Below are 57671 nucleotides of genomic sequence, written 5' to 3'. Positions count from 1 at the left end.
GATGGTGAACGTGGTGGGGGGAGCGGATGGTGAGGTTGTCGGCCGGCAGGGCGCCCAGCGTGTCGTAAAGGGTTTTGAGGGCCCGCTGACAGTGCTGCTGGTAAGCCGTCAGGTGGCTGCATTCAGCGGTGGACAGGGGTTCTTCCCGGTAGCCGTCGAGCACGTCGTACAACGGGTTGAACCGGCAATGCACCACGAGCTGCGGGGTGATGGCGAGCCATTCCCGGGCAGCCAAGTGCTCAGTTAAGGACTGGACCATGCGAAACTGATTAGAGGCGGGAAGGAGCCCGGGACCAAACCGGTCGGCCAAGCCAGCTTAGTGGAGCGGGCGCTTCTTGACGAGGCCGCCCTTGGTTTCGCGCACGCTGTGCATCACCACGAAGGCCTGCGGGTCGATGCGGTCGATTTCCTCCTATACCATCGGCACCAACCTTTTACCGGGGCCAACGCTGCTAAATCTCTCGCTCTTCAGCGGCGTGTTGGACCTAATAAATATGGTAATCAGTTTGTTGAATTCTGTGCCACCCTGGGTTTAGGCCGCTCCGCAGGTGGGGGAAAGGCAGGAGGGTAATTTCATAGCAGGCCGGTTTGTTGCAGTCCATAGCCCAGCGCCGCCCCGCCCAGCACCAGCCAGGCCGAGCTGACCTTGTAGCGCAGCAGTAGCACGGCGCTGACCACCGCCAGCGCCACCGTAGGCCCGTCCAGCAGGGCCGTGCGGGCCAGCGTGAGCGAAACGGCCGCCATCAGGGCCCAGGAGGCGGCGTTCAGCCCATCGAGGAAGGCCCCGGCCAGCGGGGATTGCCGGAGCTGGGCCACCAGCTTAAGGCTCAGCCCCACGAATAGGAAGGCGGGCAGGAAGATGCCCACGGTGGCCACCAGCGCTCCGCGCCAGCCCTGCAACACGTAGCCCACGAAGGTGGCGGTGGTAAATACCGGACCCGGCGTCACCTGGCCCACCACCACGGCGTCGAGCAGCTGGCCCTGGCTGAGCCAGTGGAAACGCTGCACCAGGTCGGCGTCGAGGAAAGCCAGCAGCACGTAGCCGCTGCCGTAGAGCACCGAGCCGATTTTAACAAAGGCCAGCCCCAACGGCAGCAGCCCGAGCGGGGCCGCGGCCCCAGTCGCAGGAGTACCGCCCGGCCCCAGGCCCAGCAGGGCCGGCAGCAGGGCCAGGGCCGCCACCGCCGCCACCAGGAGCAGCAGGGCCGGCGGTACTTTTTTATGCGCCAACGTTGGCCAGCGCCGCGCGCCGCTAGCCACGCCCGCCGCGAAGAGCAGCAGCAGCTCATTGGCCCCCAACAGGCCCAGGCCCAGCGCCCCCACGGCGATGCCCCGCAGCGACCAGGTGCGCAGCGCCGATTTACCCAGGCTCCAGAGCGCCTGCGCCACGACGGCCACGATGACGGGCTTGACGCCATAGAGTACGCCGGCGAGCGCCGGCAGCGTGCCGAAGCGCACGTAGGCCCAGGCAAACGCCATGACGATGAACACGGCCGGCAGGATAAAGCAGGTGCCGGCCACCAGCAGTCCGGCCCAGCCGCGCCGCTCGTAGCCGATGTGAATGGCCAACTCGGTGGAGTTGGGGCCGGGAATCAGATTGGCCGCGCTCAACAAATCCAGAAACTGCTGCTGGGTGAGCCAGCCCCGGCGGCGCACGACCTCCTCTTCCATCAGGGCGACGTGGGCGGCCGGCCCACCGAAGGCCGTAGAGCCCAGGCGCAGAAACAGCAGGGCTAGTTCAGACAGAGAGGTAGGGGGCATGAAGGCATACGAGCATCGTTCGGGAGAGGGCAGGCGAGGGCTTGTCAACTGCTGAGACGAACAGGGGTTTCTCGTTACAAGGGGCGAAAAACGACCGTTTCGCGAGACGCCAACCAGCTCAGATTTTCCCGGCTGATATTTTCTGATCCTACTATAGCTACCCCTAATGGGCTAGGCGGTTGGCTCTCCTGGCTGGGACGATGAGGGACGGGCCACCTCCGCCCGGGCCGGGGGCACATCGCCCTGGCCCGCAGGCCAGCCTTCGCGCTGCTGCCGCCGGTTGCCGTCGGTGGCTTCGGTCTGGTCGTGAAACAGAATTTGCCGGGTGGGGAAGGGCAGGTCAATGCCATTCTCACTAAGCTTGTTTTTGATGGCTTCGAGTACCTTGTCCTGGGCGTCGAGCACGTCGGCCTGCCGGGGTGGGTCGACCCACCAGCGCGCCCGGATGTTCACCGAGCTTTCGGCTAGGTCCATTACCAGCGCGTCCGGGGCGGGGTCCTGGAGCACCCCTGCGGTTTCGCGCATGGCTTCGAGCATCAGCTCCCGGGCCCGGGCAATGTCGTCGCCGTAGCCGATGCCCACGTCGTATTGCAGGCGGCGCTTGTCGTAAGCCGTGTTCACAGTCACGGCGTTGGTAAACAACTCCGCGTTGGGAATGATGACGCGGCGGCCGTCGTAGGTTTTGATGGCCGTGGCCCGGGTCTGGATGTCTTCCACGGTGCCCTCAAAGTCCTGGTACTTAATCTGGTCGCCAATCTTAAACGGCTCCGTGAGCAGGAGCAGGATGCCGGCCAGGAAGTTCTGAAAGATGTCCTTGAAGGCAAAGCCGATGGCAATGCCCCCCACGCCCAGCGCGCTGACCAGGCTGGCGGGTGTAAAGCCCGGCAGTATGATGGTGACCGTCACCAGCACGCCCAGGACGAGCATGGCCACGTAAGCCAGGCGGCTCAGGAGCACGGAGAGATTATGATTGTTGTTTTTGCTGCGCGTGACGCGCTGCACCAGCGCGCGGACACCGCGGGCCAGCAGCATAAATCCCACGAACACCACCAGGCCGAAGACGATGTTGGGCAGGGCCAGCATCAGGTCGTGGCCAATCTGGTTGAGCTTCTGCCAAGCAAGGGAAAAATCCATAGCGGGGGATTGAGCATGAACAATAAGTAGCATTCGCCCGGCCAACCCGGTGCAGGAGCCGCCCGGCGGAAGCGCGCTTCCGCAGCGATGCCTTGGTGGCGGGCCTCTTCACCCCGCCGGAACCCTATAGCACACCGCTCAACTACCCTGTTTTACTTCGCCCCGCTCGGGTGCAGGCTATCGTACAGCAGCTGCGCCGCGGCATGTAGTAGAGGCTGGTCGGTGGTGCGCTCCTGGCAGCGCTGCAGGTCGTAGTGACACAGCGTGCCGAAAGCCTTACCCTGCCCGTCGCGGACAAGCGCGCCGCAGTAGGAAATAACCGGCGTTTCGATGCCCAGCGCCTGCGGGTCCACGGCGGCGTCCAAAATCTGCACCGGTGCCTCGTGGCGGCCCACCAGCGAGCAGTACGTGGCGGCCATGGGCGCGTCGGCCCCCTGCCGTACGTCGGGCGTATTCCGGTCAAACAGCACCTCGCTGCGCAGCATGTCCCCATCGAAGCGCCACACTCCGGTGTAGCGGTGGGGCGTGCGGTGGTTCAGGTAGCCCAGGGCTGCGTACACCCCCTGCTGTTGCAGCAGCGCGGCAAACTCGGCTATTTCCGCCTGCATGGTGTTTTCTTCGTTCCGGGTTGTTGCATTCATCATGTAAAGGGGAAAGGCCGGCGGGCCGGCGGTCGGGTGCCCGAGGTGACGGCTAGGCCGCCGGGCCTACGGGGGGTGTTTCGGGTGTTGTCAACCCAGCAACCTGGTCAAGCCTGCAAAGTTAATGTACCGCCGGCTTTGTTACCTGGCCCATCTCCAACCGCTGCTGCGTGGTCTGGTCGTTGAAATCGTTGCGGGCTGGCACCACGGCGCAGCGGGAATGGCCCGCCTCCGCAATGACCCGCGGCACCAGTCGCGCAGCCCCCAGCCCCAGTTATACCCCAGCTACCGGCAAAGGTTGAGCTACGCCCGTTATGAAAATCTACTGGTTAAGTTTAGGTGGGGCGGCGGGGGCGGCGGGCAAGGGCACTTGCCGGAGCTCGGCGCGCAGTTGGCGCACCTCCTCGTGCAGGGCCGCCACGGCGGCGGCCCCAGCCACTTCGGCTTGCGGGTTCTCGGCGTCGCGACCCATGAAGAACGTGGCCAGCGTAGCCGTGAAATAGCCAAATACGGCAAAGCCGTAGAGCGCCAGCAGAAAGCACAAGGCGCGTCCCTCGCCGGTTTTGGGCCAATACTCGCTGCCCAGGCTGGTGAGCAGCATGGCCGTCCACCACAGGGCGTCGGGGTAGGTGCGCAGGCCGTCGTGCACGTCTTTCTCGAAGGCATACATGCCGGCCGCTCCCACCAGCATCACCACGCCCGTCAGGCCCAGCACGTAGCCCACACCGCGCCGGCCGAAGCTGGCGGCCAGCGCCTTCATGCCCCGGTTCAGCGAGCCCACCACTTTCACCAGCCGCAGGCCGCGCACGGCCCTGGCCGCCCGAAACACGCGCGCCAGCCGAAACAGGCGCAGGGCCGGCACCAGCAGCGAAATCAGCGTGATGATGTTCTGCTTAAGAAACGACAGCTTCTGCGGGGCCAGGATGAACTTGACCAGAAAATCCAGGATGAAAATCACCCAGATGATGGTTCCCGCCAGCTCCAGCGCCGGGGTCAGCCCCCAGAGCAACTCGACGCCCAGCAGCAGCAGCCAGCCGAAGCCCAGCACCAGCATGGGCGTTTCCAGCCAGTCGGTGAGCTGCTGCAGCAGCTGGTAGCGCTCGTGCTGAAGTTGCTGCTTTTCGGGGTTCAGAGGGGGCATAGGAGGTGATGCGGCGCGTTGGGGTATCCAGAAGCTTACGCCTCTGCCGCGGTCGGGTTCCGGTCTGCCAGCGCAGGCCGGATTCTGCCGTGGGATGGGAGGCTGCCCGGTTTGCCCGACAGGTAGCGTTCGGAGTGAGGGTTGGAGAGCATCGAAAAGTGTGGGGTAGTGGTGGTCACCACCTCTCAGGGCAGCTTGGAAAGCCGTAATCATCGGGGAAAACAATGACCCAATCAGCAGCTTTACCCCCTGCTGCCTTGGATACTGACCGATTGCCCCACCCTTTTTGATGCTCTCCAACTATAACTCAAAGCCCCGCCCCTCAGTAAGGGTATGGTAACTGTTTGCTTTTTTCACTCAAATACCCCGCTTGAAATGGATACTCAAACCTTACTCCACTGGCTGTACGTGGGCTCGATGATAGGGGGCGCACTGCTGTTCTGGGCCTGGAGCCGCAACCCCAAAGGCGTACCGCAATACGAGTACAGCATCGCCATGATGATTCCCATCTGGTCGGCGCTGGCGTACATGGGCATGGCCTTGGGCCAGGGCAAAACGCAGGTGGCGGGGCAGATTACGCACTATGCCCGCTATATGGACTGGGTGGTGAGCACGCCGCTGCTGCTGCTGGCGCTGGCCTTCACGGCCATGTTCTACGTGCCCAAAGATGACCGCAGCAAAACCCTGCTGTTTGGCTTGGTGGCGGCCGATGTGGTGATGATTGTCTGCGGCCTGTTGGCCGACTTGTCCGAATCGAGTACCGCGCGTTTGGTGTGGTACCTGTGCGGGGTGGGGGCCTTTGTGGCGGTGCTTTCGCTGGTGTGGGGCCCCGTGCGCCGCATTGCCTTCGACAGCGACCCGGAGCTGGGCGGTATCTACACGAAGCTGGCCAGCGTGCTGACCGTGCTCTGGTTCAGCTACCCCACCATCTGGGCACTGGGGCCGTCGGGCCTCGGCCTTCTCAACCAGACTACCGAAACGCTGCTGTTCGTGGTGGTTCCATTCTTTTCCAAAGTGGGCTTTAGCATCCTGGATTTGCAGTACCTGCGCGACCTGGCCCCGCGTAAGCCGGCCTACCACCACACGAAGGCTGCCGCCAGTGCCTGAGGGAGCGGCAAGTTTCGGACGGGTTCCCAAAGTCCATCAGCAGCTTGCCCTGGACCACCATAACCAGCTCGTCTTCTTCGGCGCGGCTGTGCTAAATGAATTCGCCGTTCATCTTGGCAATCTTGATGTGCTGGTCGTTCAGCTCGCCGATGATGCCGGGGAGGCAGAAGTCCTGAAACTGTGTGAATGTATCGGTCAGGGTAATGTTCGTAGGAGCGCATGAAGGCTGGATTCGTCCAGCGGTTCGTCAAAGGTTGTAAAGGGAGTTTTCTGCATTGCGCAGGGTCCATTTATTGCCCTGGGTCACGTGAATTAAGTCAAAACGCTAAAGCAGGACACCATAGACTTGCGGGACAAGAAGGTACTCATAACCAAGGGCAGTGGCAGCATTGGCAAAGCCCTCGTAGCCGAGCCGGGGCAGCGCGGCGTGCGCGCCATTGCCGTCATGGGCCGCCGCCCGGAGCTGCTGGATGCGCTGGCTGCCGAATTTTCCGGCGTCAACTTCCTGGTGCCAGCGACTACGGGATACTGCGTGGCTGGTAGCACAGGTGGTTTGACTGCGGCCCCGTCCATGCTGTATCACACAACGCATTGCGGCGGTTGTGCCAACGCTGCGGTACAAGATTATTTCCAGAGGCATTAAACATTCCGGCTTGGGCGTCTGGCACTGCCCCGCCCCGATACTGTGTCTCCAGAGTAACCCAGTGCCACGCGCCCAAAGGCCCACAACCCGCCGGAAATGCCCGTAAACTGCCGGAATTATCCGTCCTTTGCCCGGCTTGTTTTTCCTTTCCGTGCTCTATGCCCGTTCGTATTCCGCAGCTCCGAACCGTTGATGTGACCCGCTACGTCACGCCGTTGCGCGAGGGCGGCTCCCTGCCCGCTCTGGTGGAGGCCGAGGATGAGTTTCTGTACGTAGTCAAGTTTCGGGGAGCGGGGCAGGGCATCAAGGCCCTCATTGCGGAGCTGATTGTGGGCGAGCTGGCCCGGGCGCTGGGCCTGCGCATGCCGGAGCTCGTCTTTTGCCGCCTCGACGAAGCCTTCGGGCGAAGCGAGGCCGATGAGGAAATTCAAGACTTACTGCGCGCCAGCACCGGCCTGAATCTGGGCCTGCACTACCTGGCCGGGGCCATTACCTTCGACGCGCTGGTGACGACCATCGAGCCCCGGCTGGCCTCCCAAATCGTGTGGCTCGACTGCCTGGCGCTGAACGTGGACCGCACGGCCCGCAATACCAACCTGCTGATGTGGCACAAGGAGCTGTGGCTGATTGACCACGGCGCGGCGCTGTATGTGCACCATGCGGGCCCCGGTTGGGCCGCGCCCCGGCCCCGCGCCTTTGCCCAGGTGAAAGACCACGTGCTGCTGCCCCAGGCCAGCGAGCTGGCTGCCGTCGATGCCGAGAGTCGCGCCCTGCTCACGCCGGAGGTGCTCAGCGGCATCGTGGCGCTGGTGCCCGACGAGTGGCTGCTGGAAGCCGTCGCCGAGCAGCCGGCGGCTACTGCCCAGGAGCAGCGGACTGCCTACGTTGGGTTTTTGCAACACCGCCTTGCCGCCTCAGAAACCTTTGTTCAGGAAGCCGAAGATGCCCGAAAAGCACTTATTTGAGTACGCCGTGCTGCGCGTGGTGCCCCGCGTGGAGCGCGAAGAATTCCTGAACGTCGGCGTCATTCTGTACTGCCGGGCCCAGGGATTTCTGCAAACCCGGTGCGCTCTGCCCGAGGAGCGGCTGCGAGCCTTCGCCAGCGCCGGCCTCGACCTGGAGGAGCTGGCCGGGCGCTTGGGGGCCTTCGAACGAATTTGCCGGGGCCGGCCCGAGGGCGGCACCATTGGCGCATTGTCGTTGGCCGAGCGGTTTCGCTGGCTCACGGCCACGCGCAGCACCGTGGTCCAAACCTCGCCCGTGCACCCCGGCTTGTGCGAGGATGCGGCGGCCACGCTGGCGCGGCTTTACGCACAGCTGGCGCAGTAGGCCAATACACCGCTACGAGCCTTGCCGCCACCAGAATAGCAGGCTACGGCAGTGCCTGTGAGATTCAGAAAAAAAAACCGATTTTCGTGGCCTACGGAATGCTGCTGAAGCCTCCCAACCACCTTGTCAGGACCTTGTAACGGAAGGGTACTGCTGCTGCGGTCAGCTGGCCCCGAGCAGCGGATCAGCTTCAAGACAGCTCCACAGGTAGAAGTGCAAACTTTTCGGTGAAATAAGAATTGTAAAGGCGTGAAGTGAAACCCAAATTCAACATGGACAGCAACCTGCATAACCTTCCCCCCGAAAACTCAATCCTGTACGAGTTGAACGAGCCGGCGGCCCAATGCCCCTTTAGCAGCGGCGCGGTGAAACAAACCGCTGGCGGCGGCCGCACCAACCGCGAATGGTGGCCGAACATGCTAAAGCTGAGTATTCTGCGCCAGCATGACTCCTTTTCCAACCCACTGGGCAAGGACTTCAACTACGCCGAGGAGTTCAAGAAGCTGGACCTGAATGCCGTTAAGCAGGACCTGTTCGAGCTGATGACGAATTCGCAGGACTGGTGGCCGGCCGACTACGGCCATTACGGCCCGTTTTTCATCCGGATGGCCTGGCACAGCGCCGGCACCTACCGCATCGGCGACGGCCGGGGCGGCAGTGGCTCCGGGGCCCAGCGCTTTGCGCCCCTCAACAGCTGGCCCGACAACGCCAACCTGGACAAGGCCCGCCTATTGCTGTGGCCCATCAAACAGAAATACGGTCAGAAAATCTCCTGGGCCGACCTGATGATTCTGGCCGGCAACTGCGCTTTGGAGTCGATGAACTTCAAAACCTTCGGCTTTGGCGGTGGGCGTGAAGACGTGTGGGAGCCGCAGCAAGACATTTACTGGGGGCCCGAAACCGAGTGGCTCGGCGACAAGCGCTACACCGACGACCGCAAGCTGGACAACCCGCTCGGGGCCGTGCAGATGGGCCTCATCTACGTGAACCCGGAAGGACCCAACGGTGAGCCCGACCCGCTACGCTCGGCCCACGACATCCGCGAAACCTTCGGCCGCATGGCCATGAACGACGAAGAAACGGTGGCCCTGATTGCCGGCGGCCACACCTTCGGCAAAACGCACGGTGCTGCCGACCCCGGCGCACACGTAGGTTCGGAGCCCGCCGGTGCTACCATGGAAGAAATGGGCATGGGCTGGCGCAATAGCTTCGGCAAGGGCCATAGCAGCGACACTATCACCAGCGGCCTCGAAGGCGCCTGGACCAGCACGCCCGCCAAGTGGAGCACTGATTACTTCGATTTTCTGTTCGGTTTCGAGTGGGAGCTGACCAAGGGCCCCGGCGGCGCGCACCAGTGGCGGCCCGTCGATGGCGGCGGTGCCGGCACCATTCCGGATGCCCACGACCCGGCCAAGAAGCACGCTCCCTTCATGCTCACCACGGACATCGCCCTGCGCGTAGACCCGGCGTATGAGGTTATTTCGCGCCGCTTCCAGCAGAATCCGGCCGAGTTTGCCGATGCCTTTGCCCGGGCCTGGTTCAAGCTGACGCACCGCGACATGGGCCCGAAAGAGCGGTACCTGGGTCCGGAAGTGCCCACAGAAGAATTGCTCTGGCAAGACCCAATCCCAGCCGTTACCCACGCGTTGGTTGACGACCAGGATGTTACGGCCCTGAAAGAGAAAATCGTGGCTTCCGGCCTGTCGGTGTACCAGTTGGTATCGACTGCCTGGGCTTCTGCCTCCACCTACCGGGGCTCCGACAAACGCGGTGGCACCAACGGTGGACGGCTGCGCCTGGCCCCGCAGCGACACTGGGAAGTAAACAACCCGGCCCAGCTGGCGCAGGTGTTGCAGAAGCTCGACGGTATTCAGCGGGAGTTCAACGGTGCCCAGGCTGGCGGCAAGCAGGTTTCAATGGCTGATCTGATTGTACTCGCAGGTGGGGTAGGCATTGAGCAAGCTGCCCGGCAGGCCGGGCATCAGGTGACGGTTCCGTTCACCGCCGGCCGTGCCGATGCTTCCCAGGCGCAAACCGATGTCGTATCATTCGCGGCCTTGGAGCCGGCTGCCGACGGGTTCCGCAACTACCTAAAGTCGCACCACAAGGCGGCGGCCGAGGAAATGCTGATCGACAAAGCCCAGCTGCTGACGCTGACCGCGCCCGAGCTAACGATATTGTTCGGGGGCCTGCGGGCTATCAACATCAACTTCGACCAATCCAAGCACGGCGTCTTCACCGACCGTCCGGGCGCGTTGACCAACGACTTTTTCGTGAACCTGATCGACATGGGAACCACCTGGAAATCCACGTCGGATGCGCAAAATGCCTTCCACGGCCGTGACCGGAAAACCGGCGAAGTAAAGTGGACCGGCACCCGCGTGGACCTGATTTTTGGCTCCAACTCCGAGCTGCGGGCCCTGGCCGAAGTCTACGGCTGCTCAGATGCTCAAGAGAAGTTCGTAACTGACTTCGTGGCCGTCTGGACCAAGATGATGAATCTTGGCCGGTTCGACCTCGCCTAAGTGTGAAGTAGCCGACAGGCTGTAAACAGGTCTAGAACTGTTGTAACAAAAAAGGTGGCCTTGCGAAAGGCCACCTTTTTTGTGCGGTAGAAGTACCTGGCTAACGCCGAACTCCAGTTCGCTAAGCTCGGATGCAATGCAGCCGATTCTATTGTCAAGCCCAGACTATAGCTCGGCTTAGCTTTTCTTGCCTGCTGGTTTAGCGGCGGGCTGCTTGCTGGCTTTAGGCGTCTTGCTGGTCGTTACGGGGAAGCCCCGCTCACGCATCAGCGCCTCAATTTGAGGGTCGCGGCCCCGGAAAGTGCGGTAGGCATCGGCTGGGTCCACGGTGTTGCCGACCGAGAAAATGCTCTTGGTCAGGCGCTGGCCCACGGCTTTGTCGTAGGGGCCGCCGCCTTCGGTGAAGGCCTGGTAGGCATCGGCCGCCAGCACCACCGACCACAGGTAGCTGTAGTAGCCCGCCGAGTAGCCATCGGAGGAAAAGACGTGCGAAAACTGCGGCGTACGGTGGCGCATCACGATTTCGCGGGGCATGCCCAGCTGCGCCAGCGTTTCGCGCTCAAACTTGTCGGGGTCAATTTTCCGGTCGCCGGCCAGGTGCAGCTTCATGTCGATGAGGGCGCTGCCCAGAAACTCGGTGGTTTCAAAGCCCTGGTTGAACGTTGCCGCTTTTTCGATGCGGTCGACCAGCGCCTGGGGAATGGGCTTGCCGGTCTGGTAGTGCACGGCAAACTTTTGGAGCACCTGGGGCGTGGCAAGCCAGTTTTCGAGCACCTGCGAGGGAAACTCGACGTAGTCGCGCACGACGCTGGTGCCCGATAGGCTTGGGTAAGTCACGTTGGACGAGAGGCCGTGCAGGGCGTGGCCAAACTCGTGAAACAGCGTTGTGGCATCGGTCCAGGAAATAAGCGTGGGCTCCCCGTCCTTGCCCTTCACGAAGTTGGAGTTGTTCGATACGATGGTCGTCACAGCATTGCCGTCCATGCGCTCCTGGTTGCGGTAGGCGTTCATCCAGGCCCCCGAGCGTTTGCCGGGCCGGGCGTAGGGGTCGAAATACCACAGGCCCACCGGCTTGCCGGAGGTCTTATCTTTCACCTCCCACACTTTCACGTCGGGGTGGTACACGGGCACGTTGCTGACGGGGCTGAAGGTGAAGCCGAACAGCTCGCCGGCCACCCAGAACATGCCTTCCCGCATTTTATCGAGCTGCAGATACTGCTTTACTTCATTCTGGTCGAGGTCGTAGCGCTCCTTACGCACTTTCTCGGCGTAGTAGCGGTAGTCCCAGGGCTCGATCTGGAACGTAGCGCCTTCTTTTTTGGCCAGGGCCTGCATGTCGGCTACTTCCTGCTTCACGCGGGCTACGGCCGGCGTCCAGACTTGCTCCATCAGGGCCATGGCCTTCTCGGGCGTTTTGGCCATCGTGTTGTCGAGCCGCCAGTGGGCGTGGGTTTTGTAGCCCAACAGCTTGGCCCGCTCGGCGCGCAGCTGCAGAATTTCGGTAATCAGGGCGTTGTTGTCGTGGGCCCCGCCGTTGTCGCCCCGGTTCACGAACATGCGCCAGGCTTTTTCGCGCAGCTTGCGCTGGTCGGAGTAGGTCAGGAAGGGGTCGATGGACGAGCGGGTGTTGGTGATGACGCCGGCGGCGGCAACCTTGCGGGCGGCGGCGGCATTGGCCGCGTCGTCGCGCAGGGAAGCCGATAAGCCGCCCAGGTCGGCGGGCGCTTTGAGCACCAGCACCGAGTCGGTTTCATCGGCCAGCACGTTCTGGCTAAAGCGCGTGAAAAGGCCGGCCAACTGCTGGTTGATGGCCGACAGGCGCGTCTTGGCCGTGGCATCGAGCTTGGCGCCGGCCCGCACGAAGTTGTTGTAGTACACCCACGTCAGGCGCTGCTGCTCGGGAGTAAGCTTTTTCTTGTCGGGCGAATTGTAGAGCGTTTCCACGCGCCGGAATAAGGGCTCGTTCTGGCTGATCTGGTCGGTAAACGCGGCCATGCGCGGGGCCATCTTGCGCTGAATGGCCTGCACTTCGGGCGTGCTCAGCGTGCCCGACCAGATGCCGTACACGGTCTGAATCTCATCGAGCCGTTGCCCGGCCCGCTCCAGCGCGGCAATGGTGTTGTCGAACGTAGGTGCCTGGGCGTTGGTGGCAATGGCCTGAATTTCGGCCAGATTCTGGGCCATACCGGCTTCCAGAGCCGGCTCAAACTGACTTACCGTCACTTTATCGAAGGGCGGAATGCCGCCGTACGGGCCGGCCCAGGGAGCCAGCAGCGGATTGGCAGCGGCGGTCGTCTGGGCCAGGCTGGTGGTAGGCGCTACGCTGGCCGCCAGGCTAAATGCGAGTAGGGAATTGGCCAGCAGCAGCCGGCCGGGAGAGGCAAATAGGTTGGACATGAGTGGGAGGCCCATCGGGAGTGAGTGAAAGGTTGAAGATACACAAGGAAATGTGGCTCGGGTTGCGTGGCTCGCTTGTGTAGGTGAGCTGGCTCAGCCAACCGGCCCTGTCAGCCCTAAACTGCCCGAGCCTCATGGTCGTCAGGTCTTCCTTCGCGACCTTTGCGCCATGCATACCCTAGAACAGCTGCGCGCCGGGAAGCTGGCCGGCTCCTCCCGTCTCGACTTAGCCTGCGGCCTGACCGAATTCCCGACTGAAATATTCGATCTGGCCGACACGCTGGAAATCCTGAATCTGTCGGGCAATAGCCTCTCGGCCCTGCCCGCCGACCTGAGTCGCCTGCACAAGCTGCGCATCCTGTTCTGCTCCGACAATCAGTTTACCGAGCTGCCCACCGCGCTGGGCCAGTGCCAGCAGCTACGCATGGTGGGCTTCAAGGCCAATCAAATTCAGACGCTGCCCGGCGCGGCTCTGCCACCGGCCCTGCGCTGGCTTATTCTGACCGATAACCAGCTGCGAGAGCTGCCGGAGGAAATAGGGCGCTGCACCCAGCTGCAAAAGCTGCTGCTGGCCGGCAACCAGCTGCAACGCCTGCCCGAAACGATGCAGGCCTGCACCCGGCTGGAGCTGCTGCGCCTGGCCGCCAACCGCTTCACGGCGCTGCCCGAGTGGCTGCTGGCGCTGCCGCGCCTCACGTGGCTGGCCTACGCCGGCAATCCGTTTTGCGCCGCCACCGAAGCCTTGGCCGAAGCACAGCATCCTATTGGCACCATCGAGTGGCAGGCGCTGCGCATTGGCCGGCAATTGGGCGAGGGTGCTTCGGGCATCATCTCGCAGGCCAGCTGGCAGCCGGCCGAGGCCGCCGCCGCGCGCGAAGTAGCCGTGAAGGTGTTTAAAGGCGCAGTGACCAGCGACGGATTGCCGCACAGCGAAATGGTGGCCTGCATCAGTGCCGGAGCGCATCCCAATCTGACAACGGTGGAGGGCAAAATCGGGCGGCACCCAGCCGGGGCCGAAGGGCTGGTGCTGGCCCTGATTGACCCGGCGTTTGGCAACCTGGCCGGGCCGCCGAGCTTTGCCACCTGCACCCGCGACGTGTATGCGGCCGGCACGAGCTTCGGCCCGGCCGTGGTGCTGCGCATCGTGCGGGGCATTGCGGCGGCGGCGGCGCACCTGCACCAGCGCGGCATTCTGCACGGCGACTTATACGCCCATAATATCCTGGTTACCGCCGCCGGCGACTGTTTGCTGAGCGACTTTGGCGCAGCCAGCTTTTTTGACCCGGAAGCTCCCGCTACGGCCGCCGCGCTACAGCGCCTGGAAGTGCGGGCCTTTGGCTGCTTGCTGGAGGAACTGTTGGAGCATTGCGCCACCGCGCCCGCCGCTTTTGCCTCCCTGCACGAGCTGCAGCAGCAGTGCGTGCAGCCCGTAGCGGCGGCGCGGCCGCTGTTCGCCGATATTGAGCAGGTGCTGTTGCAGCTGTAGGTAAAGCAATAGGGGATTTTTGGGGATTACGGCAGTAACAATAGCCGTGGGCGTCTGTATAATAATGAAGCTGTTTAGGAAGTCGCTGAAATCAAATTGAACGTCATGCTCATCTGGCGTCCGCTAGTCGAAGCATCTCGCGTGCACTGGTAATCTGAGTGCTACTGCACGCGAGATGCTTCGACTACGCGGACGCCAGATGAGCATGACGTTCGATAGACTTCCTAAATAGCTGCACTGCTATATACAACGCCTGACGACTGGATAGTATGAAGCTGCCCGGACTAAATCTGCGACCCAAAAGAGACGACGACTCCGACGATGCCTACAGCAAGTGGAGCTGGTACAGCATGGCTATTCTGTCGGTGCTCTGGATGCTCTACAACCTGCTGGACGGTAAGTAGCCTGTCGGTGGTTGAGCCCCGAAAAGGCCTGGCTGCTGCGGTAGCCAGGCCTTTTCGTGTTTTTGCGCAAGCGGGTTTAGAGCGTGTGTGGGGATTTTGCTTTTCGTGTCCTGCTTCGACAAGCGGATGCCAGATGAGGCAGGACGGAATCGGCTTTTTAGAAAATCTCAGCCATGAAGCAGCGTTTGCCTCACCAGTACCGAAAGCCAAATAAAATATAGGGCCGGCTGTAACCTTCGGGAAGTAGAGCAGTGTCTACTGCTGCCTGCTAGTGCCGACGGCTCTTCGGGGCTTCGTTAGCCAATCTGCCGCTTCGGCTTGCCACTTCCTTCCCGGTTTTCCGGACCTGTTTTTCGCGCGCATTTGGCGCTGCCGGGCACCGCTTTGCCCCTTGGTTCGGAGCACGGCCGGTCTTTGCTCAATTCTATACCTCTGTCTTACCCGCCAAACCCTCTCTGCTATGCGCTGCACTCGTACGCTTCTTTCCTGGGCTCTGTTTCTGGTGCTGAGCTGGCATAGCCGCTGGGCCGTGGCCCAACTGCCAACCGCCGCCCCCGCCCAGGCATCTCCCAAGCGCCAGCTGCAGGCCTTGCGCACCACGGCGGCCCTGAAGCTCGATGGCGTACTCGACGAGGAAGCCTGGCAGCAGGCCGCGGTTGCTACCGACTTCGTGCAGCAGCGCCCCAACCCCGGCGTGCCCGAGCGGCACAAAACCGAAGTGCGGGTGCTCTACGACGATGCTAACCTCTACATCGGGGCCGTGATGCACGATTCCTCACCGGACTCCATTCTGCGCGAGATAACGCAGCGCGACCAGTTCGGCAATACCGACCTGTTTTCCGTGTTCCTGGATACCTACCACGACCAGCTGAACGGCTACAATTTCACCGTCACGACTTCGGGGGTGCAGCTGGATGCCCGCTACTCGCCGGCCGGCGGCGAAGACTTCAACTGGAACGCCGTCTGGGATGCCCGCACCACCCGGCGCGGCACCGACTGGGTGGCCGAGCTGCGCATTCCCTACTCGGCTATTCGCTTCAGCAAGGCGTCGGAGCAGCTGTGGGGGCTCAATTTTGCCCGCCAGCGCAAGCGCGACAACGCGCAGTTTTTCTGGAATGAAGTGAGGCCCACCGTCGATGGTTTCGTGAACCAGTGGGGCGAGCTGCGTGGCCTGCGCGATGTGCAGCCCCCGCTGCGCCTCTCGCTCTCGCCCTACGTGTCGGGCTACGTGAACCACAACCCGCTGAGCGGCGAGGGCAGCCGGCGCACCACGACGAGCTTCAACGGCGGCGCTGATGTGAAGTGGGGTATCAACGAGAGCTTCACGCTCGATGCCACGCTGGTGCCCGATTTCGGGCAGGTGCAGAGCGATAATCAGGTGTTGAATCTGTCGCCGTTTGAGGTGCAGTTCAACGAAAACCGGCCCTTTTTCACCGAAGGCACCGAGCTGTTTACCAAAGGCAATCTGTTTTACTCGCGCCGCGTGGGGGCCGCGCCCATCGGCTTCCGGCATGTGCTGGTGGGCAGCACCGAAAAGCTGGTGCGCAACCCCGCCGAAACGCAGCTGCTGAACGCCACCAAAATATCGGGCCGCACCAGCAAGGGCTTGGGTATCGGCGTGTTCAATGCCGTGTCGAACGACATGTATGCCACCATCCGCAACCTGGAAACGGGCCAGGAGCGGGACGCCCTGACCCAGCCCCTGAGCAACTACAGCATTGCCGTGCTCGACCAGTCGCTGAAAAATAACTCCTACGTCTCGCTCATCAACACCAACGTGACCCGCGCCGGCCGCACCTACGACGCCAACGTGGCGGGCGGCCTGTTTCGCTTCGCCAACAAGCAAAACTCCTACGCCCTGGATGGGCGTATGGTGTATTCGCGGCGGCGCGGCAACGTGTTCGGCTCGGCGGCCGAAATCGACGACCAGGATGGCTACAAGTACACTATCGGTCTGGGTAAAATCAGTGGCGGCTTCACCTGGAACCTCAACCACGGCATCGAGTCGGGCACTTATAACCCCAACGACATGGGCATCCTGTTTGGCAACAACAGCATCAGCCAGTCGTTCGACGCGGCCTACCGCAAGTACCAGCCGTTTTGGAAGGTCAACAACATGGCTTTTTTCGGACAAGTCAGCCACTCGCTGCTCTACCAGCCCACGCGCTACCAGAGCCTGAGCCTCTACAACGGCTTCAACACGACCTTCACGAAAAGCTTTCTGCAAGTGGGCTACGATTTGAGTTTCAGCGCCGCAACCCACGACTTCTTTGAGCCGCGCAGCCGGGAGCGGGGCATCCCGTTGGGCACGTATTTCGTGCGAGTGCCTGCCAATACCGGTCTGGTTGTGTTTTTTAACTCCGATACCCGCAAACGGTTTGCCCTGGGTATGAACGCGGGCCTGCAGCGCTTTGGCCAGGAGCCGCGCCTGCCCCGGCCCCGCCGCGCCAGCTATACCCTGGGCGCGTATCCGCGCTACCGCGTCAACGACCACCTCACGTTTCGCTACAGCCTCGACTGGGGCCTGAGCCGGAACCAAATCGGCTACTTGAACGGCGGCCTCGACCCCGAGGAGCCGCTCGACCAGCCCTTTGCAGGCCAGGCGCTGCTGGGCCGCCGCGACGTAGCCACTGTATCCAGCGTGCTGTCGGCGGCCTACACGTTCACCAACCGCATGTCGCTGACGCTGCGTACGCGCCACTATACCAGCAACGTGCGCTACCACGACTTTGCCACCCTGGCCCCCGGCGGCACCGAGCAGCTCGCCGACTACCAGCGCACCCGCGACAATACCTACAACGCCTTCAACGTGGACGCGGTGTACGCGTGGTGGTTCGCGCCCGGCTCCCAGATCAGCGTCGTTTGGAAAAATGCCAACAGCCCCGGCAGCCAGTCCCCGGACTTTACGCCGCTCTACTTCCGCAACCTGAACAACACCCTCACCACGCCCCACGCCAACTCCGTGTCGGTAAAAGTGCTCTACTACCTGGATTATCTGGCCCTCCGCCGACGGTAGCAGTGGGCTTCGGGGTGCGGTATTCATTCTATGTCATGCTGAGCGCAGTCGAAGCATCTCTACCGCAATGGTATCTACTTCCTAGCGGAGTGGAGATGCTTCGACCTTGCTTAGCATGACGGACTTTTACCAACATCATCCTCCTCGAGAGGCCTGTACCACGCAGACGCCAGCTTGAACAGAGCTGACTTTGCTGCAACATCCCCAACACCCTCCAAACCTGCTGAACTCTCTACAGAAAAGTGGGAACCCCGCTGCGCCAGCGCGGGCCGGTGGGCGAGGGGTTTTGCGTAAGTTTGGACTCCTATTCCGAACCGGAAAAGCCGTTGCTTTTCTTCCATTCTGCGCTTGTCTTCTTGGAACAATCCGTCGTCTACCGACCCCGCCGCTGGGTGCTGCCTACGGTAGTGCTGGCCCAGTTTGCCGGTACTTCCCTGTGGTTTGCCGGCAACATCGTATTGCCCGATCTGCTGCGCGCTACGCACCTGACGGGCAGCTCACTCGGCACTATGGTTTCGGCCGTGCAGCTGGGCTTCATCGTCGGCACGCTCTGTTTCGCCCTGCTGCTGCTCGCCGACCGGGTGTCGCCTTCGCGCCTGTTCTTGCTGAGCGCCGTGGCCGGCAGTCTTGCCAACCTGGCGCTGCTGGTGCCGGCCCAAACGCCGGTTTCGCTGCTGGCGCTACGCTTCGGAACAGGGTTGTGCCTGGCGGGTATTTATCCGGTAGGAATGAAAATAGCGGCCGACTATTTCGTCGGTGGTCTGGGCAAAGCGTTGGGCTATCTGGTGGGGGCGCTGGTGCTGGGCACGGCGCTGCCGCACCTGTTGCGCTGGCTCACCGCTGGCTTTGCCTGGCAAGCGGTGGTGCTGGCCACGTCCGGGCTGGCCTGCGGGGGCGGGCTACTGCTGTGGCTTTTGGTGCCCGACGGGCCGTTTCGGCGGCCGGGTAGCCGGCTGCAGTTCAGCGCCGTGCGCGCCGTGTGGCGGCATAGGCCGTTCCGGCAAGCGGCGTGCGGCTACTTTGGCCACATGTGGGAGCTCTACACGTTTTGGGCATTCGTGCCGCTGCTGCTGGCTACCTACAGCCGCCTGCACCCGGGCGGCAGTGTGCCGGCCGCTGGTTTGGCCTTCCTGCTGATTGCGGCCGGGGCTCCGGCCTGCGTGGCCAGCGGCTACGTGGCCCAGCGCCTTGGCACGCTGCGCACGGCCCGCCTCGCGCTCTGGGTATCGGGAAGCTGCTGCCTGCTAAGTCCGCTGCTACTGCTGTATTTGCCGCTGCCCTGGTTTGCCGTCCTCATGGTAGTGTGGGGCATGGCCGTGGTAGCCGATTCGCCGCAGTTTTCTACGTTGGTGGCCCAGCATGCACCTGCCGCCCTCAAAGGCACCGCCCTCACACTGGTCACCTGCCTGGGCTTCGCGCTGACGATCGTCAGCTTGCAATGCTTCACGGCTCTGCAGGCCTATTGCGAAGCCCGCTACCTATTCCTGCTCCTGGCACCTGGTCCCTTTCTGGGGTTGTGGGCCACGCGCAACGCGGGCCGCGTCTCAGGCTAAAAGGCAGCCTAAATACCGCTACACAGAAACGGCTCACCACTCGAAAAGTGGTGAGCCGTTTCTGTGTAGCGCAACCTAAGGATGTGCCTGGCATAAGTTGCGCAGTACTGCTACTCGTTAGAGCGGTTTCGGATTCAGTGTACGAGGTGGCAGTAGCGCGAACTGTGTAGTTCGCGTCGCCGCGCCGGTAGAACGACTGCGAACGGCGCGGGGACGCGAACTACACAGTTCGCGCTACTATCCATTGACCCCGAAACCACTCTAGTGAGTCACAATGAGGCGCTGCATCGAAACAGCGTCTCCGGCCTGAATCTTCAGAAAGTACGTGCCATTGGCCCACGCGCGGGTATCGAGCGTGTGGCTGCGACCCACAAATTTGGCTGTCGTCAGCAGGCGGCCCTGCAGGTCGTAGGTGGTGATGGTTGTCGTGACAGAAGCCGGGGCAACGGGCAGCTCTACGCGCACCTGGTCGGCTGTCGGGTTGGGGTAGAGCTGCGGGCTGAAAGCAGATTTGGCCAGGCTGGTAGCAGTAATCTGGGAAGGAGTAAGCTGCAGAACCCAGGTTTGGTTGGCGGCCAAGGTCGGCAGCGAAACCGCCCAGCTGCTGAAGCCGCCCTGGGCATCGAGCGTAACTGTGCCGGCCGCCAGCCCGCCATATAGCTCCGTAACCTGGTAAGTGCCCGCCGGCAACGACGACACGGCCATCGATAGGGCGGCGTTGCTCACGGCGCTGTTGCCGAAGTTGGATACCACCACCACGGCTTCCTGCTGGAACACGCGGGCGTAGCTGAGCAGCGCAGATGCCGTAGCCGTTACGGGCAGCAGGTAGCCTTTGCGGAGCGCGGCGCGTGAGGTGCGCAGCCCGATGAGCTTCTTATAGTGCGCGAGCAGCGAGTTCGGGTCGGCCTGCATGGTGGCTACGTTGAACTGCGCGTAGTTGGCATTCACGCCCCGCCACGGCGAGCCGGTGCTGAAGCCGGCATTTGCGCCGGCCGTCCACTGCATGGGCTTGCGTTTGTCCTCATCGACGCCCGTGCCCAGCATGCCTACTTCTTCGCCGTAATACAGGAAGGGTACACCCGGCAGCGTCAGGTAGAGCGCGGCGGCTTGCTTCATCCGGGCCATGTTGCCACCCAACGTGCCCAGTACCCGGTTTTGGTCGTGGTTGGTCAGGAAGGTGGCGTACTGCAGCTTGGGGTAAGTGCTTTCCACCAGCGCAAGCTGGTTGCGCAGGCCCGTCGGGTTGCCCGAGCTGAGGCCGCTGAGAATGGCCGAGGCCAGGTCGAACTCAAAGCAGGCGTCCAAGCGCTTGTTAACCACATAAGGCACCACGGCCGCCGTGTTGGACCAGGCCTCGCCCACCACGAAGGCTTCGGGGTTGGTTCGCTTCACGGAGTCGCTGAACTCCTCCAGAATGCTCAGCGTTTCGGGCGTGTTTTCCAGGCTCTGATTTTTCTCCACCAAGTATTTCACGGCATCGAGGCGGTAGCCATCCACGCCCTTTTTCAGCCAGAAGCGGGTAGCATCCCACATAGCGGCTTTCAGCTGCGGGTTCTGCCAGTTCAGGTCGGGCATCCCATCGTAGAAGATGCCATAATAGTACTGGCCGTTGCGCTGATGCCATACCGTTTGGCCCCACGGCCCTGAATATGCCGGGTTGGTGGCCGACCAGCGGTACCAGTCGCGGTAGGAGCTAGTGGGGCTGCTGGCTGATTGCTGAAACCACGGGTGCTGGCTCGATGAGTGGTTGAGCACCAGATCAATAATGACTTTGATGCCCCGCGCGTGGGCGGCGGCCAGGAAAGTTTCAAACCCGGCCATCGTGCCGTAGTCCGATTCCGTGGCCTTGTAGTTGGTCACGTCGTAGCCGTGGTAGCTCGGCGACTCCATCATGGGCATCAGCCACAGGGCCGTAACGCCCAGATCGGTAGTGGTGGTGGCGTTGCCGTCGTTGAGGTAGTCGAGCTTGGCGGTTAGGCCCGCGAAGTCGCCTTTGCCGTCGCCGTTGCTGTCGTAGAAGCTGCGAACGAAGACTTCATAAAATACCGCGTCGTTCCACCAGTGGGTGCTGTAGTCGGTGGGGGAGGCGCCGCAGGTTTGGCAGGAGCTGAAGCACAGCGGCGGCACGAGGTTGACGGCAGCCGTGGCATCCAGAATGCGGCTCAACGCCCCGTTGGCATCGGCAGTGGCGCAGGTGGCGGGCACTTGCTCGGCTTCCGCCAGCGTGTTGCCATTCACGTACCGATACTGAAACCGGCCCGCCGCCGGCAACGACACCTGCCCTTCGTAGATACCGTCGCCGTTGGTGTCGGCGAGAGGTATGGCGGTGGGGTCCCAGTTGGTGGCGTAGCCCGCCAGCGTCTGGAAGTTGCCTATCACATGCACCCCCGACCGTGATACGCTCTGCCCGCGCATGTTCACGGCAAAGTGAACCTGCGTCAGGCAGCCATTAAAGGGAGTAGCGGGCAGGCGCAGGGCGGCCGCGCCCACTGTTACCTGGCGGTTGATATTTCCGCCGCCGTCGTTGACGCCGCAGTCCAGGGTCGGGGCTTCGGCTCCGTTCCAGCCATTGCCGTTCACGAATTTGTAGAGGTAGGTGCCCGCCGGCACCGCCACCGTGACTTCGAAGATCTTGTCGCCGTCGGGGTCGGTGAGTAGTGTGGTAGCCGGGTTCCAGTTCCCGGCATAGCCAGCGGCAGCCTGAAAGTTGCCCGCTACGTGCATGCCGCTGGCCGCTACTGTCTGCTGCCGCATATCGACCCGGAAGGTGAGCTGGGTGGCTTGCCCGATGAAGCTAAGTAGCAGAAAAGTAAGGAGTAGCAGGTGTTTCATGGTAGCGCTCGTGGGGGAGAGAGTAGCGGTATTTTGCTGCGTCAAAGGTACCGCAATCGGAGCATACCAGTGGTAGTGCCGCGCTTGGTCGCCCAGCTATTCGTGCCGACTGCCGTATACTGCGGCCATGAGCCTAGACCCCGCCACCTTTCTGCGCCACACGGCCGAAACAGAAAAGACGATCATTCACACCCGGACGGCTGCCGGCGACCCCGAGCAGCACGATGCCCTGCTCATTGCCCAGACCTACCACCAGAAGCTCTTCGTGACCCTGGAAACCCGCCGCCGCTACGTCACCCACACCATCGTTGATGAGGCTTCTGACGAGGTAGAGCTGGATTTTGTGCAGGATTATGAGGAAGTGGAAACCCTGCTCGAAGACGCAGGCCTGTACGGTCGGCACGAGGGCGAAGTCGGGGTTCTCTACCACAACCTGCTGTTTCTGCTGATGAACCCGTAGCATGTGGAGCTGCGCTGGATCGACGTACTTCGGTTTGCTACCTACAGCAACCCCGAGCCGCCCCGCCGGGTGCGGCAGTCGGCGGCGGCGTGGGCCCGCCAGCTAAAGCCCGCTGAATTCCGGGTGTTGCGGCAAAAGGAAACCGAGCCGCCGTACCGCAATGCTTATTGCCGCGTCTACGAATTGGGGCAGTATGTATGCGCGGGCTGCGGCAGCCTGTTGTTCAGTTCCACGGCCAAGTACCATGCTATTTCGGGCTGGCCCAGCTTCACCCAGCCCTGCACCAAAAATGCCATCCGATACGCCTTCGACGACAGCCACGGCATGCAGCGCGTCGAGGCGCTCTGCAGCGTCTGCGACGGTCACCTCGGCCACGTATTTCCGGATGGCCCCGCGCCGGGCGGGCTGCGCTATTGCATCAATTCGGAAAGCCTGCGCCTGATCCTGCCATAGGTCGTCGGTAGGCCGCTGCCTAACCCACGGCTCCGATGTGTAGTATAGCCAGAGAAAGAATTTACACGCATTCCAGTACTATCTGTGGCAAAGCCTACGCACCCAGCTGACACGCAGCGTCTCACCGGTTTCGTGCGTGTGCGCGGGGCCCGGGAGCACAACCTCAAAAACGTTGACGTCGATATTCCCCGCGACGCGCTGGTGGTGTTCACCGGCGTGTCGGGCTCCGGCAAATCGTCGCTGGCCTTCGGCACGCTCTACGCCGAGGCCCAGCGCCGCTACCTCGAGTCGGTGTCGCCGTATGCCCGGCGGCTGTTTCACCAGATGGCGGTGCCCGAAGTTGATAGTATTGATGGGCTGCCCCCGGCCGTAGCCCTGCAGCAGCAGCGCGGCACGCCCACCACCCGCTCGTCGGTGGGCAGCGTCACCACGCTTTCCAACCTGGTGCGCATGCTCTACTCGCGGGCCGGCGACTACCCGGCGGGTCAAAGTATTGTGTACGCGGAAGGCTTTTCGCCCAACACGCCTGAAGGGGCTTGTCCCGCCTGCCACGGCCTGGGCCGGGTGTATGAAGTCACCGAGCAGTCGATGGTGCCCGACGACTCGCTCACGATTCGGGAGCGGGCCATTGCGGCCTGGCCCCAGGCGTGGGGCGGGCAAAATCAGCGCGATATTCTGGTTACGCTGGGCTTCGACGTCGACCGGCCCTGGCGGGAGCTGCCGCAGAAAGACCGGGACTGGATTTTGTTTACCGAAGAGCAGCCCGCGGTGCCCGTATACCCCGGCTACTCGCCCCAGGAAACCCAGCGCGCCCTCAAGCGCCGGGAGCCGCCCAACTACATGGGCACCTTCAGCAGCGCCCGGCGGCATGTGCTCCACACCTTTGCCACTACCCATAGCCCCCTGATGAAAAAGCGGGCGTTGCAGTACCTGCTCAGCACCGAGTGTGCCCTGTGCCACGGCAAGCGCCTGCGGCCCGAGTCGTTGGCCGTCACCTTCGCCGGGCTCGATATTGCCGATATGTCGCGGCTGCCGTTGCAGCGCGTCGCGGCTTTGCTGCGGCCCTACGCGGCCGGTACCGCCACCGGGCGCAAGCGGCACGACGCTGCCCACCCCGAGCAAACTATTGTGGCCCAGCGCATTGCCGAAGACTTGGTGGCGCGCCTAGCGGTGCTGCTCGACCTGGGCCTGGGCTACCTGGCGCTGGAGCGTAGCACGCCCACGCTGTCGCCGGGGGAGCTGCAGCGGCTGCGGCTGGCTACCCAGCTGTATTCCAATCTGTTTGGGGTGGTGTATGTGTTGGATGAGCCGTCGGCGGGCCTGCATCCTTCCGACACCGAAGCCCTGCTGCAAGCACTGGCAGGCCTAAAGCAGGCCGGTAACTCCTTGTTTGTGGTGGAGCATAACCTGGACGTGATTCGGCAGGCCGACTGGCTCGTGGACGTGGGGCCGGCCGCTGGCGAGCAAGGTGGCGAAGTGCTCTACAGTGGCCCACCCGCCGGGTTAAGCGGTATTGAAGCCTCGCAAACCCGCCGCTACCTGTTCACCGCCGCCGCCGAGGGAAGCGGTGACCAGGTACCGCGCCTGCCACGCGCGCCCAGCGGCTGGCTGCGGCTGCGGGGCGTGAGTCGCAACAACCTGTGGCTGCTCGACGTGGATTTTCCGCTGGGCGTGTTCACTACCGTTACCGGCGTGTCGGGCTCGGGCAAGTCGAGCCTGGTGAGCCAGGTGCTGGTCGAGCTGGTCGCCGGGCACCTGGGGCAGGCGGTGGAGGCGGAAGAGGAAGCCGCCGACCCGCTGGAGCGCACCGCGCCGGCCGAAACCAGCGGCCGGATTACGGGCGGCCTGGAGCATCTCAAGCGCCTGGTGCGCGTCGATCAGAAGCCCATTGGCCGCACGCCGCGCTCCAATATGGCCACCTACACCGGCCTGTTCGACCACGTGCGCAAGCTCTTTGCTGCCACGCCCGCCGCCCGCAAGCGGCGCTACGACGCGGGCCGCTTTTCCTTCAATGTAGCCAAAGGGCGCTGCGAAAACTGCCTGGGTGAGGGCTTCGTGATGGTGGAGCTGCTGTTTTTGCCCAGCGTGTATGCGCCTTGCCCCGTGTGCCACGGTGCCCGCTACAACGCCAAAACCCTGGAAATAACCTACCGCGACAAAAACATAGCGCAGGTGCTGGGCCTGACCGTAGACGATGCCTGGACGTTCTTCGCTGACGAGCCCACGGTGCGGCGCGCCCTCACGGTGCTGCGCGAAGTGGGCCTGGGCTACCTGCGCCTCGGCCAGCCCGCCACGGAGCTGTCGGGTGGCGAGGCCCAGCGCATTAAGCTGGCCACCGAGCTACAGCGCGCCCAGCGCGGCAACTCGCTCTACGTGCTCGACGAGCCCACTACCGGCCTGCACCCGGCCGATGTGGAGAAGCTGCTCACCCAGCTCAATGGCCTGGTGGAAGCCGGTAACACGGTTATCGTGGTGGAGCACGACATGCGCGTAGTAGCCAGCAGCGACTGGGTGCTGGACATTGGCCCCGGCGCGGGCGAAGAAGGCGGGAAGGTAGTAGCCGCCGGGCCACCGGCGCACCTGGCCGCGGTCAAAGCAAGCCGCACCGCTCCCTATCTGCGGCGGTTTCTCAACGAGTAGCCAACTGCTTACACGCTGTTAGCACGGTTGCGCAGCGAATGGACGCCGTACCGCGAAGCTGCGCTGCACGACGCCGGGCACAAGTCGACTGCGGCCTTCAGCCACAACGTGCGGAGACTTCGCGGTATCCTGAGGCGGTACAATGACCCACCCGAAAAAGGTACTGATAGTTTGGTTGGTAGCGCTATAGTGATAAGCCAACTGCCGATTCTGTCTTGCTACTCATGTCTTTAGAGTAGGTGTGCGAAGGGCGGGCGTCAGGTGCTGTTGCCGCTACTTCGCTACCTTTGCCCAACTTCGCCGTTGCCCTTTCATGCTGCCATCCTTTGTAGAAGAGTTTTTTCGTAATCCCGCCGCGGTTGGCTCGCTGGTGCCCAGTTCCCGGGAACTGACGGCTAAAGTGCTGGAGTCCATCGACTTCGCCCGGGCCCGCTGCATCGTGGAATACGGACCCGGCACGGGCGTTTTCACGGATGCTCTGCTGAAGCGCCGCGACCCGGCAACCATTCTGGTGCTGGTGGAAGTGAATGAGCGGTTCACGAAGCTGCTGGCCGAACGGTATGCGGGCCAGCCCAATGTGCACGTCATTCTGGGCTCCGCCGACCAGACGGGCGACTACCTCCGGGAGCTGGGCCTGGGTCCGGTCGACTATGTGGTGTGCAGCCTGCCGTTTTCGTCGCTTACCCAGCGCCTGGGGTGGCGTATTCTGGAGCACACCCGACCTCTGCTTACCCCCGAAGGCAAGCTCATTCTATTTCAATACTCCAGGCAGAATACGAAGCTGTTCGGCAAGTTTTTCCGCCTCCAGAAGCAAGCCCACGTTCTGCTGAACCTGCCGCCCGCTTACGTGCTGGTATACGCGCCCAACAGCGACGGAGTAGCCACCAGCTAGAGTAGGGCGACTAGCAGCGCCGAGGGAAGGTATTTTCACAGCAGTAAGCATCCTGCTTACTGCTGTGTGGATAGCAAACAACCAGAACGTCATGTCTCCTCTCTGTTTGAAGCGCAGAATGGTCGACATGACGGGCAAAGGAGGATGAAACGCCTAAAAGCGGTGCCCGCTCACCGCCTCTAGCGCAATACGCGCAGCTCGTGCGGCACCGTATATCCCTGGAGGGCTTGCTGCACCGTCTGCTCCACGTTCAGATCCGCTGCGCCCGAAGCCTGTATTTCGGCCACCAATCCCAGCTTTTTATCCTCGCGCACGCTGATGGGCTGCACGCGCAAACCCGGAACAGCAGCTAGTCGCTCCCCGAATACCCGGCTAATTTCCTGCTTCAGCAGCGCCGGTTTGAATATCTTGCCGATGGCTGTCAGGGGCAGCTCGTCGGCAATGTGGATGCGCTTGGGCACGGCGGCCCGCTCTGGAATGGCGGCGGCAGCAAAGGCCAGCAGCTCGGCCTCCGTGATGGTGTGGCCGGGCGCGCGTGTCACGTAGGCTACCGGCAGCTCACCCGCGTCGGGGTCGGGGCTGCCGATGGCGGCGGCCATGGCCACGGCCGGGTGCTGCAGTAGCGCGTCCTCAATCACGCGCGGATCGATGTTGTGGCCGCCCCGGATGATGAGCTCCTTCTGGCGCCCCGTAATGTAGAAATAGCCCTTTTCATCCTGCCGGCCCAGGTCGCCGGTGTTGTAGAACCGACCGCCGCCGTCCCCAATATCCACCCAGAGGCCCTGATTATGCTCGGCTTGCAGGTAGCCCTGAAACACGTTTTCGCCCCGAATAATGAGGGTACCGCTCTCGTTGGGCTCGGCCGGGCGCAGGTAGTGGCCCGTTTGCGCGTCGAGCACCACCACCCGCACATCCTGGTAGGGCAGCCGCAGCCCGATGGAGCCTACTACCGGCTCGCCGGCCAGCGGTGTCACCGTGTTGGTGCACGAGCACTCGGTGGAGCCGTAGCCTTCGGCGATGCGTAGCCCCGTGCGGCGCTCAAACTCCAGAATCAGCTCCCGGGAAAGTGGGGCCGCCCCGCAGATGGCGTATTTGAGGGAACTCAGGTCGTGGGAGCCGATGGGCACGTCGAGCAGGCGGCTGAATACGGTGGGCACGCCGCTAAAAAGCCCAATGCGGTAGTGCGCTATCAGGTGCCAGAAATTGGCCACGATGCCCGGCCCCCGATACCCCTGCGGGCTGCCCAGCACTAGCGTGTGGCCCATCGACCAGGGCGCGCACACCGTGACTACCGCCCCGTTGATATGAAACAGGGGCAAACCACAGAAGTACACCAGCGGTCCGGTTTCGGCTGCCGTGCCCGTGAGGTATTCCGTCAGACTGGTCATCACCGTAAGGTTGCGGTGGGTGAGGGGCGCTATTTTGGGCGTGCCGGTGGTGCCGCCCGTGTGGAAGTAGCAGGCCACGTCGGTGGAGCGAATAGTGCGGCCGCTCGTTAGGCGGTCGGTGGGGCGAGTGCGCAGTTGTTGGGCAAAGTCAAGAACCTGCTTGCCGGGCAGGGCCGGGCGCTTTTGGCCCAACCGCAGCGCGCTTACGGCCAGGCGCTGGGCGAAGGGCAGGTAGGGCAGCAGATCCACCGTCAGCACCGTTTCGAGCGTGGGCACCAGCGGCGCGACGACTTCTACTTTCTGCCAGATATCGGTTTTGGGAAAGCCCCGTAGCGTAACCAGCACCTTCGTGCCACAGGCGTTCAGGATGTCGGCAATCTGGGCCGGCTCCAGCAGCGGGTTGATGGCGTTGACGATGCCTGCCGCCTGCCCGGCAATAAAGGTAAACGTGGTTTCGGGCAGGTTAGGCAGCAGATACGATACCACATCGGTAGGGCCGATGCCGAGGTCTTGCAGCAGGTTGGCAGTTTGGTGCAAGCGGCCCAGCACCTCGGCGTAGGAGAAGTCCACCGACTCGGTGGGCTTCTCCCCGTTCAGAACGAAGCGCAGCGCCAGCGCCTGCGGATTGGTGGCTGCCCCGCGCCGCACCATCGTGAACGTGTCGGGCGCTACGGGGCGGGCGCTCAGGGGCGTTTGCTCAATCAGGGCAATATCGGCGAGGGTCTGGTAACCGGGCATAAAAACGGCGAAAGGATACGGGGGAGGCGCAAAACTACGCAAGTTCCGGGGCGGTCCGCCCGCCTGGGGCCGGGCACGGTGTGGCGTGTAGCACCGGCCGAAGTGCTACCAGCACACGACACCTGTCTGCCAGAAGCTACCGCCCATTTCCAGCTGGCCCACCAGCGGCTCTGTTTGGGCCGGCTTACCAGCTCTTTCCGGCCCCGGTGCTGCTTTTTGCGTAACTAGTACCTGCCGCACGCCATCTTGGCGGTGCGCTTTTTCTACGGGCTCCCCTCCATGTCTTCTTTCTACCAGCCATCGGCCGAACTGTTGCAGGCCTTTGGCTTTTCCCGGTTTTCGGCCCCGCCCCGGCAGGCGCGCTACAGCCGCCCCAGCGCCTGCGGGCAGGAAACTATCGTGCTATATGACGACGGCGAGCTAACCCTGCTCGAAGCCGTGGAGGGCCAGATGCTCTATAGCTTTCAGGGCCGCGTGGCTTCCGAGGCCGAGTTCCGGGTGCTGCTGCGCCAGGTAAACTGGCCTGCCGAACTCGTGGCTCCTTCATAAAGCATGGGTACGCATCAGGTTGTGTAAACAGTAAGCAGAAAGAACGTCGTGCTGCGCTTATCGAAGCATCTCTACCGTAGTAGCAACCAGAAGTAGAGCGGGTTTGGGAACTGGCAAACATCCTGTTTGCGCCCTGCTCATCTGGCGTCCGCGCAGCGTAGCGGAGTCGAAGCATCTCTACCGCTTCGGCGAAGAGCCGCTAACGGCGCGGTAAAGATGCTTCGGCAAGTGGACGCAATATCTAGCAGGACTTCCAAAGAAGGCAAAACACTCCAAAAGCGCTACTGTACATACAGCCTGAAACGTACTTAGGGTTGTCCAAAAAGCCGATGTCAGATCAGGCATGACACGAAAATTAAAGTCCCAGGTATACTCTTGGAGTAGAGTTGTGATAATATTTTTTGCCGATTAACTTTTGTCGCATTTGAGGTGAAGTGTCTGCCACGATGACCGTACCGGATCAGCAGACGCAATAGGCCAAGAGACGACATGAGCGGGCAGACTCTATAATTCTGCAAGTATTCGTCGGAATAGCGCACCGCAAACAGCCAATTTTAGCGGTTGCTTTGTGGTAGAAAAACCCCGGCGGATTTCTACCCGCCTTCTCCTGCCATGAAACAACCCAATGTAGTGCCCGGTCCACCCGCGCCCCCAACGGCTACCGATACCGACTACACGACAGAAACAGCAACGCTCGATATCGAGGGCATGACGTGCGCCTCCTGTGCTTCCTTCGTTGAGAAGTCGCTGGGGCGCACGCCCGGTGTGCGGAAGGCCTTAGTGAATTTTGCTACCGAGCGGGCCACCGTGGAATACCTGCCCGGCCAGGCCAGCCCCGACACCTTGCGGGCGGCCGTGGTAGCAGCCGGCTACGGCGTGGCCGCGCCCACCGCCCCACAGACCAGCGTCGCCGAGCAGCAGGCCGCCACCGACCGCCAGAAAGCTGCCGCCTACCACAGCCTGAAGCGCCGCCTGTGGGTGGCGGCCAGCCTGGCCACGGTCATCATGGTGCTTTCCATGCTGATGCTGTGGCCCGCTATGATGAGCCGCCTCCGCATGCCGGTGCTCAACTACCTGCTGCTGGCCCTCACGCTGCCCGTGCTGCTCTACAGTGGCCGCGAGTTTTACACCTCGGCCTGGAATGCCTTTCGCCACCGGGCCGCCAACATGGATACGCTCATTGCGGTGGGCACCGGCGCGGCTTTTCTCTACAGCCTGCTGGCCACGGTGGCCCCGCGCTTTTTTGTGCGCCACGGCATGCAGCCGGAGGTCTATTACGATACCACGGCTACCATCATTGCCCTGATTCTGGTAGGCAAAGTGCTGGAGCTGCGTGCCAAAACCCAAACCTCAGCCGCCATTAAGGCGCTGATGGGCCTGCGGGCCAAAACGGCCCGCGTAGTGCGGGCCGGGCAGGAACTAGAGGTGCCCATCGAGCAGGTGCGGGTAGAGGATGTGGTAGCGGTGCGGCCCGGCGAAAAGGTGGCTACTGATGGCGTGGTGCTGGAAGGCCGCTCGGCTGTGGATGAAGCCATGCTGACGGGCGAAAGTCTGCCGGTAGAGAAAAAAGCCGGCGACCCGGTGTTTGGGGCCACGCTCAACAAGACCGGCGCATTTCGCTTCCGCGTCACCAAGGTAGGAGCCGACACCATGCTGGCCCAGATTGTGAAGCTGGTGGAAGAAGCCCAGGGTTCCCGGGCCCCTATTCAGCGGCTGGCCGATAAAGTCAGCGCCATCTTTGTGCCCACGGTGGTGTGTGTGGCTATTGCCACGTTTGTCCTTTGGTTCGATCTGGCTCCCGAAGCCACCCGCTTCCCACTGGCGCTGGTCAGCTTCGTGACGGTGCTCATTATTGCCTGCCCCTGCGCCCTGGGCCTGGCCACGCCCACGGCCATCATGGTAGGTACGGGCAAAGGAGCCGAGCACGGCGTGTTGATTCGCAATGCGGAAGCCCTGGAAAAAGCCGGCCGGGCAACCACCGTACTGCTCGACAAAACAGGCACCATTACCCGCGGGGAGCCCGCCGTGACGGACTTCGTGCCTGCCACCGGCCAGCAGCCCGAGCACCTGCTGCGGCTGGTGGCGGCCCTGGAGCAGCAGTCGGAGCACCCACTGGCCGAAGCGGTGGTGCGCTATGCTGCCGCCCAGGGCGTAGGTGCCGCCCCGGCCACCGATTTCGAGGCCGTGGAAGGTCAGGGAGCCCGGGGCACGGTAGAAGGGGAGGTGGTGCTCATCGGCAACGCGCGGCTGCTGGCCGAAAGCGGCGTTGTGCTGCCGGACCTCGTTCGGCAGCAAGCCGAAACCCTGCTTGCTCAGGCCAAAACCGTGCTTTACGTAGCCGTGCAGGGCCAGGCGGCCGGTGTGCTGGGTGTAGCCGACACCGTGCGCGATACATCGGCGGCGGCCATTGGGCGCTTGCAGGCGATGGGCCTGGACGTAATTATGATGACCGGCGACAATCCACAAACGGCCGCCAAAGTAGCAGCCCAGGTGGGTATCACGCGGTTTTTCGCCGAAGTGCTGCCGTCGGGCAAAGCCGAAAAAGTACGCGAGCTACAAGCGGAAGGCCGCGTGGTAGCAATGGTCGGCGACGGTATAAATGATGCTCCGGCCCTGGCCCAGGCCGATATCGGCCTGGCTATGGGCGGCGGCACCGATGTGGCCATGGAGGCGGCCGGCATCACGCTCATGCGCTCCGACCTGGACGGGGTCGTAACGGCCATTGAGCTGAGCAAGCAAACGATTCGGACCATCCGGCAGAACCTGTTTTTTGCCTTTTTCTACAATGTGCTGGGCATTCCGGTGGCGGCTGGCGTGCTGTACCCGGTGTTCGGGGTGCTGCTCTCGCCCATGCTGGCAGCGGCGGCTATGGCACTCAGCTCCGTGTCGGTGCTCACCAACTCGCTGCGCCTGCGGCGCTTCACTACGCGCTAAGAGCGTGCGTGGGATTTTTCAAAAATACCGATTCCGTTCTATCTAAATCCGGCGTCCGCTTGTCGAAGCAGCTCTGCCGCAGTAGTAGACAGAATCAAGGCAGTCTCCGGGTCAGGATGCCGCTTCAGGATACCGCGAAGGTTTACTGCGCGAGTCGGTGCTGAGGACCGCCGCCGACTCGTGCCGGGCGTTGCGCAGTACACCTTCGCGGTCCGGCGTCCACTGGTTGCGAAACCGCGCTGGTTTGGCGGTAAAGATGCTTCGACAGGCAGACGCCAGACCAGACAGAACACGAAAACCATAATGTCAAACACGCTTTAAGACTCACCTTCTGCTATGGATAATACCGAAATAATGGTCACCGTTGCGGGCCTGGGCCTCATTGGCTTCGTGCTCTGGTACTTCTTCTTTTCGGCCCGTGTGGTGGCCAGTGCCGTGGTGGCGGCCGGCGGCGTGCAGCAGGTGGATATTACGGTGCGGGGCGGCTACTCACCGGCGCTAATCGAGGTGGAAGCCGGCCGACCCGTGCAGCTCCGCTTCTACCGGGACGAAGAGGCTTCCTGCTCCGAGGAGCTGCTGCTGCCCGATTTCAATATCCGTCGCGAGCTGCCCGCTTTCCAGACCACGGTGGTAGATCTGCTGCCCCAGCAGCCCGGCTCCTTCGAGTTCACCTGCGGTATGGGCATGCTGCGCGGCCGGTTGCTGGTGAAGTAGCGAAGCCGGTGCGGTATGGGTATCGATGCCCGCAGGCATTGGCGAAAAAGCTCAGCTGCCTGCACCTCCGGCATACCCCTCAAACACTGGTTTCAGTGTACTTTTGCGACCAGCAGAAGGTAATGCTTGTCATAAGCACTACTGCCGATCCACAGCCGCTCATCCGTCTTTTTTACGATTGCTCGTCCTTCATATGAAAGTGCACTCTTTTCTGTCCGTCGTTCTTTTCGTGAGCAGTGCCCTACTAAGCGGCTGCGGCGACTCACAACCGGCCACTACTGCTACTACTGCCACGCCATCGGCGGCGGCAGCTCCCGATTCTGCTGCTCCTGCGGCCTTGCGCGCCGTGTATGAGTGCCCGATGAGCTGTGAAGGCAGCCGCAGTGCCAGCCCCGGTAAGTGCCCGGTGTGCGCAATGGAGCTGGAAAGAAAAAGCTAAGTAGCGCCGCGCCGCTCCCGCCGCGCGTAGAAGCCGCCCCCGAGTAAGTCCTGCGCTTCGCCGCTGGTCTTACTCGGGGGCGGTTTGCGTTGCTGCTCCTGGCAAAGCCGGAAACTAAACTTTGCAGCGTAGCCCGATACGCTCCAAAGGCCTATTAGTACTATTTGCAGGTGGCTGGTAGGACGTAGTCCAGCGCAAAATGCTTACTTAGCTACTCGTGATGAGCGTGTCGCCGCCCGTAAGTATTTGCATAAGTGATACAAACTCATTACTTGCAGCTGCTTAATAATTTAGTAACATGGAAGTCGAAACCTTGAAGTATCCCGCGGTCCGTAATTATGTGGCTGGTCAGTTCGTGGACGATAGTGGCAGCCGCAGCCTGGACGTATTCAGCCCGCTGAGTGGGGCCGTTATTTCCACGGTGCCCCTTTCGGGTATGGCCGCTCTGGACCAGGCCGTGACAGCCGCCAAAGCGGCTTTTTCCGCCTGGTCGGCGGTGCCCATCAAAGAGCGGGTACAGATTTTTTACCGTTACAAGGCCTTACTTGAGCGTGACATGAAAGAGCTGGCCGACCTGGTGCGCGAAGAGAATGGCAAGACCTACGACGAGGCCCGCGCCGAGGTAGAAAAGGCCATCGAGCTGACCGAGTTTGCCTGCTCCATGCCCCAGCTCATTCAGGGCGAGTTTCTGGAAGTAAGCAAGGGCGTGGAGGCCCGCGTGGAGCGCAAGCCACTAGGCGTGGTGGCCAGCATTGCCCCCTTCAACTTCCCTAACATGGTGCCCCACTGGACCATTCCTAATGCGCTGGTGCTGGGCAATACCATGGTTCTGAAGCCCTCGGAAGTAGTGCCGCTGAGCGCTGGCAAGATAGCCGAGCTGCTCAAAGAAGCCGGCCTGCCCGACGGCGTGCTCAACATCGTGCACGGTGACCGGGAAATCGTGGAGGCCATCTGCGACCATCCCGATATTCAGGCCGTGTCGTTTGTCGGTTCCACCAAGATTGCCAAGCTGGTATACATTCGGGCTACCAGCAACCTGAAGCGCTGCGTGGCGCTGGGCGGCGCCAAAAACCACCTGATGGTGCTGCCCGACGCGCATCCGGAAATGACGGCCTCCAATGTGGCGGCTTCCATGTCGGGCTGCGCAGGGCAGCGCTGCATGGCCGGCTCCACGATGGTTGGAGTAGGGGCCGTGGATAGTATTGTGGCCAAGATTGTAGAAGAAGCCCGCAAGATCGTGCCCGGTCATAACCTAGGCTCGGTTATCAGCAAGGAAGCCAAGGAGCGCATCGAACAGCACATCACGGAGGCCGAAGCCGCTGGCGCCAAGGTGCTGCTCGACGGCCGCAACGCCCGCGTAGCAGGCCAGGAAGAGGGCTACTATGTGGGGGCCACCGTGGTCGACTACGTGACGCCCGATATGCGCATTGCCCAGGAGGAAGTGTTTGGGCCGGTGCTGGCCATTATGCGCACCAACACGTTGGATGAGGCCTTGGCCATCGAAAACGCCAACCCCTACGGCAACGCTGCCGCCGTCTTTACCAGCAGTGGCAGCTCAGCCCGCTACGTCATGGACCACGCCAACGCTGGCATGATTGGCGTCAATATCGGCGTACCCGTGCCGCGGGAGCCGTTCTCGTTCGGTGGCTGGAACGAGTCGAAGTTCGGCGCCTGCGACATCACCGGCAAAAGCTCCATCGAGTTCTGGACCCAACTCAAGAAAACCACCACCAAATGGAACCCCGAGTCGCGGGTGAACTGGATGAGCTAGGCCATTCCGGCCGCGCACCCACCTTCACCATCGCGCTTACTGCATCTGGCATCCTTCGCAGGCCTACACCAACTGAAGGATGCCAGATACGAGGCTTCGGCTTTCTGTCTGCCTAACGGCCAAATGTAGTAGTCAAAACTTCCGTCGCTCAATGTCTCATGGCGTTGGAGTGGCGGCTTTTCGCTACCTTTTAAGAGTCTAACTACCACGTTCTTTCGCCTACCAGCACCCGTATCCTCCCAATGGAAACCTACACCGATACCGACAAAGACCAGATTCTGCACGATAACCTGGAGCACACGCTTTTTTCCTGGTCGAAGCAGACCGGGCTGAGTCCCATCAGCGCCGAGCGGGCCGAGGGCGTGTACCTCTGGGACCGGGACGGCAAGCGCTACATCGATTTTTCGTCGCAGCTCATGAACGTCAACATCGGCCACGGCGACCAGCGCGTGACGGAGGCCGTAGCCGCCCAGATGCGGGAGCTGAGCTACGTGTATCCCGGTATGATTACCAAGGCCCGGGGCGACCTGGGCAAGAAGCTGGCGGAAATCACGCCCGCCAACCTGACCAAAGCTTTCTTTACGCTGGGTGGGGCCGAGGCCATCGAAAATGCCATTAAGCTGGCCCGCGTTTACACCGGCCGCCACAAAATTGTGACGCTGTACCTGTCGTTTCACGGGGCGAGCTACGGGGCCATCAGCGCCGGTGGCGACCCGCGCAAGTTTGCCGTCGACAGCCAAGCCATGCCGGGCGTGGTGCACGTCGAGAATCCGTATTCTTACCGCTGCCCGTGGTATAGCGCCACGCCCGAAGAGTGTGCCGAGCGGGCCGCCGCCGCCATGGAGCGCATCATTCAGTACGAAAACCCCGGCAGCGTGGCGGCCATTATTCTGGAAGGCGAGTCGGGTACGTCAGGCTGCATCAAGTATCCGCCGACCTACTGGCGGCGGGTGCGCGAAATCTGCGACAAGTATGGTATTCTGCTGGTGGCCGATGAGGTGATGAGCGGCTTTGGTCGTACCGGCAAGTGGTTCGGCTCCGACCACCACGGCGTGAAAGTAGACCTGATGTGCATGGCCAAGGGCATCACGGCCGGCTACCTGCCCTTGGGCGCGGTGATGGTGGATGAGGCCATTGCCAAATCGTTCGACGACAAGCCGCTGCCGCTGGGGCTTACCTACTCGGCCCACCCTGTGTCGTGCGCCGCCGCCGTGGCCGTGCTCGATATTTATGAGGAGGACAATCTGCTGGAAAATACCGTGGTCATGGGTCGTCATCTCGATGCGCGCATGGCCGAAATGATGGCCCACCATCCCAGCATCGGCGACTGGCGTAATACCGGCCTGTTTGGCTGCGTCGAGCTGGTGAAAAACCGCGCCACCAAAGAACCGATGGCTCCCTGGAATGCGGCTCCCAGCCAGATGGAAATTATGAACAAAGTGGCGGCCAAAATCAAGGAGCTGGGCATGTACACTTTCGTGCGCTGGAACTACATTTTTATTGCCCCGCCCCTGAGCATTACCAAAGACGAACTGGACGAAGGACTGGATATTATTTCCCAAGCCATCAGCGTCGCCGACCAGTACGTAACGCAGTAGCTTTTAGCCCCGGCCACACTAGCGCGAACGGGGTAGTTTGCGCTAGTGCCACTTGTGTATTTATTCGGTAACAGCAACAGGATTAAACTGAGCCGCCGGCTGCCCTGTGCTAGTGGGGCAGGGTCGTTGCTATTTCCATTCTTCCGGGTAGCTTGCCAGCTGGCGTAACCAGCTTAGGGATACTATTTTCTAGTCGAAAAAATAAGCCTTTGCGGTAGCTTGTATTTGGGAGGCGAAAAGCCTAAATTTTCAAATTAAACTTCTTTCACTTTTCCCTGCTGAATGGCGTCTTTGCTTCTTAAAAATGGCCGCGTGGTGACGGCCGATTCCGACGCGGTGTGCGACGTGCTGGTGGAAGGGGAAACAATAGTGGCTGTGGGCCGCAACTTGCCGGTTCAGGCCGACCACATCATTGACGCCACCGGCAAAATCGTCGTGCCCGGCGGCATCGATCCGCACGTGCATCTCGACATGCCGTTCATGGGCACTTTCAGCTCCGATACGCACGAAACCGGCACCCGTGCCGCCCTGCACGGCGGCACGACTACGGTCATCGATTTTGTGCTGCAAAAGCAGGGGCACTCCCTGCGCGAGGCGCTTACGGAATGGCAGGGCCGCGCTACCGGCACCGCCGTCGGCGACTACTCGTTTCACATGGCCGTCACCGATTTCAACCCCGCCACGAAGGCGGAAATCAAGGACATGGTGGCCGAGGGAATTACGTCCTTCAAAACGTTCATGGCCTACAAAGGCGCGCTCATGATTGACGATGCCCAGATGCTGGGGCTGATGCAGGAGGTGCGGCAGCACGGCGGCCTCGTGACGGCCCATGCCACCAACGGCGACATGATTGATACGCTCATTGCCCAACACCGTGCCCAGGGCAAGCTCACGCCGCGCTACCACTATTTGTCGCAGCCCGAAGTGACGGAGGCGGAAGCCTCGGGCCGCTTCGCCGACATTGCCAACTACACCGACGTCAACGCCTACATCGTGCATCTCACCTGCGAGGGCGCCCTGAACCAGGTGCGCCGCGCCACGGAGCGCAACCAGCGGGTGTTCGTGGAAACCTGCATTCAATATTTACTGCTCGACGCCTCACTGTATGACAATGAAGAGGAGGGAGGCAAGTGGGTGATGTCGCCGCCGCTGCGCGAAAAAAAGGACCAGGCAACACTCTGGGCCGGTATCAACCAAGGGCTGGTGCAGGTTGTGGGCACCGACCATTGCCCCTTTATGTGGGCGCAAAAGCTGGCGGGCAAAGACGACTTTTCTAAAATACCGAATGGCCATCCGGCCATTGAGCACCGCATGGAGCTGCTGTTTTCGGAGGGCGTGAGCAAAGGCCGCATCAGCCTGCAGAAATTCGTGGAAGTGACCAGCACCAACGCGGCCAAAATATTCGGCATGTTTCCGCGCAAAGGTACCATCAGCATCGGGGCCGACGCGGACCTGGTGATTTTCGACCCCACTGCAACCCACACTATTTCGGCCGCTACCCACCACATGAACGTCGACTACTCGGCCTACGAAGGCTGGGAGCTGACGGGTAAAATCGACACCGTGCTGCTGCGGGGCCAGGTAGCCGTGGATGGTGGCGAAACCAAAGTCGGCCGCGGCTACGGCCAGTTCATCAAGCGCGGCAAAACTGCTTTTTAGGGCCAGAGGCTAGAAAGTTAGTTCCCCTCCTCAGATGAGGAGGGGCGCCTGAAGGGCGGGGTGGTTGACCACGGCAGAACGGCTTTTCAGAGCTAATGCCAGAAAGTCGTTCAACGATTATCAACCACCCCTAGCCCCTCCTCAGATGAGGAGGGGAACTAGTTTTTAGCTCCGGTTTCTGCCATTGAAAATTCAACTCTCAACACCCAAAATTCCCCCAACCCAATGCCAAGAATTATTAAATCCGGCCTGATTCAGATGAGCCTGCCGATGACCGAAGGGGAAGGCACGATTGCCGAAATCATGGAGGCGATGGTGCAGAAGCATATTCCGCTCATCGAGGAGGCTGGCCGCCAGGGCGTGCAGATTCTCTGCCTGCAGGAAATCTTCAACACGCCGTACTTCTGTCCCGGCCAGGACAAAGCCTGGTATGCCTCGGCCGAAGCCGTGCCCGGCCCCACCACCGACCGCATGGCCGAGTACGCCAAGAAGTATAACATGGTGATGATCGTGCCGGTGTATGAGCGGGAGTCGGCGGGCTTTCTCTACAACACGGCCGCCGTTATCGACGCCGATGGGACTTACCTGGGCAAGTACCGCAAAAACCACATTCCTCACACGTCCGGTTTTTGGGAGAAGTTCTTCTTCAAGCCCGGCAACATGGGCTACCCCGTGTTCCAGACCAAGTATGCTAAAGTAGGCGTGTATATCTGCTACGACCGGCACTTCCCCGACGGAGCCCGGGTGCTGGGGCTGAACGGAGCCGAAATCGTGTATAATCCTTCGGCGACGGTAGCAGGCCTCTCGCAGTATCTCTGGAAGCTGGAGCAGCCGGCCCACGCCGCCGCCAATGGCTACTTCATGGGCTGCATCAACCGCGTTGGCGTGGAGAAGCCTTGGAATCTGGGCAAGTTCTACGGCACTTCGTACTTCGTAGACCCTCGCGGCCAGATCCTGGCCCAGGCCAGCGAAGACAACGATGAGCTGCTGATAGCCGAATTCGACCTCGACATGATTGAGGAAGTGCGCAACACCTGGCAGTTCTTCCGCGACCGGCGCCCCGAAACCTACGACAAGCTGGTAGAGCTGTAGGCAGCTGTCAGCTTTGCTCAGCACGTCCTGCCTGATCGGGTCCCGGTCGGGCAGGGCCCCTGGTTTTTCAACCTGCCCTTTCCCCTTGCTATAGCCACACTGTTACCCTCTCCCTTAGTACCATTACCATGGCCGAGTACCAAACTCCCACTTCCGAGCCAGAATTTCACGCGAATTTTGCCCAGATCAAGCCCCGGATGAACACCTCCGAGGCGCTGTTTGAAAGCTCGCGCTGCCTGTTCTGTTTCGATGCGCCCTGCATCAATGCCTGCCCCTCCGGCATCGATATTCCCCAGTTCATTCGGCAGATAAATACCGGCAACACGACCGGGGCGGCCCGCACCATTTACGAAGCCAACTACTTCGGCAATGCCTGCGGCAAAGTGTGCCCCACCGAAGTGCTCTGCGAGGGTGCTTGCGTGTATAACCTGCAGGAGGTGAAGCCTATTGAAATCGGGCGGCTGCAGAGCTTCGCCACGCGTGAGGCCATCGAGCAAGACAAGCAGCTATTTGGTCCGGGCCCCGCCAATGGCCGCAAAGTCGCGGTTATTGGGGCCGGGCCAGCGGGCATTTCCGCTGCCTGCGAGCTGCGGAGCCTGGGCTATGAGGTAGATGTGTTTGAAGCCAAAGACCAACCTTCCGGCCTGACGGTGTATGGCGTGGCTCCCTACAAAATCACGAACGAGGAAGTGCTGGCCGAAATGGCGTATCTGGAAGGGCAGTTCGGCTACCGGGTGCACTACAACCAGCCAATTAGCTCGCGCCGCGAGCTGGAGGCGCTGGAGGCATCCTACGATGTCATATTCTTGGGTATCGGTTTGGGGCCGACCAACGCGCTGCAACTGCCCGGCGAGGAGCGTAGCAACTGCGTAGGCGCAGTCGAGTTTATCGAGCAGCTGCGCCAGCGCCACCACCACACCGCCGTGGGCCGCCGCGTAATTGTGCTGGGCGGCGGCAATACTGCCATGGATGCGGCGTCGGAAGCGGCCCGGATGGGCGCGGAGGACGTGGTGCTGGCCTACCGGCGCGGCAAGGAAGAAATGGGCGCCTACGACTTCGAGTACGATCTAGCCAAGGGTGTGGGCGTAAAGGGTTTGTTCAACGTGGCTCCGGTCGAAATAGTGGGCAACGGCAAGGTGGAAGGCGTGAAGTTCGTGCGCACCGCCACCCTGAACGGGCAGGTGCGCACCGTGCCCGGCAGCGAGTTCGTAGCGCCTTGCGACATGGTAATTAAAGCCACTGGCCAAGCCAAACAGACGCAGCTTCTGGCCCTGATTCCGGGACTACGTCTGGACGACAAAGGGCGTATCGTAGCCGATGAGCGCACCGGCCAGACCACCAACCCCCGGTACTTCACCTCCGGTGATGCCCGCAACGGTGGGGCCGAAGTAGTAAATGCCTCGTCCGAAGCCAAAGCTGCCGCCCGCGGCATTCACGAGTATCTGACAAAGACGAAAGACTAAGGCTAAAAGCTGGTCTAGTTCCCCTCCTCAGATGAGGAGGGACTAGGGGGGGGTGACTCCGCAGAACGATTTTTAGAGCTAATGCCAGAAAGTCGTTCAACGATTGTCAACCACCCCTGGCCCCTCATCATCTGAAGGGGGAAACTAGACTAGCTTGTAGCTTCTACCCCACCAAACCGAATACATGGCTATGCCAGACCTCTCCATAAATTTTGCCGGAATAAAGTCGCCTAACCCGTTCTGGCTGGCTTCGGCACCGCCCACCAACTCGGGCTACCAGGTGATGAAAGCCTTCGACGCGGGCTGGGGCGGCGCGGTGTGGAAGACGCTGGGCGTGCCCGTCGTGAACGTATCGAGCCGCTACGGCAGCATGAACTACCGGGATAAGCGCATGGTCGGCTTCAACAATATCGAGCTGATTTCGGACCGGCCGCTTTCCGATAACCTACGCGAAATCGAGGAAGTGAAAAAGCGCTTTCCGCACCATGCCGTCATTGCTTCGCTCATGGTGCAAAGCCGCCAGGAGTGGCACGACATCGTGCGCGACGTGCAGAATGCCGGCTCCGACGGAATTGAGCTGAACTTTGGCTGTCCGCATGGCATGTGCGAGCGGGGCATGGGCTCGGCGGTGGGGCAGGAGCCGGCAGTGCTCCAAACCATTGTGGAATGGGTGATGGAAGTGGCCCGCATTCCGGTTATCGTGAAGCTCACGCCCAATATTTCCGACATCACCGAGCCTGCCATGGCTGCCCGGCGCGGTGGGGCCGATGCCATTTCGCTCATCAATACCATTCAGAGCATCGTGGGCGTAGATCTGGATTTGTTCGCGCCCTACCCGATTGTGGACGGTAAGGGCTCCAACGGCGGCTATTGCGGCCCGGCCGTGAAGCCCATTGCCCTGAACATGGTGAAAAACTGCGCCCAGCACCCCGATGTGCGCCTGCCTATTTCCGGCATCGGCGGCATCGAAAACTGGCGCGACGCGGTAGAGCATATCTTGCTCGGCGCATCGTCGGTGCAGGTGTGCACGGCGGCCATGCACTTTGGCTTCGGCATCATTCGGGAAATGACCAGCGGCCTGGAGCAGTATATGAAGGAAAAAGGCTTTCACACCATCTACGACATGGTGGGCAAGGCGCTGCCAAATGTGAAGCACTGGGAAGATCTGAACCTGAAATACAAGGTAACGGCCACTATCCACGAGGAAAAGTGCATCGGTTGCCAGCTCTGCTACACGGCCTGCGAAGATGGTGCCCACCAGGCCATCAGGCTGAATGCGGGCACGCGCGTCCCCGAAATTATTGAGGACAACTGCGTGGGCTGCAACCTGTGCTCCCTGGTATGCCCCGTAGAGGACTGCATCACGATGGACCGCCGCGACGATGGCAGCGAGCAGCTCACGTGGAAGGAACGCACCGCGGCGGGCACCATTCCGACGGAATTCAACGACGAGCGCGCTGGCGGCCGCCACCACTGGGTGCCTGAGCCCGCAGCCGCCCTCAACAAGGAAAAGCATAAAACGCTGCCCGGTAAGGCCCGGCAATATGCCGAGTCGGCTACGGCTTTAGAGCCTGCACCACATGGGGCAGGGGGGAGTGAGTAGGATAAGATAAAACATATGTCGTTGATATTTAAGGGCTTCGTACTGCTTGCTAACCACAAGCAGTACGAAGCCCTCTTTTCTGCGCCATACATTCGATAGCAGTACATGCTAAGTTGAGGTTGCTTAAGACAATTAAATGTTTGATTAATACCTGTGTACAGGTTTGTAGAGCTGTATTTAAAATAAAAGTGATATTTAATATTGTTTAAAGCATAATTTATGTTTTCTTTGTTTCAATAACCTCCTGAACGCTGCTCCCACTGCAGGTTCACTGCCTATTCAGCCTTACTTACCCGTCGTATATGGAACGGTACAGACATTACTCAGACGCTTCACGCCTAGTTCTTCCCGTAATCGATGTGCTGCTTATTCTGGGCGCATTTCGATTGGCGAGCCGTATGCTGCTCGGAAACTGGCACTTCGCGGGCTATTATCCTTTCTGCTTCGTCATCTTTGGGCTGCTCTGGTGGCTGCTCTCGGGGCAGTTTGCCAACATCTATCGGGTCGATAAGCTGATTACTTACCCCGAGAAGCTGCTCTATCTGATGCGCACCTTCTTGCTGCATGCCAGCATTATGCTGGCCGTGATTCTGATGCTCGACCTGGATTGGCTGCCGCTACGCTACATCTTCGCCGTCTATAGCTTCTCGGTGACCGGAGTCGTGGGCGGGCGCTTTTTTCTGACCTTCTGCTACCGGGCCTACCACCAGCACATTACCCGGGCACATAGTCGGTTCATCATCGTGGGGGCCGGTGAAAGCGGACAGGAGCTGTACCGGTTTCTGGGCTCGCACGATCCTATTGGCAACCAGTTTCAGGGGTTCTTTGCTGATGAGCCCGTGGCCGATAGCCTCCGCTCGTTCGTGCGCGGCGGCCTCGCCGACCTGCGTGACTACTGCCTGCGTACTCAGGTTGATGAAATCTACTTTACCCTGCCCCTCGACCGCCACGAGCTGATTGAGGAGTTGTCGCAGTTTGCCGACGACCATTTCCTGTCCTTCCGCATCGTTCCTGACTTTCGGGGCACGGTCCGCCGCGAGGTCAACGTGTACTTCTACGACCACCTGCCCATCCTCACCATTCGGCACCAGCCTCTGGGCATCCGCACCAACCAGGTGCTGAAGCGGGTGTTCGATATTGGCTTTTCGCTGGCCGTTATCCTGCTGGCTTTCCCCATCGTGCTGCCGCTGCTGGCGCTGCTTATTAAGCTCGATTCGCGTGGGCCCGTTTTCTTCAAGCAAATGCGCCCCGGCAAGCGCAACGAGCTTTTTCCTTGCTTCAAGCTCCGCACCATGAGTGCCAGCCACGGCCAGGCCGAGCTACAAGCCACCTTTGCCGACCCACGTATCACCCGGATAGGCCGCTATCTGCGCAAATACAACCTCGACGAGCTGCCGCAGTTTTTCAACGTTTTTCTGGGGCACATGTCGGTAGTGGGCCCCCGGCCCAACATGATTTCTCAGCTCGAGGAATATTCCAAGCACATCCGCACCTACCAGATGCGCCACGCCGTTACGCCCGGCATCACGGGGTATGCGCAGGTCAATGGGTATCGGGGCGAAACCCGGGCTCCGCAGGCCATGCGCAAAAGGGTGGAATATGACCTGAAATACATGGAAACCTGGACGTTTGGGCTGGATATGAAAATAATCTGGCAAACCGTCTGGAACATGATTCGGGGCGAGAAAAACGCCTACTAAGCCTGTGCGCGCTGCCCATAGGGGGCAGCACTAGTTGAATGCCTTTGTCTGAGCCCGAAAAAGGGGAGGGGGAGGGAGCAGCCTCGGAAGCCAGGGTCCGTTAGACCAAGTTGACGGACTGCTCCCAAACCCTCCCTATTTTTTTATCCGTTTTGCCTACCCGCTATGCTACCCAAACGACCTGTGTTGGATTCGTGGATTTCGACCGGAACCTTTGCTGAGTTCGTGGGTGCTATTCTGGATTTGGGGGCGGCCCGCTCCTCGGCGTATGTGTGCTGCGCCAACGTGCACATGCTGGTAGAAGCGCACCACGACCCCGATTTTAGGCGGGTGCTGGATGAGGCCGACGTGGTGGTGCCTGATGGCAGCCCCGTAGCGGCGGCAATTGGGCTGTTTCATGGGCAGCGCCAGGCGCGCGTGGCCGGCATGGATCTGCTGCCCGCACTACTCACCGAGGCCGCCCGCCGGGGGCAGTCCGTTTATTTCTACGGCACCACCGACGAGGTGCTGGCTGCAATGGTAGCGCGGGCCCGGCGTGAGTTGCCAGCCTTGCGTATTGCCGGCACCTGTTCGCCGCCTTTCCGGGCGCTTACTCCCGAAGAAGATGCGGCCGAAACAGCCGCTATTGCCGCCGCCGACCCTGATTTGCTGTTCGTGGCGCTGGGCTGCCCGCGCCAGGAGCGCTGGATGGCCGCGCACCGGGGCCGCATCCGTAGCTGTATGCTTGGCGTTGGGCAGGCTTTTCCGGTGTATGCCGGGCTGGAGCCGCGCCTGCCGCGCTGGGCGCGCCAACTGTGGCTGGAGTGGGCCTACCGCCTGTGGCTGGAGCCGCGGCGGCTGTGGCGCCGCTACCTGCATACTAATACCCGGTTTGTCTACCTGATTGGGCGGCGTGCCCTGGGATATATGGCTGGTCGGCCCCATAGCGCCGCCTGAGTGCTCTCGTGCGATGGAGCATTGTCCTAGTGAGGCACTCTGGGCTACACAACTTTCTGCTCTACCCATAGCTTCCCCGCCTCGCGTGGCCTGCAGTCTTGTGCCCACTCTGTCCAGGTAGGGCGGAGCTGTTCTGTTTTCTGTCTAACAGGATAATGTTGATTTATAGTTGATTTTTATTAAAAAATTATACTAATTTTTATTGTTAATATTACAATATAGACTATATTTCGATACCTAAAGAGTAGCGCGCAGGCTGTAGGCTGCGGGTTTCATCGTCTTCTCTTCCTTCTCTCTTCTTGTCTTGAATTCAACCAACACGCGCACCTATGAAAGCAGTTATACTGGCGGGTGGCTACGGCACTCGTATTAGCGAAGAAAGCGGCGTACGGCCCAAACCAATGGTAGAAGTAGGCGGCCGGCCTATCCTGTGGCACATCATGAAAATATATGCCCACCACGGCATTCGCGACTTCGTGATTTGCTGCGGCTATAAGGGTTATATGATAAAACAGTATTTCTCCGACTATTTTCTACATAATTCCGATGTGACATTTCGTATGGACCGGAACGAGATGCAGATTCATCGCAGCAATGCCGAGCCCTGGACCGTGACTTTGGTCGACACCGGGCAGGAAACGATGACTGGGGGCCGCCTGCGGCGGGTGCGCGAGCACTTGGACAATGAAGCCTTCTGCCTGACCTACGGCGATGGTGTCGGCGACGTCGATATTCGGGCCGCCATCCAGTACCATCAGCAGCAAGGGGCGCTGGCTACCCTCACGGCAGTGCGCCAGCCGGGCCGCTTCGGGGTGTTTTCGCTCACCGATGAGGCCAGCCGAATCAACAGCTTCACCGAGAAGCCCGAGGGTGGCGAAACGCCCTGGATAAACGGCGGATTCTTCGTGCTGGAACCAGAGGTGTTCGATTATATCGAGGACGACAGCACGGTGTGGGAAAAAGCGCCGCTGGAGCGCCTCGCCGCCGCTGGCAAGCTAGCCGCCTACCGCCACACCGGCTTCTGGCAGCCCATGGATACGCTGCGCGACCGGAACATGCTGGAGGAAATGTGGAGCGCCGGCAAAGCCCGCTGGAAAATATGGGATACGGCGGCCGAAACTGCCTCCATCGACCCGGTGCTGACGCACATTATGACCTCGGCCGTGACGGCCCCGGCTGGGCAGCGCGTAGCGGCCCCCACCTTGCTGCCGAAAGACTAAAGCACAAGGCAAGTGACCAAGCAAAATTTTGCACCAGAGTGTAGTGCGCAACTGGTGGCTTCTACTCTAAAGTTTACTTTCTGACCTCAACTTTATGCAGCGCATCCTGATTACTGGCAACATGGGCTACGTTGGGCCGGGCGTAGTTCGGCACCTGCGGCAGCAGTTTCCGCAAGCCGAACTCATTGGGTACGATATGGCTTATTTCGCCCATTGCCTCACCGGAGCGCAGCGGCTGCCCGAGGCGCGTCTCGACCGTCAATTGTTTGGCGACGTGCGCCACCTGCCGGCCACGCTGTTGCAGGGCCTGGACGCGGTGGTGCATCTGGCCGCCATTTCCAATGACCCAATGGGGCAAACCTACGAGGATGTTACGTTGGAAATCAACCACCAGGCCGGCATTTGGCTGGCGCGGCGGGCCAAAGCTGCCGGTGTGAAAGCCTTCGTATTTGCCAGCTCATGCAGCATGTATGGAGCCGGGGGCGAAGGAGCCAAAACGGAGCACTCGGACTTGAATCCGCTGACGGCCTATGCCCGCTCGAAGGTGCTGAGCGAGCAGGATTTGGCGCCGCTGGCCGATGATAATTTCCGGGTGACCTGCCTGCGCTTCGCCACGGCCTGCGGCTGGAGCGACCGGCTGCGGCTCGATCTGGTCGTCAACGACTTCGTGGCTGGTGCCGTGGCTACGGGCCGCATCAGCATTCTGAGCGACGGCACCCCGTGGCGGCCCCTGATTCATGTGCAGGATATGGCCCGCGCCATCGAATGGGCTATTGGCCGACCCGTAGGCTGCGGTGGTTCTTTCCTGGCCATCAATGCTGGTTCAGAAGAATGGAACTACCAGGTGAAGGACTTGGCCGCTGCCATTGCCGCCGCTATACCCGGTACGGAGGTGGAGCTGAACCTAAGCGCGCCCCCGGATAAGCGCTCCTACCGCGTCGACTTCAGCCTGTTTCGCCAGCTTGCTCCCGACCACCAGCCCCGGCGCACGCTCGCCGATACTATTGCCGAGCTGCACGAAGGCTTGCTCGGCATGGGCTTCCGGGACCCCGACTTCCGCTCCTCGCAGCTCATGCGCCTGCGGGTGCTGACCAGCCTGCGCGAAATCGGCCAGCTCGATGCCAGTCTGTGTTGGCACGAGCCTGCTACTGCCACGTCCCTCGCTCTCCGCGCGGTGGCACCCGCCGAAATGGCTTTATCCTAACCGCTCCCTACCCGTTCCCATTTCCACCACCGCTACATCTTTCCTGCTATGATTTTCACCGAGACCGAATTACCAGGTGCCTTCATTATCGACGTAGACCGCATGGCCGATGAGCGGGGCTTTTTTGCGCGCTCCTGGTGCGTAGACGAGTTCTCCAAACATGGCATTCTCATGCCCCCGCTGCAAGCCAACGTCTCCTCCAATCCGCAGCGCGGCACCCTGCGCGGCATGCACTACCAGCTGGCACCCTACGAAGAAACCAAGCTGGTGCGCTGTACGCACGGTGCCATATACGACGTGATAGTGGATCTGCGGGAAGAGTCGCCGACGTATGGCCAGTGGCTGGGCGTAGAGCTGACGGCCTCCAGCTTCCGCATGCTGTTTGTGCCGGCGCGCTTCGCCCACGGCTTCCTGACGCTGGCCGACGACACCGACGTGTGCTACCAGGTATCGGCCAAGTACGCCCCCGGCTCGGAGCGGGGGCTGCGCTGGGATGATCCGGCCATTAAGATTCAATGGCCCTTCGACCCCCGCATTATCTCCGAAAAAGACCGGAGTCATCCGCCATTTCAGCTGCTGGTGCCCTCGTCGGAAGCGGAGCTCACCGACTAGGCCGCAGCATTCATTCCGTTGTCCGCTGCCAGCTATACTCTTTCTTTCATCACCTGCTTTCTGAAAAGTTATGCTCATCATTGATACCGCACTGGCGCAACGCCAACGCCTGGGTCAACCCATCCGCGTGGCGATGGTAGGGGCCGGATTTATGGGGCGCGGCGTAGCGCTGCAAATTTGCCGCTACGTGCCGGGCATGGTGCTGGTCGCCATTGCCAACCGCACTTTGTCGCAGGCCCGGCGTGCCTACGAGGAAGCCGGGGAGCTGGCGGCCCGGGAAGTAGACTCGGTGCTGGCCCTGGAAACCTGTATTCAGCGCGGCCAGCCGGCTATTACGGACGATGCGCTGCTGCTCAGTCGGGCCGAAGGTATCGATGCCATTATTGAGGTGACCGGAGCCGTGGAGCACGGCGCGCACGTGGTGCTGGAAGCCATTCGCCACGGCAAGCACGTGGTGCTGCTCAATGCCGAGCTCGACGGCACGGTAGGAGCCATTCTGAAAGTGCACGCCGACCGGGCCGGGGTGGTGTACACCGTATCGGACGGCGACCAGCCGGGCGTGACGCTGAATCTGGCGCGCTTCGTGAAAGGCCTGGGCGTGAAGCCCGTGCTGTGCGGCAACATTAAGGGCCTGCACGACCCGTACCGCAACCCAACTACGCAGGAAGCTTTTGCCCGGCAGTGGGGCCAAAACCCAAGCATGGTGACGAGCTTTGCCGATGGCAGCAAAATCAGCTTCGAGCAGGCCGTAATTGCCAATGCCTTGGGCATGGAAGTGGCGCAGCGGGGCATGCTGGGGCCTACAGTAGCCCCGGGCACGCCTATCAGCAAAGCGGCGGAGTGGTATCCGCAGGAGCTGCTGCTCAGCGGTGGCCCCGGCATCGTCGACTACGTGGTGGGGGCCGAGCCCGGGCCGGGCGTTTTCATTCTGGGCACCCACGATGATCCTATTCAGCAGCATTACCTGAAGCTGTACAAGCTGGGGCCGGGGCCGCTCTACTGTTTCTACACACCCTACCACCTGTGCCATTTCGAAACGCCTACTACCGTGGCCCGGGCGGTTCTGTTTCAGGATGCCGCGCTGGCCCCGCAGGGTGCGCCCCGCGTGGAGGTAATTACGGCCGCCAAGATTCCGCTGCGGGCCGGCGAAACCCTCGACGGTATCGGGCACTACATGACCTACGGGCTGGCGGAAAACGCTGCCGTGGCGCAGGAGCAAAACCTGCTGCCGCTGGGCGTGGCCGAGGGCTGCCGGCTGCTACGGGATGTGCCCAAAGACCAGGCGCTAACCTACGACGATGTGGAACTGCCGGCCGGCCGGTTGGTCGACCAGCTGCGCCGGGAACAGGAGGCGTATTTCGGCTTGAGTGCCCGCGTCAGCTCGGCTGAGGCAGTGGCGGCTGAGGTTGGGTCAGCCGTTGATTAACAGCTATCTACATTATTTTATTTTCCTGCTGCTTTCCACCCCACCTACTCTCACCCACACATGAACACCGACCAGATCAGCCTACTGGAATATGCCGGTGCCGACCGTCATATTCCCCTGAACCCGGCACCCAGGCCGCCATCTGAGGATGCCAACCCTGCGCCAGACGACACCCGGCAGCCGGGCCGAGCGGCGTCGCACTATCCAAGAAAGGAGGGTGACACGCTCACTGTACTGGTGCTGGAAAGCAATTACCGGCTCACGGGGGCAGTTTTGTTTTGCCTGTGCCGCCAGAAAGGCGTCGTCGTTCATCTGCTCTCGCGCAATTCGGCGAGTCCTTACCGCTTTTCACGGTACGTGCGCAAGCATCACTGCTTTTCGCCAGAAAAATCGGACGCTGAATTCCTTGCTTACACCCGGGAAGTCGCCGAAAATACGCAAGCTGAGGTGTTTTTGCCTATTGATGTGGCGGGTATGCGCTTCACCATTGCGCACCGCCAGCAGCTGGCCGCTTTTCTGCGGGTGCTGCCGCTGCCCGAATCGGCCGCGTATGAAATAGCCACCGATAAGAGCAAGCTGGGCGCTTTCATGCAGGCCCGGGGCATCCCGGCGCCCGACACCATTCTGGACGTGCGGCGCAACCTGGCGGCGCAGCTCGAGGGGTTCCGTTTTCCGGTGCTGCTCAAGCCGGTGGACGGTATAGGCGGGGGCGGCATTGAGCTGTTTCAGGACGCGGAAACGCTGCGGCGGGCCGTGGCTGCCCTGCCCGCCGCGAGCAACTACGTCATCCAGAACTGTATCGAAGGCTACGATATCGATTGCAACGTGCTCTATCACAAGGGCAAGCTGGTGGCGTATTCTATTCAGAAGGGGATTTTACCGGCTGTTTCCACCTATGCGCCCACCGAGGCCATCGAGTTTGTGCGCAATGAGGCCGTGCTCGACGTGGTACACCGGGTGATGTCGGCCCTGAACTGGAGCGGCGTGGCCCACCTCGATCTGCGCTACGATACCCAGGCGCGGCAGATGAAGGTCATTGAAATCAACACCCGCTTCTGGCTGACGGTGGTAGGCTCGGCGGTGCGGGCCACTATGAACTTCCCGGTGCTGGCGTGCCGGGCCGCGCTGGGCCAGCAGATTCCGCCCGCGTCCTTTACGCTGGGGCGCTATATTCCCTTCGCCAATTTTCTTCGGTACAAACTATTGGGCCGAGGTCCCAATAAAATTCCCTTCTCCTGGCAGGATACGACCATTCGGGGCTGGCTCGGCGACCCTTTGCCCAAGCTTCACCACCTGCTCCATTCCTTCTCTACAAATACCTAACGCGGCCGTCAATTACGTGCATCCATGGAACCCAATAAGGCCCGGCAACCTGCTGATGGCCGCTGACTTCTCCTTTGCTTCTGGTCGAACTACGCTGACTCCTCCCTAAAACAGGTGTGATAGGGAGGGTATTGCCCGGCTGCTGGCGTCAATTTTTTCATTCTCCCTCCCTAATCCCACTACTCGTGAAAGCTCCCGCTACTCTCTTGCTGCTAGCCCTGCTCGGCTACCTGCCCGCATCCGCCCAAACTACGCCCCAGGCGGTAACCAGCTTTGTGCTGGTCAATGCCGATACGGACCTGGATATTATGCCGCTCGTGAGCGGCGACAGCATAAACCTGGTGCAGATGCCCACGCGCAACCTGAATATTAGAGCTACCACTACGCCTGCTGCCGTGGGTAGCGTCGAGTTCAGCCTCACCGGCGCCGACACCCGCGACCAGACTGAGTCGCTGGCGCCGTATGCGTTGTTTTCGGATGCGGGCGGCGACTACAATGCCTGGACGCCCGCCGTGGGCAAATATTCGCTCACCGCTACGCCATATACCGAAGCTGGTGGCGCGGGCACGGCCGGCACGGCTCTGACCATTACGTTCAAGTTTATCAACCGCACGGGCATTATTACGGCCCAGGCGAAGCCAACCGTTGACCGTGGGCTGCAAGCCTATCCGAACCCGTCCGCCGATGGCCACTACCAAGTTGTGCTGCCCGAAGCGGTGCAGGGTTCGGTGCACTACACGCTCCTGTCGGCCGTGGGGGCGCTGGTGGCTGAGGGCACTGTGCCGGTAGCACAAGCAACCACGCTGCTGCCCCTCGATTTTTCCCGGCAGTTGCCAGCCGCCGGCTTGTACTACGTGCGCCTGCAAGGAAAAAAGCTCAACGCCCAGCTTAAGCTCGTGCGCCGCTAAGATCTTTACAAGTTCAGGCAGCCTCAGCAAGAGTGAGACCCTAGGCCTGTCACCGGCTCGCATCCTCCTTATTTTTAGTCGCCCTATATCAGCCTAGAAACAAGCTATCCGAGGCCACCCTATTTTATGAAGACAGAAGAGAAGCAGCTCCCAGGCCGGGAGCTGCTTCTTTTTTGGAGCGATAGTGAGGATGAACAGTTAGTCTGCGTTGCCTGTCATGAAGCTGTCTAGGAAGTAGACTGACGGGGTGACTGATCTTAATGACTTCCTGAACAGGTTCCATGTGTAGCTAGCAAGCTGAACAGCGTTTGGTATCACATGATTTAGTGAAATAATTAATTTTTTAATAAAAATAATTATAGTAACTTCTTCTGTTTAGAAACCAGACCCCAACGGAGCCACTCGCGAGGCACCGCTCGGGGGCACTCTGGACTGTGCTCTGTTGTCAGTATCTACCACCGTTTAGTAGTTCCTGTTTCCGAGTCCGAGGCCGCTGTTGGGGCATTGCTCTGCTGTAGTTGCCTCAGTCTCTTTGGCGTTTGCCCTAGTGTGTTGCTACTGCCGGAAGAAGTGTAAGGAGGTATACCCTGCCAGAAACGAAAACCCACGACACAAAAGCCAGATACGCTGCATCAGCAATGGTGTGCCCAAGCTAAAAAGCGGGTATCGTGCTCCGGCTGGTAGCCGCCGCGCCCTGGTGGTAGTGGGCTTGTAGAAAACGGATGCATTGCCTAATTCTAATACAGACAGCATGAAAAATACGTGTACATGGGTGCTCTGGGTGCTTTTTTTAACACTGCATTGCCCACAGCTGCGGGCCCAGGCTCCCCCCAGTGGCTTCACGTCAGCTGTTGTTTCAGCGAACTGGAATGAGGCCGTAGGGCTGACGTTCACCAAAACCGGCTCGAAAATGTTCGTGTGGGAGAGGCCTGGTACGGTGTGGGTAGTGGAAGGCGGACAAAGAAGGCTGCTGCTCGATATCAGCCCCGAAGTGGGCGCCTGGGCCGACCACGGCCTGCTGGGCTTCACCCTCGACCCCAACTTCGATACGAACGGGTATATCTACCTGCTCTATGTAGTAGACCGGCACCACCTGCTGAACTTCGGGACGCCGGCCTATAGCGCCACTACCAACGACTATTCTACCGCCACCATTGGCCGCCTGACCCGCTACACGGCCACCAATCCGACCGGAAATTGCACCGTGGCCGCCTCCAGCCGGAACATACTGCTGGGCGCGACCAAATCCACGGGTATCCCGTCCACGTTCAGGGGGCACGTCACCAATTCGCTGGTTTTTGGCTCCGACGGCACGCTGCTGGTGTCGACCGGCGACGGCGCACATCCGCTGCCCGACTACGGCAACTACAACGCCACCTATGCTCAGCAGGCCCTGGCCGACGGCATCATTACGAGCAAAGAAGATGTGGGCTCGTTTCGGGCCCAGCTGGTGAACTGCCTGAGCGGTAAGATTCTGCGCATCGACCCCGCTACGGGAGCCGGGGTTCCCAGCAACCCCTACTACGACGCAGCGGCTCCCAATGCCCCGCGCTCCAAGGTGTGGGCCCTGGGTTTTCGCAACCCGTTTCGGATGAGCTTAAAGCCCGGCACGGGCAGCACCGATCCTACCACAGGCAACCCCGGCATCCTCTATATCGGCGAGGTGGGGGCCGCGCTCTGGGAAGAAACCCACGTAGTAGACAAGCCCCGGCAGAATATGGGCTGGCCTTTGTTTGAGGGCCTGACGCCCTACAGCTCGTTTTCCTCGCAAAACACCTACAACTACGACGCGCCCAATCCGCAGTACAACATTGGCGGCTGCACGCAGCAGTACTTCTACTTCCGCGACCTGATCAAGCAGGCTACCACCACCGGCACGGCTACTTTTACTAACCCCTGCGACAATACCAAAGCCATTCCGGCCTCCGTCGCCACCTTCGTGCACACGCGTCCGCTCATCGACTGGGGCCACGGCGACGGGCCTTCGCGCACGGGCATCTTTAGCGGCCAAACTGCTGCCACCGTCAATATCGGGGCCGCTGGCTCGCCAGTGTCGGGGCCGCAGTTTGGCGGCAATTCCTCCTCGGGCGGCGTGTTCTACCCTTATTCCGATTTTCCGGCGGGCTACCAGAACGCCTATTTCTTTGGCGACTACGTGGGCGGCTGGATTCGCCGCATGAGCCTGGATGCGAACAACAAGCCCACCGCCGTGCAGGATTTCGTGAACAATGGAGCCGTGGTGGTCGGCATGGCCGTGAGCCCGGGCGAAACGGGTTTGTTTTACGTCAATTTTTACCCGTCCGAGATTCGCAAGGTTACTTACAGCTCCGGCGGCAACACGCCCCCGGTGGCCGTGGCATCGGCCAACAAAACCTTTGGCCCCGGCCCGCTGGCCGTGCAGTTTACGGGCAGCGCTTCCTCCGATCCGCAGGGGCAGCCCATAACCTACGTATGGAATTTCGGCGACGGCACCACCAGTACGGCCATCAATCCCGCGCATACGTTTACGCCGCCCACTTCGGCCCCCACCAAATATACGGTGACGCTAACCGTGAAAGACAGCCAGGGCAGCACCAACCAGACGTCGCTGAGTATCTCGGCCAACAATACGCCGCCGCAGGTGACCATTACGAGCCCGGCGCTGAACACGCTGTATTCGATGACGGGCAACTCGACCTACAACCTGCGGGCGACGGTGACGGACGCCGAGCATAGCGGCGCGCAGCTCTCGTATCAGTGGCAAACGATTTTGCACCACGAGCAGCATCAGCATCCCGAGCCCATCGACCAGAATGTGCAAACCACCACGACCATCGCGCCGTTTGGGTGCGGAGCGGAGAATTATTACTACCGTATTACCCTCACCGTGACCGATGCTGCCGGCCTGGCCACCACCAAGGAGGTGCGGCTCGACCCCGATTGTGCTACCACCAGCTTCACGCTGGTCGATGCCGACAGCAACGAGGATATCCAGGCCGTTATCAACGGAACGGTGCTGAACCTGGCGACGCTGCCGACGCGCAACCTCAATATCAGAGCCAATGCCAACCCGGCCACCACGGGCAGCGTGGTGTTTGCGCTAACGGGGGCGCAGGTGAAAAACCAAACCGAGTCGGTGGCCCCGTATGCTCTCTTTTCGGATCTGAATGGCGACTACAACCCCTGGACGCCGCCGGTGGGCAACTACTCGCTGTCGGCCACGCCCTACAGCGGCTCCGGTGGTGGTGGCACGCCGGCTGCGATGCTGACGGCCAGCTTTTCTGTCGTCGATCAGGCAACTCCCAATACCTATGCGCTAACGGTGAACACCAGCGGTACGGGCACCGTGAGCCGAAATCCAAGCCAGGCCAACTACACTAGCGGTACAATCGTGACGCTGACGGCCACGCCCGGCACCGGGCAGGAATTCACGGGCTGGAGCGGGGCGGCGACGGGCAGCACCAACCCGCTGGCCGTGACCATGTCGGCCAACAAAACCATTACGGCCACCTTTGCTCCGCTGCCCGGCGGCGGCACGGCCGTGAGCAGCTTCACACTCGTGAATGCCGATACCGACCAGGATATTCAGCCCCTGCCCGACGGCTTCACGCTGGACTTGGCCACGCTGCCGACGCGCAACCTGAATATCCGGGCTACCACCAGCCCCGGCAGCGTGGGCAGTGTAGTGTTTGCCCTAAGCGGGGCGCAAGTGAAAAACCAAACCGAGTCGGTGGCCCCGTATGCCTTGTTCAGTGACAGCAACAGCGACTATAACCCCTGGACGCCACCAGTAGGCAATTATTCACTTACTGCCACGCCCTTCAGCGGTGCTGGCGGCGGCGGTATCACGGGTACTCCGCTCACCATCAGCTTTATCGTTGTAGACCAGCCAGCCCCGCCGGTTACCTACACGCTGACGGTGAACACCAGCGGCACGGGCACGGTGAGCAAAAGCCCGAATCAGGCCACCTACGCCAGTGGCACGGTCGTGACGCTGACGGCCACGCCCGGCACCGGGCAGGTGTTTACGGGCTGGAGCGGGGCGGCGACGGGCAGCACCAACCCGCTGGCCGTGACCATGTCGGCCAACAAGACCATTACGGCCACTTTTGCTCCGCCGCCCCCACCAGCCGTGACAAGCTACACGCTGGTGAATGCCGACACCGACCTGGACATTCAGCCGCTGGCAACGGGCGCAACGCTGAACCTGGCGACCTTGCCGACGCGCAACCTGAATATCCGGGCCAATGTGAACGGGGCCGCCACGAGTAGTGTCGTGTTTGCCTTAAGCGGGGCGCAGGTGAAAAACCAAACCGAGTCGGTGCCCCCATATGCTCTTTTTTCGGCGGTAAGCGGCAACTATAATCCCTGGACGCCCACTGTGGGTACTTATTCGCTCACGGCCACTCCTTTTTCCGGCACAAATGGTGGGGGCACGGCCGGCTCGCCGCTCACCATCAGCTTTATCGTTGTAGACCAGCCAGCCCCGCCAGTTACCTACACGCTGACGGTGAACACCAGCGGCACGGGCACGGTGAGCAAAAGCCCGAATCAGGCCACCTACGCCAGCGGCACGGTCGTGACGCTGACGGCCACGCCCGGCACCGGGCAGCGGTTTGTGAGCTGGAGCGGGGCGGCGACGGGCAACACCAACCCGCTAGCCGTGACCATGTCGGCCAACAAGACCATTACGGCCACCTTCGCCGTCATCGTCGCGGTGGAAAGCTATACGCTCATCAATGCTGATACGGACCAGGGGATTCAGGCTTTGGCCAGCGGAGCCACGCTGAACTTAGCCACGCTGCCTACTAAGAATCTGAATATTCGGGCCAATACCACCCCGGCAACGGTGGGCAGCGTGGTGCTGGCTCTGAGTGGCACCCAGACCAAAAGCCAGACCGAAAACATAGCGCCTTATGCGTTATACAGCGACAGCAACAGCGACTACAACCCCTGGACGCCCGCCGTGGGTAGCTATTCGCTTACGGCGACACCTTATTCCGGCACGAATGGTGGGGGCACGGCCGGCACCAAGCTAACTATCACGTTTGCCGTTACCAACCAGGCGCCGCCAGCCGTGGCGCTGGCCAGCCAGTCCTCATCGGCGGCAGCCAAGCTGCTGCAGGCCGAGGTCCACCCCAATCCGTCAGCTGATGGACGCTTCACGATTCGGGTAGGCCAGCCGCTGCAGGGCGAAGTTAGCTACACGCTGCTCTCGGCGTTGGGGGCGGTGGTGGCAAGTGGTCGGCAGCAGCTGCTGCAGCCGCTGATGATGCTTTCCTTCAATTTATCGGCCGCTATGCCAGCGGCCGGGGTGTATTATTTACTGCTTGATGGCCCGCAAGGAACCGCGCAGATAAAGCTGCTGCGCTACTAGCACTTAACATCATAAACGTCGCTTGATGCTGGTGAGGGTAATTTAGTTGCCTCTGCCAGGCTCAGGCGACGTTTTTTTATTGCCCGTGGTTGATGCATCCCGCAGTAGACCGAGGGCAGCATCGCAGGTTAGGTCCAGCTAACGTTTAGCGCCCCAGGTCGTCTCAATAAGTGCAGATAGGCGCTTTGTAGCCATTTTGGACCCTGCTGCTCTGCTTTGGTTGTACCTATGTTAATGATTGATATTTTTTAATAAAAAATTACATTAAACCTGGGTCACACGTATAGCCATTATTCCCAGTGGGTTGGAAAGGATATGTGAGCTTGGGTAGCGTAGCAACCGTGCTGTAGATTTTTGCAAGAGGTAGAAAAAGTGCTGCGCCTGGTTAAAGAGGGGCTGCTGAGACACTAATGCTTAGTCAGGGGAGTTTTTCGAACAAAAAAGCAGATTGGTCGTTGCTTTTGAATGGGAAGACCACTCACGCCATTCGTCCTGTTGTCGGCTGACCGCCTGACCATTGAAGCCTTAACGCGCAAAGGCCGCCACGCCGGGCGCACGGTCCAACGCGGGCGGATGCTCTTACGTCTGGCCGACGGGGCCAGCGGCTACACCGTGGCCGATGAG

General features: G+C 61.2%; 41 protein-coding genes (1 of these 41 running past the window's edge). 32 read left to right on the top strand and 9 right to left on the bottom strand.

Annotation, left to right across the window (positions count from 1 at the left end; all coding sequences use genetic code 11):
- The 6 genes from E5J99_RS07320 to E5J99_RS07295 form a co-directional block, all read right to left on the bottom strand.
- Positions 1-259 carry the 5' portion of a hypothetical protein gene (locus E5J99_RS07320; protein ID WP_135497069.1) on the bottom strand. Its footprint begins 89 nt before the window's first position, so only the first 259 of its 348 coding nucleotides appear in the window; it begins with the start codon at positions 257-259; its stop codon lies off the left edge, out of view.
- A gap of 57 nt (positions 260-316) precedes the next feature.
- A complete protein-coding gene (locus E5J99_RS07315) occupies positions 317-406 on the bottom strand; it encodes a DUF2179 domain-containing protein (protein WP_135497120.1) in 90 nt (29 codons plus the stop codon).
- Positions 407-573: 167 nt separating this feature from the next.
- The gene (gene chrA, locus E5J99_RS07310; RefSeq protein ID WP_135497068.1) at positions 574-1761 is read right to left on the bottom strand and encodes a chromate efflux transporter; all 1188 of its coding nucleotides are present in this window, start codon (positions 1759-1761) and stop codon (positions 574-576) included.
- A gap of 171 nt (positions 1762-1932) precedes the next feature.
- Entirely contained in the window at positions 1933-2895 is a 963-nt protein-coding gene (locus E5J99_RS07305) for a mechanosensitive ion channel family protein (protein WP_135497067.1), read from the bottom strand.
- Positions 2896-3047: 152 nt separating this feature from the next.
- Positions 3048-3539 (bottom strand): hypothetical protein, encoded by a 492-nt coding sequence (locus E5J99_RS07300; RefSeq protein WP_135497066.1) that lies wholly within the window; start codon positions 3537-3539, stop codon positions 3048-3050.
- 319 nt (positions 3540-3858) lie between these two features.
- A complete protein-coding gene (locus tag E5J99_RS07295; protein ID WP_135497065.1) occupies positions 3859-4677 on the bottom strand; it encodes an ion transporter in 819 nt (272 codons plus the stop codon).
- 375 nt (positions 4678-5052) lie between these two features.
- Here E5J99_RS07295 and E5J99_RS07290 point away from each other — a divergent pair, with 375 nt between their 5' ends.
- The 5 genes from E5J99_RS07290 (at position 5053) to katG (ending at position 10281) form a co-directional block, all read left to right on the top strand.
- The gene (locus E5J99_RS07290) at positions 5053-5784 is read left to right on the top strand and encodes a bacteriorhodopsin (protein WP_167852032.1); all 732 of its coding nucleotides are present in this window, start codon (positions 5053-5055) and stop codon (positions 5782-5784) included.
- 346 nt (positions 5785-6130) lie between these two features.
- Positions 6131-6427, top strand: coding sequence for a hypothetical protein (locus E5J99_RS07285; RefSeq protein ID WP_135497063.1), 297 nt, complete (start codon positions 6131-6133; stop codon positions 6425-6427).
- A 158-nt stretch (positions 6428-6585) separates the two neighbouring features.
- Positions 6586-7392: a HipA family kinase gene (locus E5J99_RS07280; protein WP_135497062.1), complete on the top strand. Its 807-nt coding sequence runs from the start codon at positions 6586-6588 to the stop codon at positions 7390-7392.
- Positions 7370-7756 carry a DUF3037 domain-containing protein gene (locus tag E5J99_RS07275; protein WP_135497061.1) on the top strand — a complete coding sequence of 129 codons (387 nt, stop codon included), beginning with the start codon at positions 7370-7372 and terminating at the stop codon, positions 7754-7756. The genes E5J99_RS07280 and E5J99_RS07275 overlap by 23 nt, the downstream gene beginning before the upstream one ends.
- A gap of 272 nt (positions 7757-8028) precedes the next feature.
- On the top strand, positions 8029-10281 hold the full coding sequence (gene katG, locus E5J99_RS07270; protein ID WP_135497060.1) for a catalase/peroxidase HPI: 2253 nt from the start codon (positions 8029-8031) through the stop codon (positions 10279-10281).
- Positions 10282-10458: 177 nt separating this feature from the next.
- On the opposite strand, the gene E5J99_RS07265 is transcribed toward katG, so the two are convergent.
- Positions 10459-12678 (bottom strand): M3 family metallopeptidase, encoded by a 2220-nt coding sequence (locus tag E5J99_RS07265; RefSeq protein WP_167852031.1) that lies wholly within the window; start codon positions 12676-12678, stop codon positions 10459-10461.
- A gap of 169 nt (positions 12679-12847) precedes the next feature.
- Here E5J99_RS07265 and E5J99_RS07260 point away from each other — a divergent pair, with 169 nt between their 5' ends.
- The 4 genes from E5J99_RS07260 (at position 12848) to E5J99_RS07250 (ending at position 19137) form a co-directional block, all read left to right on the top strand.
- Positions 12848-14164 carry a leucine-rich repeat-containing protein kinase family protein gene (locus tag E5J99_RS07260; protein WP_135497058.1) on the top strand — a complete coding sequence of 439 codons (1317 nt, stop codon included), beginning with the start codon at positions 12848-12850 and terminating at the stop codon, positions 14162-14164.
- Positions 14165-14433: 269 nt separating this feature from the next.
- Positions 14434-14568 carry a hypothetical protein gene (locus E5J99_RS22010; RefSeq protein WP_262712974.1) on the top strand — a complete coding sequence of 45 codons (135 nt, stop codon included), beginning with the start codon at positions 14434-14436 and terminating at the stop codon, positions 14566-14568.
- A 460-nt stretch (positions 14569-15028) separates the two neighbouring features.
- Positions 15029-17584: a DUF5916 domain-containing protein gene (locus tag E5J99_RS07255; protein ID WP_135497057.1), complete on the top strand. Its 2556-nt coding sequence runs from the start codon at positions 15029-15031 to the stop codon at positions 17582-17584.
- A 356-nt stretch (positions 17585-17940) separates the two neighbouring features.
- The gene (locus E5J99_RS07250) at positions 17941-19137 is read left to right on the top strand and encodes an MFS transporter (RefSeq protein WP_135497056.1); all 1197 of its coding nucleotides are present in this window, start codon (positions 17941-17943) and stop codon (positions 19135-19137) included.
- Positions 19138-19398: 261 nt separating this feature from the next.
- Here the strand turns inward: E5J99_RS07250 and E5J99_RS07245 are convergent, their stop codons facing one another.
- Complete coding sequence (locus E5J99_RS07245; protein ID WP_135497055.1) at positions 19399-21969, bottom strand: alpha-amylase family glycosyl hydrolase; 2571 nt, start codon at positions 21967-21969, stop codon at positions 19399-19401.
- A gap of 127 nt (positions 21970-22096) precedes the next feature.
- Between E5J99_RS07245 and E5J99_RS07240 the strand changes: the two genes are divergently transcribed.
- The 4 genes from E5J99_RS07240 to E5J99_RS07225 all read left to right on the top strand — a co-directional run bounded on the left by E5J99_RS07240 (position 22097) and on the right by E5J99_RS07225 (position 26414).
- A complete protein-coding gene (locus E5J99_RS07240; protein ID WP_135497054.1) occupies positions 22097-22429 on the top strand; it encodes a hypothetical protein in 333 nt (110 codons plus the stop codon).
- Positions 22430-22432: 3 nt separating this feature from the next.
- The gene (msrB, locus tag E5J99_RS07235; RefSeq protein WP_135497053.1) at positions 22433-22882 is read left to right on the top strand and encodes a peptide-methionine (R)-S-oxide reductase MsrB; all 450 of its coding nucleotides are present in this window, start codon (positions 22433-22435) and stop codon (positions 22880-22882) included.
- A gap of 84 nt (positions 22883-22966) precedes the next feature.
- On the top strand, positions 22967-25522 hold the full coding sequence (locus E5J99_RS07230; RefSeq protein ID WP_135497052.1) for an excinuclease ABC subunit UvrA: 2556 nt from the start codon (positions 22967-22969) through the stop codon (positions 25520-25522).
- Positions 25523-25835: 313 nt separating this feature from the next.
- Positions 25836-26414 (top strand): class I SAM-dependent methyltransferase, encoded by a 579-nt coding sequence (locus tag E5J99_RS07225; RefSeq protein WP_135497051.1) that lies wholly within the window; start codon positions 25836-25838, stop codon positions 26412-26414.
- 179 nt (positions 26415-26593) lie between these two features.
- Here the strand turns inward: E5J99_RS07225 and E5J99_RS07220 are convergent, their stop codons facing one another.
- A complete protein-coding gene (locus E5J99_RS07220; RefSeq protein WP_135497050.1) occupies positions 26594-28540 on the bottom strand; it encodes an acyl-CoA synthetase in 1947 nt (648 codons plus the stop codon).
- Positions 28541-28819: 279 nt separating this feature from the next.
- Here E5J99_RS07220 and E5J99_RS07215 point away from each other — a divergent pair, with 279 nt between their 5' ends.
- From E5J99_RS07215 to E5J99_RS07125, 19 genes are all read left to right on the top strand, one after another.
- Entirely contained in the window at positions 28820-29089 is a 270-nt protein-coding gene (locus E5J99_RS07215) for a hypothetical protein (RefSeq protein WP_135497049.1), read from the top strand.
- A 612-nt stretch (positions 29090-29701) separates the two neighbouring features.
- The gene (locus E5J99_RS07210) at positions 29702-32023 is read left to right on the top strand and encodes a heavy metal translocating P-type ATPase (RefSeq protein ID WP_135497048.1); all 2322 of its coding nucleotides are present in this window, start codon (positions 29702-29704) and stop codon (positions 32021-32023) included.
- Positions 32024-32359: 336 nt separating this feature from the next.
- Complete coding sequence (locus E5J99_RS07205) at positions 32360-32737, top strand: cupredoxin domain-containing protein (protein WP_135497047.1); 378 nt, start codon at positions 32360-32362, stop codon at positions 32735-32737.
- 193 nt (positions 32738-32930) lie between these two features.
- A complete protein-coding gene (locus tag E5J99_RS07200; protein ID WP_135497046.1) occupies positions 32931-33176 on the top strand; it encodes a heavy metal-binding domain-containing protein in 246 nt (81 codons plus the stop codon).
- A 298-nt stretch (positions 33177-33474) separates the two neighbouring features.
- Entirely contained in the window at positions 33475-34947 is a 1473-nt protein-coding gene (locus E5J99_RS07195) for a CoA-acylating methylmalonate-semialdehyde dehydrogenase (RefSeq protein ID WP_245318770.1), read from the top strand.
- 242 nt (positions 34948-35189) lie between these two features.
- Complete coding sequence (locus E5J99_RS07190) at positions 35190-36545, top strand: aminotransferase class III-fold pyridoxal phosphate-dependent enzyme (protein WP_135497045.1); 1356 nt, start codon at positions 35190-35192, stop codon at positions 36543-36545.
- Between the two features lie 282 nt (positions 36546-36827).
- Positions 36828-38204: a dihydropyrimidinase gene (gene hydA, locus E5J99_RS07185; protein ID WP_135497044.1), complete on the top strand. Its 1377-nt coding sequence runs from the start codon at positions 36828-36830 to the stop codon at positions 38202-38204.
- 225 nt (positions 38205-38429) lie between these two features.
- Entirely contained in the window at positions 38430-39296 is an 867-nt protein-coding gene (locus E5J99_RS07180; protein ID WP_245318769.1) for a nitrilase-related carbon-nitrogen hydrolase, read from the top strand.
- 128 nt (positions 39297-39424) lie between these two features.
- Complete coding sequence (locus E5J99_RS07175; protein WP_135497043.1) at positions 39425-40759, top strand: FAD-dependent oxidoreductase; 1335 nt, start codon at positions 39425-39427, stop codon at positions 40757-40759.
- A 190-nt stretch (positions 40760-40949) separates the two neighbouring features.
- Positions 40950-42362 carry an NAD-dependent dihydropyrimidine dehydrogenase subunit PreA gene (preA, locus tag E5J99_RS07170; protein ID WP_135497042.1) on the top strand — a complete coding sequence of 471 codons (1413 nt, stop codon included), beginning with the start codon at positions 40950-40952 and terminating at the stop codon, positions 42360-42362.
- 359 nt (positions 42363-42721) lie between these two features.
- Positions 42722-44062: an exopolysaccharide biosynthesis polyprenyl glycosylphosphotransferase gene (locus tag E5J99_RS07165; protein WP_394345944.1), complete on the top strand. Its 1341-nt coding sequence runs from the start codon at positions 42722-42724 to the stop codon at positions 44060-44062.
- A gap of 165 nt (positions 44063-44227) precedes the next feature.
- The gene (locus E5J99_RS07160) at positions 44228-44998 is read left to right on the top strand and encodes a WecB/TagA/CpsF family glycosyltransferase (RefSeq protein WP_135497040.1); all 771 of its coding nucleotides are present in this window, start codon (positions 44228-44230) and stop codon (positions 44996-44998) included.
- A 329-nt stretch (positions 44999-45327) separates the two neighbouring features.
- Positions 45328-46218, top strand: coding sequence for a glucose-1-phosphate cytidylyltransferase (rfbF, locus tag E5J99_RS07155; RefSeq protein WP_135497039.1), 891 nt, complete (start codon positions 45328-45330; stop codon positions 46216-46218).
- Positions 46219-46312: 94 nt separating this feature from the next.
- On the top strand, positions 46313-47422 hold the full coding sequence (locus tag E5J99_RS07150; RefSeq protein ID WP_135497038.1) for an NAD-dependent epimerase/dehydratase family protein: 1110 nt from the start codon (positions 46313-46315) through the stop codon (positions 47420-47422).
- Positions 47423-47470: 48 nt separating this feature from the next.
- On the top strand, positions 47471-48034 hold the full coding sequence (rfbC, locus tag E5J99_RS07145) for a dTDP-4-dehydrorhamnose 3,5-epimerase (protein ID WP_135497037.1): 564 nt from the start codon (positions 47471-47473) through the stop codon (positions 48032-48034).
- 70 nt (positions 48035-48104) lie between these two features.
- Entirely contained in the window at positions 48105-49460 is a 1356-nt protein-coding gene (locus tag E5J99_RS07140; RefSeq protein ID WP_135497036.1) for an NAD(P)H-dependent oxidoreductase, read from the top strand.
- Positions 49461-49520: 60 nt separating this feature from the next.
- Positions 49521-50783 carry an ATP-grasp domain-containing protein gene (locus tag E5J99_RS07135; protein ID WP_135497035.1) on the top strand — a complete coding sequence of 421 codons (1263 nt, stop codon included), beginning with the start codon at positions 49521-49523 and terminating at the stop codon, positions 50781-50783.
- Between the two features lie 185 nt (positions 50784-50968).
- Positions 50969-51691 (top strand): T9SS type A sorting domain-containing protein, encoded by a 723-nt coding sequence (locus E5J99_RS07130; RefSeq protein ID WP_135497034.1) that lies wholly within the window; start codon positions 50969-50971, stop codon positions 51689-51691.
- Positions 51692-52442: 751 nt separating this feature from the next.
- Complete coding sequence (locus E5J99_RS07125; protein ID WP_135497033.1) at positions 52443-57047, top strand: InlB B-repeat-containing protein; 4605 nt, start codon at positions 52443-52445, stop codon at positions 57045-57047.
- Positions 57048-57671: the final 624 nt, after the last annotated feature.

The organism is Hymenobacter elongatus (assembly GCF_004745955.1).
Taxonomy (GTDB): domain Bacteria; phylum Bacteroidota; class Bacteroidia; order Cytophagales; family Hymenobacteraceae; genus Hymenobacter; species Hymenobacter elongatus.
The sequence above is the reverse complement of the archived record's forward strand: the minus strand, read 5'-3'. Positions and strand labels throughout refer to the sequence as shown.

What these genes read in the sequence shown, in the direction of transcription:
- chrA (WP_135497068.1), bottom strand. Translation starts at nt 1,761, where the DNA reads ATGCCCCCTACCTCTCTGTCTGAACTAGCCCTGCTGTTTCTGCGCCTG.
- E5J99_RS07305 (WP_135497067.1), bottom strand. Translation starts at nt 2,895, where the DNA reads ATGGATTTTTCCCTTGCTTGGCAGAAGCTCAACCAGATTGGCCACGAC.
- E5J99_RS07300 (WP_135497066.1), bottom strand. Translation starts at nt 3,539, where the DNA reads ATGATGAATGCAACAACCCGGAACGAAGAAAACACCATGCAGGCGGAA.
- E5J99_RS07295 (WP_135497065.1), bottom strand. Translation starts at nt 4,677, where the DNA reads ATGCCCCCTCTGAACCCCGAAAAGCAGCAACTTCAGCACGAGCGCTAC.
- E5J99_RS07290 (WP_167852032.1), top strand. Translation starts at nt 5,053, where the DNA reads ATGGATACTCAAACCTTACTCCACTGGCTGTACGTGGGCTCGATGATA.
- E5J99_RS07280 (WP_135497062.1), top strand. Translation starts at nt 6,586, where the DNA reads ATGCCCGTTCGTATTCCGCAGCTCCGAACCGTTGATGTGACCCGCTAC.
- E5J99_RS07275 (WP_135497061.1), top strand. Translation starts at nt 7,370, where the DNA reads ATGCCCGAAAAGCACTTATTTGAGTACGCCGTGCTGCGCGTGGTGCCC.
- katG (WP_135497060.1), top strand. Translation starts at nt 8,029, where the DNA reads ATGGACAGCAACCTGCATAACCTTCCCCCCGAAAACTCAATCCTGTAC.
- E5J99_RS07265 (WP_167852031.1), bottom strand. Translation starts at nt 12,678, where the DNA reads ATGTCCAACCTATTTGCCTCTCCCGGCCGGCTGCTGCTGGCCAATTCC.
- E5J99_RS07260 (WP_135497058.1), top strand. Translation starts at nt 12,848, where the DNA reads ATGCATACCCTAGAACAGCTGCGCGCCGGGAAGCTGGCCGGCTCCTCC.
- E5J99_RS22010 (WP_262712974.1), top strand. Translation starts at nt 14,434, where the DNA reads ATGAAGCTGCCCGGACTAAATCTGCGACCCAAAAGAGACGACGACTCC.
- E5J99_RS07255 (WP_135497057.1), top strand. Translation starts at nt 15,029, where the DNA reads ATGCGCTGCACTCGTACGCTTCTTTCCTGGGCTCTGTTTCTGGTGCTG.
- E5J99_RS07245 (WP_135497055.1), bottom strand. Translation starts at nt 21,969, where the DNA reads ATGAAACACCTGCTACTCCTTACTTTTCTGCTACTTAGCTTCATCGGG.
- E5J99_RS07240 (WP_135497054.1), top strand. Translation starts at nt 22,097, where the DNA reads ATGAGCCTAGACCCCGCCACCTTTCTGCGCCACACGGCCGAAACAGAA.
- E5J99_RS07225 (WP_135497051.1), top strand. Translation starts at nt 25,836, where the DNA reads ATGCTGCCATCCTTTGTAGAAGAGTTTTTTCGTAATCCCGCCGCGGTT.
- E5J99_RS07220 (WP_135497050.1), bottom strand. Translation starts at nt 28,540, where the DNA reads ATGCCCGGTTACCAGACCCTCGCCGATATTGCCCTGATTGAGCAAACG.
- E5J99_RS07215 (WP_135497049.1), top strand. Translation starts at nt 28,820, where the DNA reads ATGTCTTCTTTCTACCAGCCATCGGCCGAACTGTTGCAGGCCTTTGGC.
- E5J99_RS07210 (WP_135497048.1), top strand. Translation starts at nt 29,702, where the DNA reads ATGAAACAACCCAATGTAGTGCCCGGTCCACCCGCGCCCCCAACGGCT.
- E5J99_RS07205 (WP_135497047.1), top strand. Translation starts at nt 32,360, where the DNA reads ATGGATAATACCGAAATAATGGTCACCGTTGCGGGCCTGGGCCTCATT.
- E5J99_RS07200 (WP_135497046.1), top strand. Translation starts at nt 32,931, where the DNA reads ATGAAAGTGCACTCTTTTCTGTCCGTCGTTCTTTTCGTGAGCAGTGCC.
- E5J99_RS07195 (WP_245318770.1), top strand. Translation starts at nt 33,475, where the DNA reads ATGGAAGTCGAAACCTTGAAGTATCCCGCGGTCCGTAATTATGTGGCT.
- E5J99_RS07190 (WP_135497045.1), top strand. Translation starts at nt 35,190, where the DNA reads ATGGAAACCTACACCGATACCGACAAAGACCAGATTCTGCACGATAAC.
- hydA (WP_135497044.1), top strand. Translation starts at nt 36,828, where the DNA reads ATGGCGTCTTTGCTTCTTAAAAATGGCCGCGTGGTGACGGCCGATTCC.
- E5J99_RS07180 (WP_245318769.1), top strand. Translation starts at nt 38,430, where the DNA reads ATGCCAAGAATTATTAAATCCGGCCTGATTCAGATGAGCCTGCCGATG.
- E5J99_RS07175 (WP_135497043.1), top strand. Translation starts at nt 39,425, where the DNA reads ATGGCCGAGTACCAAACTCCCACTTCCGAGCCAGAATTTCACGCGAAT.
- preA (WP_135497042.1), top strand. Translation starts at nt 40,950, where the DNA reads ATGCCAGACCTCTCCATAAATTTTGCCGGAATAAAGTCGCCTAACCCG.
- E5J99_RS07160 (WP_135497040.1), top strand. Translation starts at nt 44,228, where the DNA reads ATGCTACCCAAACGACCTGTGTTGGATTCGTGGATTTCGACCGGAACC.
- rfbF (WP_135497039.1), top strand. Translation starts at nt 45,328, where the DNA reads ATGAAAGCAGTTATACTGGCGGGTGGCTACGGCACTCGTATTAGCGAA.
- E5J99_RS07150 (WP_135497038.1), top strand. Translation starts at nt 46,313, where the DNA reads ATGCAGCGCATCCTGATTACTGGCAACATGGGCTACGTTGGGCCGGGC.
- rfbC (WP_135497037.1), top strand. Translation starts at nt 47,471, where the DNA reads ATGATTTTCACCGAGACCGAATTACCAGGTGCCTTCATTATCGACGTA.
- E5J99_RS07140 (WP_135497036.1), top strand. Translation starts at nt 48,105, where the DNA reads ATGCTCATCATTGATACCGCACTGGCGCAACGCCAACGCCTGGGTCAA.
- E5J99_RS07135 (WP_135497035.1), top strand. Translation starts at nt 49,521, where the DNA reads ATGAACACCGACCAGATCAGCCTACTGGAATATGCCGGTGCCGACCGT.
- E5J99_RS07125 (WP_135497033.1), top strand. Translation starts at nt 52,443, where the DNA reads ATGAAAAATACGTGTACATGGGTGCTCTGGGTGCTTTTTTTAACACTG.